Here is a 53,244-nt window from a genome sequence, read left to right on the forward strand (position 1 = left end):
AGAGGAAAAGACCCCCGCCATCGAAAAGCTTATAGGCCTGTTCCTTCGGCTTGGCGTTTCGAATGGCGATGTCGGTGAGGGGCATGTGTAGGCATCTCAAATCGGCCCGAAGCCGCGATGCCTACAAAAATGCCTACAAATTTCTGAGATGCAACGGCAGGCCATGCGCGCGTGTGAGGCTCTGGGAGACGCTCAATTCATTGATTTTCCAGAGAAATGAGATTTTCTGAGATGCCCTGAGGCAAGAAATTGGAGCGGGCGATGGGAATCGAACCCACGACATACAGCTTGGGAAAAGGGCGACAAACGTTGATCTAGCTTCTTCACGTTCCCCATGGCGTCTCCGGCAAGGAGACACATGGGATTGCGCGGGATTAAGCGGGATAAGGCGGGACGCGGCAAACAGCGAGCGAAGGCAAGGCGTGATACGTCAGGACTCTCCTACGCAGTTTATGATGGTCACGTCCATCTGGGGACCGTTCTAGGACGACGTGCTGGCGGCTTCGACGCGCGCTCCGCAAGTGGTGGTCGCCTTGGCCATTTCGATTCGATCAAGGCGGCGGCCGATTGCGTTGGCCGAGGTGGCCAATGAGCGTCGTCTCGGCCGTGCACGTCATGCGAAACCGCGTTGATGCGGCCAGCGTGAAGGATCTGGATCTCGTCGCCCGTGATATGTGGCGGGCGCTGACACGAGGAGAAATCTCCGACGAGGAGGCCGCGGAGATCGATGCCCAGATCAGCGGTCGGCGCGAGAAGCACGCCTACTCACCCGTTCCAAATCGTCTTGTCCTGAGCAGATTCAAGCCTCGGCAGCGGCAGCGGTCGCCTGACCGGCAGGCGTCGCGCGACCGGCGGCGACGCCTGGGCGGTTCCAGTGTTCTGCCCGATAGCCTGCGCCATCATTACACCGAGGGGCAGCGCGCCGTTCTCTGCATCGTGGCAGGGGAGATCAAGCACCACGGCATCTGTGATCTCCCGATCGACAAGATAGCGGCGCTCGCAGGTGTGTGCCGGACTACGGTGCAGACGACGCTCCATGAGGCGCGGCGGCTCGGCCACATCAGGATCACTCACAGGCCGCGGCGCGGCCAGAAGAGCCTCCCGAACCTCGTTTCGATTGTCTCGACGGCTTGGCTCGCCTGGTTGAAGCGTGGCCCCTCAGCTCACCGGCCGACAGGGTCCAGTTTGCTTTCGCCGGTCAAAAAAGTGAGCCCCACGAAGAGCATAGAGGGCCTTCAAGAAAGGGCATTGAGATCGACGAATGCGCTCCAGGCACGGCAAGGAACGCTGGGGTTGGGGACAGATCCGCGTCGTGGAGGGCTGCAGCCTGAATGAGATCGCTTTCGAGGGGTTCGCTGCCCTCAAATACCGCCCAAACGCCTGGGATAGGGGGGGTGGTGCACGACCTCGGGCCTCGCATCAGGACCGGTGAGGTCCCGCCCGTGCGTGATATGCACCATATGGTGTTTTTTCTGATGAAGGTCAAAAGGTTATTGGCTATTCGATGTTTAGTCAAGTTCTTTTTGGCATAAATTGGCACAAGCATCCGTCTAGATGCGGAGATTTACAAGGCGCATACAATTATGGATGCGCAACCCATTCAAAGTGCTACGCGGCTTCTTCGACACAAAGTCTCTGGCGCTGCCGGAGGCCGATCTTCTTGCGCTGTTTGGCTCAGGCTCCCAGACTGCCGCCGGTGTAGCCGTTGGCCCCGGCAATGCGCTCACCGTGCCGGCGGTTGCATGCGCCATACGTGTCATTTCCGAAGCGGTCGCGACCCTTGATGTGCGTGTCGTCCAACGCGGAGACGACGGCACGGAACACGACGTTCCCGATCATCCTGCCTGGGCCTTGCTGCGCGACGCTGCCAATGATTGGACGGACGCCTTCAGTTTCCTCCGTGACCTGACCGCTCAGGCGCTCATCTATGATGCTGGTGGGCTCGCATGGGTTAATCGCGTGGACGGGCGGCCTGTCGAGGTCATCCACTATCAGCCGAGCTACCTGACGGCGCAGGACGATGGCACGGGCACGGGTGCCTTCCGGTACACCCTGAACGGCCGGGATGTTCCGGCCGAAGATATCATTCACCTGAGGAGCCCCTTCGGCCGCTCTCCGCTCAGCCTCGCACGTGAGAGCATCGGGCTGGCCTTGACGTTGGATGCCCACGCGGCCCGGCTGTTCGGCAACGGTGCCCGGCCCTCCGGCGTTCTGTCGCTGAAGGAGCGGGTTACGCCCGATGCGATCAAGCGCATTCGCGATTCCTGGCAGCTCGCTCATGGCGGTGGAAAGTCCGGCGGCACGGCGATCGTGGAGGGAGGCGCCGAATACGCGCCCCTCACGATGTCATCCACCGACGCTCAATTCCTCGAGCTGACGCGGTTTCAGATTCTCCAGATCGCGCGTCATTTCCGTGTGCCCGTGACGATGCTCCAGGATCTGGAGCGAGCCACCTGGAGCAACATGGAACAGGCTGGTCAGGAGTTCCTCGTCTATTGCCTTGAGCCGTGGCTGCGCGCCCTTGAGGGATGCCTCCGGCGTGCATTGTTCACAGCGGATGAATTCCCTTCTCACCGAGTGGTTTTTGATCGCGATGACCTCACGCGCGCCGACATTGGAGCGCGTGCGACGGCTTACAGTTCGCTCATCGCGAGCGGCGTGCTGAACGCCAATGAGGCCCGGGCCTGGGAGGGACTGCCAGCCCGAGAGGGCGGCGATGCCTTTGGCAACCCCTTCACATCTACGCCTACCGGGGCCGCCACGGTGCAGGGAGGCGCCTGATGGATCGCGTGTTCATCGAGACCAAGATCATGGTGGACGATGCGGGCGCCATCGAGGGGCTTGCGTGGCCGTTCGGCACTCCTGACCGTATCGGCGACGTGATCGAGAAGGGTGCGTTTGCCGGCGCCCGCCTGCCCCTGCCCATGCTCTTTGGACACGATCCGAATGACCCCGTGGGCGCCTGGAGCGAGGCCTTGGAAGAGGCGGACGGCCTGCGTCTCAAAGGGCGCCTGCTGGTTGCGGAGGTCGCCAGGGCGCGCGAGGTCCGGGCGCTCGTCCAGGCAGGCGCCGTGCGCGGGCTCTCTATTGGTTTCCTCACGAAGAAAGCCACGCCCCGGAAGGGCGGCGGCCGGACCATCTCCGCGCTCGACCTGGTCGAATGCTCGCTGGTCAGCGTCCCCATGCATCCCGGCGCCCGCATCACGGCCGCCAAATCCGCCACGGCGGCGCTTGCCATCGCCGGGGCTCTTCACCGCGCCGCTATGGCGATCAGCACGAGGTAAGCCATGTTCCACGATGCGAAGGCGGTGCTCGGCGCCGTCGAGTTCAAGGGCGAGGAAGACGATCCCGCCGCCGTCGTCACGAAGGCGCTGGACGCCTTCAAGGGCGAGGTGATCGGCCGCCTCGACAAGGTGGAGGAAAAGGCTGGCGCCGCGGACAAGATCGCCCTGCGCCTGGACAAGCTGGAGGCGAAGCTCAACCGGCCGGCCGGCACGAAGGACGATCCGGCGGAGCCGAGCGAAGAGCGCAAGGCGTTCGGCACCTACCTGCGCCGTGGGCGCGAGACGCCCGAGGCCGATCTGAAGGCGCTCACCGTCTCCAACGACTCCCAGGGCGGCTATCTCGCCCCTGCGGAGATGAGCACGGAGTTCGTCCGCGACCTGGTGGAGTTCTCTCCCATCCGCTCCGTGGCCAGCGTGCGCGCCACCGGCTCGCCCTCGGTGAAGTATCCCAAGCGCACGGGCATCACCAACGCCCGCTGGGTCGGCGAGACCGAGGAGCGCTCCGAGAGCGAGCCCAGCTTTGGGCAGATCGAGATTCCGGTGCGCGAGGTGGCCACCTATGTGGACATCTCCAACCAACTCCTCGCGGACAGCGGCGGCATCGCCGAAGCTGAGGTGCGGCTCGCCCTGGCCGAAGACTTCGGCCAGAAGGAAGGGGCGGCCTTCGTGGACGGGGACGGCGTGAAGGAGCCCATGGGGCTCCTGACAGATCCCGGTGTCGAATTCACGCTGAACGGCCACGCCACCAACCTCTCCGCCGACGCGCTCATCAGCCTGATGTACGCGCTGCCGTCCGCCTACCGGAACCGTGGCTCCTGGCTGCTCAACGGCACCACGCTCGCCACCATCCGCAAGCTCAAGGACGGGCAGAACAACTACCTCTGGCAGCCGTCCTTCCAGGCCGGGCAGCCGGAGACCATCCTCGGCCGCCCGGTGGTGGAGGCCGTGGACATGCCTGACGTGTCCTCGGGCGCCTTCCCGATCATGTTCGGTGACTTCGCCACCGGCTACCGGATCGTGGACCGCCTGGCGCTGTCCATCCTGGTGAACCCCTATTCCCTCGCCACCACGGGGCAGACCCGCATCCATGCGACCCGCCGCGTCGGCGCGGGCGTGGTGCAGGCGCGCGCGCTGCGCAAGCTCAAGATGGTGACGAGCTGAGGAGATACGACCCATGCGTGACCTTCACAGCAACATCGGCGTCATCGAGGCCATTCCGCCCGCGGTCTACGATGCGGACAACAGCCCGGCGGCCATCGACCTCCTCGGCTTCGACGCCGCCGAAATCGTCATCCATGTGGGGATCGGCGGCATCACGTTCACCGGGACGAACAAGATCGAGTTCGTGCTCTCCCACAGCGACGATGAGAGCGCTTACGCTCCCGTCACCGTGTCCGATCTTCTTGGTGTCGCGTCGGTGACGAACGGCATCGTCCTGGCCTTCAAGACGGCGCATGCCGCCGCCACGCTTCATCGCCTCGGCTACATCGGCGGCCGGCGCTACCTGAAGCTCCTGGCGGACTTCGGCGGCACCCACGGCACCGGCACGCCGCTTTCGGCGACGGTCATCAAGGGCCACGCCGCCAGCCGGCCCGTCGCAGCTTAGGGCGCCTGTCCTTTGAGGGGGCGTCGCGGTCCCCCCAACACCGGAAAGTTCGCCTGCCTGGCGCCCGCGGTGCAAGCCGTTTGTGGGGTTCAAGGCGAACGAGATCGCGGGCACCGGCGGATGTTTCCTAGTCCGCGAAGGGCTTAACGGGGAGGCGGGCCGTGCTCGCCTCCCCACACTCCAGGTGAAAGAGCATGCCTGTTCGTGCCCCAAGGATTTGCCCCTGCGGCTACCGCATCGCCAGCGGCGAGCGATGCCCATGCGAGCGCAAGCGCGCGGCGGCTCGGAATGCTCGGGCGGATGCCGCCCGCCCCAGCGCGCGGCAGCGAGGCTATGACACCCGCTGGGACAAGGCGCGTGCTGGGTATCTGCGGTCACATCCCATGTGCGTCCGGTGCCATGCGCCGGCCACGGTGGTTGACCACATCGCGCCTCACCGCGGCGACCAAGCGCTTTTCTGGGACAAGGGAAACTGGCAACCGCTTTGCAAGCCTTGCCACGACCGAGCGAAGCAGGGCGAGGAAAAGCGGAGCGCGAGGGGTGGCGTACTGGCTCATCCCTTCCTTCGGCCGTCACGCGTCCCTGTCACCCTTGTCTGTGGTCCGCCGGGTTCCGGAAAGAGTACCTATGTCGAGAAGCATCGGCGTCCAGGCGATATCGTCATCGACTTGGACCTGATCAAGGCAAAGCTCTTCCACACCACCAGCCACCAGGCCCCTCGTAGCGCCGAGGCGACACGGCAAGCTCTGTTGGAGCGCAACCAGATCCTGACGGGGCTCGCTGACGATCACCTGCATGAGCATGTGTGGTTTATCGTTTCAGCTCCCGAGCAGGCAGAGCGCGACCTGTGGCAGCGAAAGCTGCGCAATGCCCGTTTGGTCGTGATGGATACACCGCTGGAGGAGTGCCTACGCCGAATCCGGGCCGATGTAAGCCGCGAGGGACAGCGGGACTGGATGGAGGATCTGGTGCACCAATGGTTCGCGCGGGCGCGGCGCGAGAAGGATCTCCGCAATGTCTGACAGCCTCAATGCCACGGACGTGGTGAGCCTTGATGATCTGAAGCGCCATCTTCGGGTGGATGGGTCGTATGAGGATTCGACCCTTGAGCAGATGCTTGAGGCCGCCCTGCGGCATGTGGAGGCCTGGGTCGGGCCGCTCGCCACCTTCGAAGGTGAGGTTCCTGATGACATCGGGATGGCGATGAAGGTGCTCGTCGGCCACTGGTTCACAGAAGGGCGGGAAGCTGCACTCCCGGAACCTCTCCTCGAGATCCCGTTCGGATTTCGTGAGCTCATCACTCCCTATCGCAAGTGGGAGTTCTGATCATGCGTGGCCATAAAGCCGAAATATCTCCGACCTGGGAGGCGGTGGGTGAGGACGTTCCCGCTGCGCCGGATTGGCTGACCGACGATGCCCTGGCCGAATGGGAGCGCACGCTGCCGATCCTGATGAAGGAGCGGCGTACACTGACCCTTGCGGATCTCGCGAGCTTCGCGAATTACTGCACAGCCGTGGGGCAGGTTGCCGAGGCGGCCCGTATTCTCAAGGACGGCGGGCTGATCTTCATGGGGCCGAGCGGTCCCAAGCGGCATCCGGCTGTGGTCATTCGGAGCGACGGGCTCACGCAGGCGCGGCAGCTTGCTGCCGAACTCGGCCTCACGCCGGCAAGCCGCGGGCGACCTGGTATTCGGGAGGGGGCTGATAGCGATCTGGGGCCCCTTTTCTCTGGGGGACTTGGCCTTGATTGAGCAGAGTACCCCTGACCCTCTTGGATATGGTCAGCGGGCCGTCGATTTCCTCCGAGCGCTCCGTCACCCGAAAAGCGGATTGCCGGGACGGGCATTCCAACTGGACCCTTGGCAGGAGCGGATCGTGCGCCGGATTTACGGCCCACGCCACGAGAATGGCTTGCGGATCGTGAAGTCCGTGGTGCTACTGCTGCCCCGAGGCAATCGAAAGACGAGCCTCGCCGCTGCTCTCGCACTACTTCATACCTTTGGTCCCGAGCGTCTGCCGGGCGGCGAGGTCATTTCCGCCGCTTCAGACCGCAAGCAGGCCCGCATTGCGTTTGATGAAGCGGTCGGCATCACTCAAACGACACCGGGGCTGAAGCAGCGTGTTTCGGTCCTGGAGTATCGGAATCGCGTCGTCAATTCGAAGTATCGCGTCTTTTACGAGTCCATCTCCAGTGACGCGGGCACACAGCATGGCCGCACGCCGGCATTCGTCCTGGCGGACGAGCTCCACGCCTGGAAGCGACGAGACCTCTGGGACGTGCTGCGCTCCGGCCTCGTGAAGACCGCCGGCTCCTTGCTGGTCGTTGCCACCACTGCCGGTCGCGGGCAGGAGAACATCGCTTTCGACATTGTGGACTATGCGCGGAAGGTGGCGCGCGGAGAGATCTCAGATCCCTCGATGTTGCCCATTCTCTATGAAGCGGATCGCGATTGTGACTGGACGGACGAGGCCGTATGGCACGCGGTCAATCCGGGCCTCGCCCATGGGTATCCCGACATCGAAGGTCTGCGTCAGCTCGCCCGTGAGGCGCGCCATCGCCCGGGAGATCGGGAGGCATTTCGTCAGTTGAACCTCAATGTCTGGCTCGACCACAGCGCCGATCCGTTCGTGGATATGGCCATCTATGACGAGGGTGCTGCGCCAGTCAGCCTGGATGATCTAGCTGGCGAGCCGTGTTGGCTCGGCGTCGATCTCTCCAGCAACGGCGATCTGACCTGTGTCGCGGCGGCCTGGCGTGACGGCGACGATGGCTATTTCGTCCATCCTTGGTTCTTCTGCCCGAAGGACAATCTGCGCCTCAGGTCGGAGCGCGATGGCGTTCCGTATGTCACATGGGCCGAACAGGGCTACATCGAGCCCACCCCTGGAAATGTCGTGGACTTCCGGCATGTGGAGACCACCATCCGCGACTTATGCGACCGCTTCGATGTGCGTGAGATAGCCTTCGATCCGCACCTCGCGCGCAACATGATGAACACTCTCGCCGAAGACGGCCTGCCGGCAGTGGAGATGCGCCAGGGCGTGGCCACCATGGCGCCAGCCGTGAAGGAACTGGAGCGGGCGATTGTCGGCCGGCGGCTGATGCACGGCGGCCATCCTGTGCTGCGCTGGAACTTCGACAATATCGCTGTCCACACTGATAGCGCTGGCAATGCCGTGTTCCACAAAGGGCGAAGCCGGGACCGTATCGATGGCGCCGTGGCTTGCGCTATGGCAGTCGCTCGTGCGGCGGCCGGCTCCCTCCCGTCGATCTATGACAGCGATCAGTGGAAGCCAGAGATGATGGTGATGTAAGTGTCGAAATTACAATCCATAATTTATTCATCATTTCTCTTATGCTGAAAATAAGCAGATGTATCTTCGACTTTTTTCTTTAATTGATTCAATAAAGCTCGCTCTGCTATTGAGTATGATGGGTAGTAAACCTCAACCATTGGCTTTGGTGCGCCGCCGGTCCACTTTTGCGCTTCGCCCGTAGAGTATTTTCGTTTTCCTTTTTCAAATAAATCACGATATCGATACGGGGATACGCCAATAAATCCGTCAAATCCAACGCGATTAATCTGTGGCTTGGAATCTGTATAAATTGCATCACCATGCAAATCTTTCGCATAGCTCTTTGGGTATGGCTCTAAATATACAACACGAGATATGCCGGCGGCGACAATGTGTTTTGCACACATATGGCATGGAAAAGTGGTGCAATATAGCGTGCTGTCTTTTATGGGGATCCCCAGCCTAGCAGCGTCGCTAATGGCGGACATTTCTGCATGTATAATTCTACCAAACTCAAGTATATCCATCATTTTAGATTTTCTAACACTGCGATCAGACGTGTCCTGAAGTAAATTTTGACAAATTTCGTATGTATTATTTATTTCAGATAGATTTTCAGATAAATGACCAGATTCTTTTAATCTATCTATCACGTCAACAAGTAATTCGATCTTCCGACGCTCATTTGGGTCGTATCCGTCCACGAAATCGCGCCTGTCTATAGTATCTTTCGTCCAGTACGTGCCGCCACCGGCCTTCGGAACCTCATTGCATCCCAATGACGCAACCTCACCCGAGGGGCGAAATATTGCCGCTCCGACTTGCCTTGAAAGGTCAGATGACCTTAGCGAGGCTGACTTTGCCATGTACATCCCATATTCGTCCCGAGTGGGTGTAATTTCATTATTTCCAAAAAGTAATTTTATGAATCTTCGGATTGTATCGGAGCATTCCGAAGTTGAACTTGCGTCGATAAATACATCTCCGAGCGGAAAAGCATCACGTACGTTCTGCCCATGTGTGTCCAGTGTCTCTTTAGAATCCTGGGCGACCAATCGATTGGCGCGGTCAACTAGTTCTATTTCTGCGACTAGGCCCCCGCAAGATCTGCTTTCTTCTTCCCGAATGCGTCTAAGTCGAGACTCTTCCGACGCAGTTGCGGAAATAAGAATAAACTGCCGTCCATATATGCTTCGCAAAACCGTTATTTCTTCAGGCCTCTTAAATTGCCTTATGATGTAAGCCTGATTTGGAAGGGGCTCTGCTTTATTTCGCTCGTCGTCATTGGAGGCATCGTGCCGTTCTCCATCTGATCCAGCAGGGGGCTGCGCCATGCCTTGTTTCTGCTGAGCATCTTGAATTTTCGCTTTCCATCTCTTGGCTCGGAATTCCCGGATCGCGCTGATAGCCAATGCCGCAAGGGCGTGGTCGCCCGCCTGAGCTCTAACGTCATTTGCGAATGCAATTCGATCTTTAATTGATTGGATATATGGGCTTTTAGCCACGGTCCTTTCGGGGAAAGCATCCTGCATCAAGGCGGTGAGACGAAATAGCTGCGTCTCGTACTGCATCTCTGTTAGCGCCTCCGCCAGGAGATCACTGACCAAATTCAGGTCGACTCCGATGGGTGCGACAATTCCAAAAATCAACTCAGGCGCGGGTGTGGATTGCAACGGTTGGTTCATGGCTACGGCTGCATCCTTGAGCTATGACACTCGGGAACGGAAAACGTGATTTGCGTGTTACCGAACTAGCGAGTCCACTCGGTAAAAGGGCGAGTCATACGAGGGGAATCAGATGGCAAACGAAGTCCGGTTACCTCAAGGCTGGTTTGTGGAAGACGTCCGGGGGGCGGCTGCCCGGCACAGCGAGTGGTCTAACTCCAGCCCCAGCACGATAATTCGCTCTGTTCAGCTTCAGCAAGCGTCATCGCAACCTAGTAGGTCAACACCTCAGCTTACTAGTACGCGGAACCCAAATACAACTCGGTAAGCTAAGGCTTAAGCCGGGCGAGGCCGTCTGCGCAGGCCATTTCGGTGTTAGTCGGGATGGTGGTAGGCAGATGCATGATATGCATCTGCCTTTTAGCGGCTTGGCTATGTCTTAGAAGGGTGCCCCTTCTATCGCCAATCGCACTGAACACCCATAGCAGGCACGCAGTCCTCACCACCCTGGACAGTTCCCCAAATCTTCTTAGACGAAGACCGATGATGTGCGCGCATCGATGGGCCGTGCCAGACCATATAAGTGCATCGCCTGTTTCACGGGAAATCAGTGAAACACATTGATTTTGAAAGAGATTTCGCATGCCAGGAAAGATGAGGGCGCCCCCATCTTATTATTGCTCCCTGCGCGCCCTGCCATCCGGGTATGAAGATCGTTCCAGCCATTAGGATGAACCCGAAGATGATTTGCGTGTGTCCTGACTCGAATTACGTAATTTAGTTATTTGTATATCGACTCATATGCGCGTATTCGCCTAATTTTTCTCTCTCTAAGATTAGAGTAATATATGAATTGTCTGGAGAAAAATTGATATCAAACGCCCGATCTACAACTTTATATCGCTCAGACATTCCACTTTTGTTGAAATACATAATCGAATCACCAATTGATGGAATATGTCCATTAAAATAAGAAGAATGAAAATCTTCGCCATCGTCGATCAGTTTATCGCCGGAACGAAGGAATATCCTCACATTTACGTCTGAATTCATTTCCCCCTCCGAGGTAGATTTTCCAATATAGCGACCTTGTCATTCTAATTTTCGGTCCGCCACCATTTTTTTAGACGAAATCCACACCATCTTCTTCTAGAGTGCGCTAGGTGACTTCGGGTGTCTGCGGCTTAGACCCTCGCCAAATTCAAACGCGACGTAGTCGCCGCTTAAGCCCGAAGTTCGGATGCTGGATCGCGAATGTGCACGCGCGCTCCGACTCGCTTTGCGCAACCATCCTAGCGTAGGCTGCGCCGTTACACGCGATTTGAAGTCAGGCAGTTCCTCCTGGAGCCTGGTCCATGAGCCAAGACGATGACCGGCCGCCTCGGCCCCCTTTAACCGTCGTCGCTCAGAACGACGATCGCGCGATCCGACTGGAGGGCGTCAAGCAGGCGCTGGAGGCGGATTTGAGGGCGCTCGCCGCTAACGTGATGCGTGTCGCGCGAGGGGCTGGGAAGGCTTACGAGATCGGGCGGCAGTGCAAGGCCGTCGCCGGCCGATTTGAGGAGTACAGATCGGTAGCAGGTCATTACCCGCCCACTCACGAAATAGATGCGGCAATTGCGATCCGGAGGGAGATCCCGAGCGCGGCCTCGGATCGAGAGTATGAACGGAGTCGGGGAATTGACACCGTCATGAGGGGTGCACTGCAAGCCGCCGCTTCTCATCTTGTGGGGCAGCGGACGCAGGAGGCGGCAGGGGAGACGCAGCTACTCGAAGGTGTCCGAATTCTGGAGAAGCTCCGAGAGGAAAACCGGAGGGAGGCTGTGTCTCGAAAAGAGAGAGAAGATGCCTTTGAAAAATGGAAGTCTGAGCGTGATCGCAAGAAGTAGATGACCTATTGCGATTTGGTTGATGATTTATATATCGGCGCCGCATCCAGGGTCTGTGACAAGCTCGATGCCCGCGCTCGCAAAGATGGTCCTTATAGTACGCTCGTCCAGGTCCGGATCTCGCTTTAGGCGGCCGGCGGAAGTGCGGCTGAGCTTTTGGTAATCAACGAAAACGAGGGTGATACCGTTCGCAGGAAGATGGAGACGCCGCCGCTCGTCATAACGCCTCCGCTGCTCTCCCCGATGGACTCCGCTGACCGTCATACGGTGGGGTTTGTCGAAGTGAGTCACAGCGCGGGTGTGTTGAGCCTCGTGATACTCGACCGCCAGGTTGAGCGTGGGATAGAAGGCATCGACCGGCAAGCGAGCGCACCTGCCACCTTTCCCAGGGTCTCCCAACAGGAAGTCGAACCGCTTCTGCCGCTCCGACGTTAGACCAAGCACGCGATCGCAAAGGTGCAGAACGTAGGCTTCATCGCTATCAGCACGGCGGGCCATGATAGCTCAAGACGCCTTCTTAAGGCGGACGCCAGCGCCGCCGCCGTTCTCTGCGATGAACTCCACGCCAGCCTCTTCCAGCGCGCGCTGGATGGCTTCCACGGTCCGCGGCTTCAATTCCTCGCCAGCCTCCAGGCGGGAAATTGTGTTGGTGGAGACCCGGGCTTTCTCCGCCAGCTGTCTCACACTCAGCCCCAAGCCCGCTCGGGCCATCTTGCACTGTTCTGGTGTCATTTGTTCGAAATCGCGTTGACGTTGCGATTTTGTTAACCTAAGAATCGCAACATAATCTCGTTTTCGCAATCTAACATTGGAGCGCACCGATGCCCATGCATTCCGGTGAACAGGAGTCCTTTGTCCGCCCGCCGTCCCGTCGCGTTGTTATGGCTGGAGCTGCGGCACTCGCTCTTGCCCCGGCTGTGGCCGGCGCCACATTCGCGATGTCTGCGGAAATGCGAGATCCGGTCTTCGCTGCAATAGAGCGCCACCATCTTGCATACGCCGCCCTCCAGGAAGCGGATGTCGCCGAGGATGCGTGTGACGCCCCGTTTGGCTCAGTGGAGATGAGGGAGCTCGAGGAGGCCGGCTACAACGCCTTTTGTGCTGAGCAGGATGCATTCGAGGCTCTTGCGCGCACCGCCCCAAGCACCGCGCTCGGCCTTTCTGCCTGGGTCACTCATCTCGTGTCCAACAGGAATCGCTTCAGCCCGGCAGACGTGGTCGAGGATGAGGGGGAGGTGCCTTTGGTGATTGTGCGGGACATGCTGAAGGCTGTTCAGGACTTTGCTGAGCGCGCGCGAGGGGTGGGACCATCAGCGTGAAGGGTGCCATATCCGAGATTGACCCCGGCGCTGGCCTAAGGGTGGTTTCTCCCGTGTGCGGAAGGTTTGCGCGCTTAGGGCAGCGGTCTTGAAAACCGCCCCATACGCGCGAGGCGGCAGACGGGGGTGCATCTGGCCTAACGGCGTTTTCTTTTGGCCTCGGCGCTGTGCGCTGATTGGAGTGGAGGCCACTCTCCACTTCCTTCTCGATAAGGGGATTTGGGACGCAACAACGAAGCGATCGTAAGGGCTGCGCTGGCGTTCGTTGATCAAGGCGCGATGCCCGGGAGTTGAGGCTGCCCATCTAGCCTCCCTCGCCTGCGAAAAACCATTGCCCCTCCGTTTTTGTTTTGGTAAATTCAAAACATAAAAGGAGGTCAAGGTGGCGTCAGTTTCCCAGGCAGTCGAGGCCATATCCGTGGTGACGATGACGGAGGAGAAAACCGTCAACGTCTACGCTCGCGCGCTGATCGATGCTGGCGTCTTACCCAAGAGCCGGGGGCGAGCTATTGCACATGTCCGCGGCGAACACGTTGCCAAATTGTTGCTCGCCATCGCCCTTAAGCCGACAATCAAAGAAGCTGCAAAAGTAGTTGAGGCCTACTCCGAACTAGAGGCAGAGACTAATTATGGAATTGTTACTGCAATAGAAATTCTCTCTGATCTCTTCGGAGCAGCCTCCGCTGGAGGGGTCTCTAGCAATTTTTGGCACGAAGTGACCTTCAGCGTCTACGAAAATAGGTTGGGTATTGACGTTCGACTTCCCGCCGGTCGCCGATCGAATCGATCTGATCGGGAGCTTATTTTCCGACTTGGCGGGATGGGCGACCTCGGCCCCTTCGAGGACGTTGCAAAATTCTTCATCAGCCCCAACAGATTTTTCTCGCGGAGTGCTACCGTCAGCTTCGATGCACTATTATTCATCTGCCAATTGATGAAAGCAAATGCACCAAATGCGACGGCGCAGGGTGAAGAAGCGGTGCAGCGCCTTCTAAGCACCTTCCAAACTAAACTCTCGGAAGACGGGCACCGCAACTTGAGCACCTTTAAGAGCTGGCAGTCCGAGGGGGGTGACAGTCATGACTAGCATGAGCAGATCGCCTTCTGTTCTCCGCGGGGCCAAGCAGATCGCGCACGAGCTCGGCGTCTCTGTGCGCACGCTCCACCGCCAGATTAAGGCGGGCAAGGTGCCGGTCGAGAAGGGTGGGTGTGGCGGCAAGACCTCCTTCCTTCTCCTCGATCGCACTGCTTTGTCCTCCAATTCCCAGAAGAAGGACTGAGACCATGGCTCGGCGCCCTTCAGATCCCATGCGCAATCAGGGCGACTTCCCCTGCGAGGCGGAGATCGCCCGGCGTCTGAGCCAGGGCCCGAAGGAGTGGGCTGCGGCTGCGATCATTCTGGAGCGTGAGGGCCTTCCCCGCGTGGACGCGCTCATGGGCGGGCGCTATTGGCCGGCCGTTCAAGAGTTCTTCCGCCGTCGATACGGCCTCTCTAACCTTCAGGTCTCGCAACCTGATGGGATGGAGAATCTCAATGCCCTCCGATGAGTTCGATGCGCCGGGATTGAAGGTCCGGCGCAATAAAGACGGGACGGCCCGGCTCTATTGGGTCGCCCGCGCCGATATCCGCAAGGCGGGCTATGAGCCCGAAACGGTACGCCTGCATTACGACCTTCACGATCCCCGGGATCGCCTGCTGATCGAGATGAAATGCAAGTGCCTCCAGGCGGAGATGTTTGCCTGGCGCGCCGGAAAGCGGGATCTGCAGCGGCCGTTCGATGGCACCCTCGCGAGCCTCGTTCGCCTGTATCAGACCGACGCTGCGTCGCCCTACCGGTTGGTGAAGCACAACACGCGCGAGACGTATGACCAGGTGCTTCGCCTGATTGAATTGGCCTTTGGGAAGCGGGTTCTGGTGAACCTTGCTCTGGGCGATTTCCGCCGCTGGTATGACGAGGCGAAGAAGCCCAAGGCCGCCGGCTGTCCGGAACGGGTTCGCAAAGCACACGGCATCATCAGCATGCTCCGGCGTCTGTTCGCTTATGGGACTGCCGCGGAATATGCGGGATGCGATCGCCTCGCGGGCATTCTGGAGGCCACGCGCTTCAAGCAGCCGAAGCGGCGGCGCATCCGGATGGAGCTTCACCACCTGCAAGCCTTCATTCCCAGGGCGATCGAGGCCGGACGCCTGTCGCTGGCCCTCGGCACTGCCATCCAGTTCGAGACGGGCATGCGCCAGAAGGATGTCATCGGCGAGTGGGAGCCTCACGAGGCCATCTCCGAAGTCGGGGACATGATCCTTCTCAGGGGCAAGCGTGGCCGGCGTGTCCTGCGCTGGGTGAACGGTCTCACCTGGGCTGACCTCGCCGGGGGTACCGTGCTCGTTAAGGAGACGACGAAGACAGGGGCGATGGTCGCCAATGATCTCGCGAACTCTCCCTTGCTGCTCGACCTGATCGAGCGAGTGCCGCTGCCGGCGCGTGTAGGTCCGCTCATCGTCGATGAGTCGGCGGGCCGCCCCTACGCGAAGCATGCCTACGCTCGCGAATGGCGGGTGATCGCCCGCGCGGCGGGCATCCCTGACCAAGTATGGAATATGGACGCCCGAGCGGGCGCCATTACCGAAGCCGAAGACGCAGGGGCTGATCTCGATCAGATCCGCGGTGCCGTCGGTCATACGCAGGCTTCGAGCACGGCCCGCTATTCGCGCGGGGCGCTCGGGAAGAGCCGCAAGGTCGCCGAACTCCCAAAGCGCGCAAAATCGCGTGTCACCGTGCGCAGGATCAAATGTCACCCGCGCGACGGTTCTCTTGAAGGTGGTTTTCAGGGGGCTGTGACCGACCTGAACGGGGGATCAATTGGTGCCCTCTCGCCGCCGCCGCCGAAGCTCTGCCATATTCAGCCGCACCTGCTCTCGCCGTTCGGGCGTCGCGCCGTAAGCGGCCTGATAGGCCCGATGCTCCGGGCTTGTAGAGCGCGGCGATCGCGCTGCATCCACCTTTCGCCAGCGCTCGCGCTCGCGCTCCACATAGTCGGGATCGAGCGCCTTGCGCACCGTGTAGAGGCTGCACCCGACAGCTTCGGCGATCCTGCGCAGGCTCAAGCTGCCCTCAGCGTGCAAGCGACGGATGCGGGCTAGCGTCTTCTCGGGGATTTGGGGCTTGCCCGCCATCATGCACCTGCCGGATAGGTGGGCAGGTCATCGAGCCGTGCGGGAGGTTGGCCAAGATCCTGCGCCTCAATGGCTGACCCGTAGAGGTTGATAAGGGCCGCTGCTGCCTCGGCCCCATTGGCCCATGCATTGGCAGCGGCGCCATCCCACCGCTCATATGCAGCGACGGCTTCGGCGGGAACGACCACCGCCTGCAGGGCGCTATCCGCCTTCAGACGGCGGGTCACTGCTGCGCCCTCTACCTCGGCCGTCTCTGTCACCAAGATCGCCCAATCCTCATCGCTCACCGCGTACAGGATGTTGGCGCAGCCCGCGAAAAAGCCCCAACCCGGCGACCGGTCCTGGATGACCCGCAGCGACGGGCAGTGGCCGCTGATCTTGATTGACGTCCCGGACAGGCCAATGCGCAATTCGCCCCTGTCGGCGGCAGCCTCGGTCAACTGGTAGTCCGCCCAGCCCGTAGCCCAATAAAGGACACGGCGCACCTCGCGGGTCGCGCGCAGCTCGGCGTCACGCTTGGCGGCAGCAGCCTTCATCACCTCGGTCGCTTGCTGCTGGCCATCGCGCCAAGCTGCGTCGAGGCGCGCTGCGTCGGCTCCAGCAAACGTCAAGGTCAGGTCCGCGAACCTCGCGTAATGCGTGGCGCCCATGTCGAGCATAGGGCCATAGTAACTGCTCGCCTTGGCATCGGCCGGGATCGGATAGAGGGGCAGCAATTCGCCCGCCAGGGCCTTGCCATCTCGAACTACGGGCGCCCCATCTCGATGCAGCGTTGCACGCACCAGCAAGCGGCCGTCTCCAGGTGTCTCGTAAGTGGCGACAACATCGACACCTGACACCGTGCGAAACTGGTTCTCTATCAGCGTTTGCATCGCGCCCTCCTGTTGGATCGTACTGTGTTACAATCCACGCACACTGTCAATCATGAGTTGCGCACTGGCTTCCTGCATCCTCTGACAAGCGATCTCGAAATATGCCTCGGTCATCTCGATCCCCACATAGTCCTGGCCCCGAGCAACGCACGCGACGCCGACCGTCCCCGATCCCATGAAGGGGTCCAGGATCGGCCCGCCCCCCATGGGACCAAGCAGCCCCTCCATGAGGTCCACCGGCTTGCCGGCGATATGGTGCTTTTGCTGGGGTATGGGCATGCGGAACACGCCTGGCGCAGTCGGGCCGGAGAGCGGCCGGGCGCCATTGGTGCCCCACACGACATATTCCGCCTGAGCGCGATATCGGCCGAGCTGCGGCCGTCCGCGCTCGGTCTTGTCCCAGGGCACGACCCCCCGCCAGACCCACCCTGCCGCCTGAACGGCGTCCGTGGTGGTGGGCAACTGCCGCCAGTCCGAGAAGGTGCAGACGATTCCGCCTGGCGCCGTCAGGGCACGCGCCCGGCTCAGCCAGAGCGTGGACCACGCGAAATAGGAGCGCTGGTCGCGTGTGTCACCGGCGAACTCAGGATAGATGCCGCGATGCTGGGACGACTGGTACTTGGCGCTCGTGGGAGCGCTCCGGTCACCCCGGAAGGCGCCTCCCGAGGAATAGGGTGGATCGGTCAGGATCCCCGCAAAAGAGCCCGCCTCAAGGGTCGGGAGGACGTCGAGGGCGTCCGCGAGATAGAGGGTGGCCGATCCGATTTTTTCGATGCGCATGATGCGTCTCCAGCAGGATGACGCTCGGGGCGCTCGGGTGCGGGCTCTGTGGGCCTCAATATGGTGATGGTGCCGCAGCGGCGACACTTGATCTCCACGGCGCCCGCGAGAGCGCCATGTGCGGCCCGGAAATGCAATGCTCCGCACCGCGTGCATCTTACGTTTTCCACTCCTTAACATCCCGGCTTTAAGGCCCCTTTCTGAGGGACCGAAAGCCTGTTCCGGTCGCGCGGGGGTTGCTTGCCGGCTGCACCCGCGTCGGGGCGCGAGCCCCGCCTCACTCAGGCCATAGGCGGCCAAACCATTGCTGGCAGCTCCGCGATGAGTTCAGCATCCGAGGGGATCGGGCGGACGCCTGCCTCGACCTCTGCCAGGATCGCGAGCGCAGCGGTCCAGACTGCCGAGCGCCATGCAAACAGCGCCTCGCCCTCTGCGGCGAATTGCGGATTCGGGTCATCCCGATAAGAGACGGCAGTCTGAGCGCTATCGTATCGGCGCTCTTGCGCAGTGGCATCGAGGTGGGCCTGCACGATAGCAGCGCCATGAGCGGTGAGCGCGGCCGGGGACGGGGGCACGGGCGCCTGGCTGGCCGCCCATTCGGCCACCACATCGGGTGTCCAGATCGCCTCAATCTCGGCGCGCACGGCCTCGGGGAGATCGGACAGATCGGCTCCAGGCTGGCGCGGCTCACGGTGAGTAAGGCCATCATCATCCGTCGCGCAGACGTAGACGAGCCCGCCAGGAAATGGGTCAATGTATAAATCGCTCATGACGTGTAAACTCCTCCGATTATCAATCCGAACGCTGACGATATTGCCGAAATATTCATGTCGACGGCGCCGCCACTGGCAGCGCTGCTGTATTGCAGCCACGCAACCCCAATAGAGGATGGCAAGCCGAACGGAGTTCCTGGCACGTTGATGCCGGAACCTCGCACCAGCAAGGGCTGGTTGTTGCCTGGAAAAGGCATGCCCCCGATCCGGGCGTTCCCGGTCCCTCCCGATCTCGTGCCAGTGATTTCGCCGCCGACATAGACCATCCGCCCGATCCGGAGATACCAGCCGGACCTGTTTGAATAAGAGATGTTGGGGTCAGCGCCATCTGATCCGAGCGATGGCGACCATGTGCCCGCCACGAAATCGACGCCCGTCGACCCGCTCAGCATCTGAGCCACGGTGCGGGCTGTCAGCACACCGCCGATATTTTGGAGGACTTGGCCGGCAGTGGTCGCCGGGATGCCGAGGTTCGTCAGCGCCTGCGTCTGCTGGCCACCGCTGAGCACTTGGGCTCCGTCATAGCGGAGCGCGCCCGCATTCAGAGTGCGCTGCACCCAGGCCGCACCGGTCCAGAAGAAGAAGTCACCGGTGGACTGATCTGCGACGCCGTCGCCGCGCTTTGGCGCCTCAAATCGCCATCCTGTCGTGGCCGAGATGGCGAATTGGTTGGCGTAACCCGCCCACGCGCCGGTGGGGACTGTCCCAACGACAAAGAAGGCTCCGAGCGCGGGAGAACCAGGCGGCGCGTTGCTTCCCACCGACACGACCAGAGGCAGGCGGATATTGGCCGCCAACATCTCATAGCGCAGGGCCATTGCGTTGAGCGATGCAACAGCGGAGACACCGGAAAAGCGATCGGGCGCATCGAGGCGGATCTCGAAGGCCGCTCCCGCAATAGCGGCACCGGCGCGCTGACTTTCCACGATCAGCGACGTGTCGCTCGGCACAGCCCCGATCGTGGATAGAAAGGCCGAACCGGGCGCCATGAACGTGTCGCCGGGGCGCGCCGGCTGTGGTCCACTTGCCCAAGTCGTGCCGGAGCCGACGACCTCGTTGGAACCACTGGCAATCGAGACAGTGCCGCTCTTGATGACGGTCATTCCGCCCTCCTACTGAGCGCGCGTGACGAGCACGCTCGGCTGATCGTCGTCCGCCGCGTGCGCCACATAATGAGTTTCAGGGGAGATCCCCGTCCGGGAGGGAACAATGAGGACGGACTGACCGATCCGCGCCTGCGCGTTGACCGCATCCAGCGTGCCGGCGGCGCCTGTCGCGACGATCTCGCCAGTAGACACGGTATAAAGAATGAAGTTGATCATCGTCTGTACTCCGTAACCATAGAGTAAACGTCCCGGAATCCGGCCGTGAACGTGCTTTCTTCGACTGTAAACGTAGATATTGTTGGGTCGCGGCGCAGCACGTTCAGCGCATCAATGCGATATTCATAGGTCCCAGCCGGAAGATTGTCCGTGTCGTGATGGATAATTTTAATATCCTGCTCACCGACAAAATATTGCCATCCTGGGTTAGGGGTGGCGGAGTCTAAATATTGAATTGGCAGAAGGTACGTTGTCGCCCCGCTGTAGCTCGTGCCATTCGGGCCTGAACGAACAACGCGCACCTCGAGATAATAATAAATGCGCTTTGAAGTATTGATGTAATCTTTGAATTTCGGGAAGAATCGAGCTTCAAAGACTGCATATGAGCCCGCTATGCGCGTTATCGAGACTGCACCGAACTGCCCTCCCGTGGCCGTGGGATAATAGGTAACCGCTGCGTTGGTGACAGCCTGCGGATAAATCCGATCCGTGGTCACGCCGCCGATAGTAAGAATGTTTGTGGTAACGCTCTGAGCGGCAAATTTGTTGGACGTAAACGATCCGTCCAAATACATATCTGCGCGAATGTAAACGTTCCCCGTGCTGCTTGTGTCGAATACAGCAAATGGGTTTCCGCTGGGGGACTCTATAAATAATTTATCGGCACTTATGGCAATGTAGCCAGTTCCATCTGATCGCGCGATAGCGCGTAATCCAGCGTTTACATTCTGAGCCTTGACATTCAACTGCCAACCCGCAGCGGCCCCACTCGGGTACGCGCCCGTTACCCAAGTTACATTGACCGACGCGTTAACGCCGTCGAGCGCACTCTCGACCGATTGAACTCGGGTAGCGAGGGCGTTGTCCCCACTCGCCCGAGCGTTTTGTTCGTCGTTGATGCGACTGTGCGCCTTGCTGAGGCCCGTGGCCGGATCATTCTGGGTGGCGGACACCGTGGAGATGCTCGCCGCGAGCACCTCGTCTGCGCCCACGCGCGCGAGCACCTCCTGTTGTACCAGCGCACGGGAGGCTGCCCCTTCAGCTTCGGCGAGAATGGTTACTCGGCTTTCGCCGGCCAGCCGCGACGCCTCAACAGCCGCCCCCAAAGTGGCCACATAGCCAGCAAGGAGATCGATGTCGCGAGACTGCTGCTCGCTCGTGCCGCGCAGTTGGTTGTTGATCAGATCCCGGTTGCCCTGGACCATGTCCATGCCGGGAACCAGCATTGCGTCGATCGTCGGTGCGTCCAGATCCACCACGCTATAGGCCCCCGGCAGGCCCGAGGCGCCCACGGCGGCGACGCGCAGGCTCAAGGCGCGGGGCTCCACCACCTGCGACAGTTTCGGCGCGAAGGGCTGAGCCAGGTGCGCCCAGGAGGTGCGTCCGTCATAGGAGATCTGCGCGATGTAATGGCGCGCGCCCGCCGCCGGCCACCAGTCGGCCGCGAGCACCGGCTCCAGGACGTTTTGCGAGAGAGTGGCCGTCAGGCCCGCGACCAGGGGCGTCTGCGGGTCGGAAAAGCTCGCCGCCGGCGGCACGTCGCCAGGGTCGCCGCTGTCGTCGTGCACGTCCTCGCGGTCCACCACGAGGGCGAGCTTGGTGCGGCCCGTCCCGGCCGGGGCGCCACCCAGCACGATGCAGCGCTTTTGCCAGGCGGTGCCCAGCCCAAGCGCCCAGCTCGCGGGATCGGCGCCGGCCCGGCGCGCCAGCGCCTGATCCAGCGTCACGCCCTGCTGGCTCTGGACAAGGGCGAGGTCCGCGCCATCAAGCACGGCCTCCGCGTCCGAGCTGCCGCGCGTGACTTTGATCGGCCCGAAAGGCTTCGCGTTGGCCCGCCGGATCTGGATGTAGTGTTGCCCGCTCCCCCAGCTCGCCGCCGGCTCCAGCGTCAGCGTGGTGCCCGCGCGCGCCACCACCTCGCCCGAGGCGCCCCAGCTCTGCGGCACATGGCTCTGCAGCGTCACCACAGATCCTAGCGCCAAGAGCCGGCCCTCGCTCGCGATGGTCGCCGTTGGTTTGGCCCGGCGGATCGTGTGCTGGCGCCACAAAAAGGCGCACTCGCGCATGGCATGGGCGCGCTGTCCCACCCCTCGGATCTGCACGCGCACGGGGTTGCTGGCCACCACGTCCGGCGGACACTGCACCTCCTGGACCGACCACGTGGTCTCGTCCAGATACTCGACAATGATCGCGTCCGCCGCGTCCTCGGCCTGGAGCAGATAATCGACGCTGAAGGAGTCGCGGATGATCTCGCCATCCGTGATCATCATGCTGGGAAGGGCCACCCACTGGTCGCGCACCAGGCTCAGTTGATCGCCGATCCAGCGATGCTTGGCCCGGCAGGCGGCCAGCGCCGTGTCCAGCGCCTCGGTGGCCTGGACACGCGTCCGAAACTCATAGTCGAAACAGTCGCCCCGGCTGGCTGCCGTAGCCGCCAGCGTCACCACCGCTTGGGCGTCCACCTTGTTGAGGGGCCGGCCGCAGCCATAGTCCGTGTTGGTGGCGATGTCGTAGGCCGCATAAGCGGGCGACCGCGTGGGCTGGTCGTCCCACCCGCTCCCGGTCCACACCGGCAGGATTCGCGTATCCTCCAGCCCCCAGCGCAGGGCCGCATTGGCCGTGAGCTGGGCCGTCGCCCGCATTCGGATGGCCGTGACCGTGAGGCCCGGAAATGTCTGCGTCCCCGGCGTATAGCCCCGCGCTGCCGCCCACTGGATGGTGTCCACGGCGCCGGGATAGGCGGCCGAGGCCACCACCCGCCGCGCTTGCACCTCATAGCGCCCCGCCGCCACGTCCACGCTGTAGGACATGCGGTAGGGCTCTTTGGTGGCGAGCCACTTGGCCTCGTCCACCACGGTCGTCCACACACCCGTGGGCGCGCCCGTCACGTCCACGGCGCGGATCTGCACCTGGTTGTGGGTCGCGAAATTCCCCGCCACGCCCTGGGCATTCGGGATGTAGCAGCCCTGCGGGAGCACGAAGTCGAACACCAGCCGGTTGACGCTCGTCCCGGCCGGGTTGGTGATGCCGCCATAGACCCACACGCCGGGATCATCCAGCGCCTGGCCGGAGACGCCCGGCGCCGTGGTCACGGACGCCGGGAAAAGCGTCAGCGTGTCGCCGGGCTCCAGGAGCTGAACTTGCACGTCGCTGAAGGTCGGCGAGACGTGGCCCCACTCGGCCCACTGGCTGGCGTCCCACAGCACCGCGTCGGCGATGGTGATCCGGTGGCGCTGGTAACGGCCGAGGCCGTGCACCAAGAGCACGTTTAGATATTCATCCTGCCCGACATATTCGGTCCAGGGTTGGGCCGCGAAGTCCGGCACCACCTTGGTGCGGCCATAGCGGACGGGAATCGTCTGCATCAGCCGCGCGGAATTGGTCTGCTGGCCGAACGCATAGAGCGGGGTCTGCGCCTGCTGGCCGGCATTCGCCGGGCGCGGCTGCACGAGCGTGTTGACCGCGAAGGCGCCGCCCGCCACCACGGCGGCAGAAATCGCAGTCGAAACGCCCGCGACCGTTGACATCCCTATTGCCGCCGCCGCCCACGTCCCGATGCCCGGCGCCAGGGCAGACAGGGCAATGAGCCCCACCAGGCCCACCACGCTCTTGGTGGTGGACGAGCTGCTGCTGCCGCTCCCGCCGCCGCCCAGCGGGCGGGATTGGAATTCCACCCTTTCCCCCTTGCGGATCCGCCGCCGCGCCCAGCCGCGCCGGGCGCGCAGCAGAGGCGCCCCGTCGATCACGCAGATGGTGGGCAGGCGGAAGCGCCAGCCCAGGCGCTTGAGGGCGCGGGCCACCGTCTCGCGGCGGCGCGGGGCGACGGTGGCCACCTCGTACCCGGGGAGGATGATGTGGGTGATGCTGGCCATCATCGGGCCTCATAAAATCGCTGGCGCGGCAGGCCGCTCGCCCGCAGCTCGGCCGGCGTCTGGAAGATCACGCCGACGCGATCATCCGAGTGGATCACGCCATGCTCGGCCGCCAGCCAGACGCCGATATGGTGCGGCCGGTCCACCCCGGCCATGAGCACCGCCGCCCCGTCCCGCGCCTGGATGATCCCGCCCTGAGCGAGCGGGCAAAAGCGCCAGGCGCTGCGCAGCGCCTGGCCGTCGAACTGGCTCTGGATCCAGCGCAGGTCCACCTCGGCCGGGATGGCGATGAACGGCACAGAGCGGCGCCACAAGGCTCCTTGAAGGTGCCTGAAAAGGCCGTAACAGGACCACGCCTCCGGCCCCTCGCCCGTGAGGCTCCAGGGGCGGCCGATCAGGTCGGAGAGGATCTGTGTGCGCGTCATGCCACCCGCAGCCCCGGAAACTGCGCCGGGCGATAGATCCGGCGCGGGAAGGAGAGATTGGCGAGGTCGGCCAGGCGCGCCTTGCCGGTCACGGTGCTGCCGCTGATCGTCACCTGGCGCACCACGAATTCGATCGGCCCATAGGACGGCTCGGCCGTCACGTCGCTGCGATACTCGCGATAGACCAGGAGCAGATCCGCCCGCACCTCAATGGCCGCGTTGAGGTAGGGCGTGAGCTGGTCGGCGACATTGTCGATGGTGACGGTGCACTCAGGCGTACGGCCCACGGCCACCTCCGGCGCGGAGGCCGAGAAAGCGCACCGCCGGAAGGTCTGCATGGTCCCCGGATTAAAAAGCGCGCCGGGCTCGATCCCCAGCACCCGGTCCACCTCATCGAGCACCAGGCGCACCGCGATCTGCAAGCCCGCCTCGATAATAGCCGGGTGCTGCAGCTCCAGGGTGACATGCAGATCCACGTCCGCAGGCGCACTCGCCACCGCCTCGGCCCATGCGTCGGTGTACGGGTCGCTCATGCCACCGCTCCCACAGATTGGAGATAGGTCCGGAGCGCTGCATGGAAGGTGGCCACCTCCGCAGCCGTCAGCCCCCCGCCCATGCTGAACGCGGCAATCCGGTCGGTGCACCAGTAGCCCCGTGCGGCGCCGCCGTTATAGGTGAAGCACAGCAGGTCCACGGGCATCGAGGGGATCGCCACGCTGGTGGCGGCCGTATCCACCAGCAGGGCGCCGTTTCGGTAGGCGCTGCGCGTCGCCGAGGAGCGGCGGCTCCCGACGAAGAATCCCTCGGAGTTCGCGTTCGCGAATGTGGAGGACTGGTCGTTGACGGAGATGGCGGCGCGATCCGTCGAATAACGGTGCAACATGCCAACCTGAATGCCGGTCCCCGTAGAGGTCCCCGCCGGAACGATGTTGCCGGCCGCGCGGTCGGTCAGGTCCCAGACGCCCATATGGGCGTCGTTCCGGGTGTAGCGGACGCCGTGGACGGCCGGGTTGTAGCCGGTGGCGAGATAGGTATTCGTCGCGCCCGCATAGCCCCGATCCACGACAAAGGACGGGACGTTGACCGTGGTGAGGTTGTAGAGGTCCGCCATCCAGTTCAGCCGCGCCGCCTGGGCGTCATGGGCGGCAAGGATGTAGAGGACATCCAGCTTCGCCCAGATCCCCGCACTGATCAGAGACTGAACCAGCGTGCCGATGGCGCTCACCCGCGCCGCGCTCGGCTGTATGGTCATACGCGCCAGCAGGGCTGAGATCGCGGCCGGCAGGGCGACCGTAATCCGCTGGGTGACTGACCACGGCCGCGGCGAGCCGGCAACGATGGCGCGAACCCTCACGTCATAATCACCGGTACTCACCGGCAGCTCTGCGGCCCACGATCCGGTGCCGTTGGTAACCACCGACACCGTTGTCGTGCCGACGACGACCTCCACTGTGGCGCCCGCCGGCGCCGTCCCCGTGAGTGTTGCCCCGGATATGCCTCCGATGACAGCCATGGGCGGCACCAAGCCCGCCGGATAGACGCGGATCTCCATGTTGACGGTGGTGTAGCCGTCGCCCGCCTGCGCATACTTGATGGACCCGGCGACGATCTGGACGCGGCGGATCTCCACCCGGCCGCCGCCGAGCGCAACCGGCATCCAATAGCGCGCCGCGCCCTGGCCGATCTGGTCGAGGAAATCGACAAACGTCTCCATTTCGGCGGGCGAGAAATCCCCCGCCCAGCCCCAGGAGCCCACCCGGCTCATGGGCCGATGCGCCGAGCGCACCGCGCCGTCCTCGATCTCGGTCTCGCGCCAGGTGGCCACCGGCGCGCCGCCCCAGGCCGGGCGCGACGGCAGGTAAGGCAGGCTCGCGGGCCACTCGGCCGAGGCGAGCACCGCGCCGGCGGCGCCGGCCGGATAGACGCGCAAGCGCATGCTCACTGTGGTGCGCCCGCCCGGCAATGCCGCATAGGCGAGCGAGCCGGCGACGATCTCCACCTCCCGCGTGTCGTAGGCGGATCCACGGATGGCGACGAGCATCGTAAAGCGCGCCGTCCCGTCCTCGATGTCGGCGAGAAAATCCTCCCACACGACGAGCTGGGCGGCCGAGAAGGTGTGCGCCCATGCATATTCGCCGCGCCGGGCGCCGGGCCGGCGCTCCTGGCGGACATTGCCGCGCTCCATCTCGGTCTCACGCGGCCCGCGCGTCGGGACGGCAGACCAGGCGCGCAGCTCGGAGCGATAAGGCAGGCCGGCGGGCCAGGCGGGCAGGCTCATCAGTAGAGCCCTCCGGCGCTGGACACCCCGAAGCGTCCGCCCAGGCTCCGGGTGGCCGGTCCATCGGCAGCCGCGTCATCCATGATCGCGGCGATCGCCAGCTCTCTGATCATCACGGGGAGCGTCAACGAGCCGTCCGGCCCAATGGTCGCGGGGCCGGTGGAGACTGCCGCGCCCGAGTGGCTGTTCTGAATGTTGACGTTCACCTGGGGGGCACCGCCCCTCTGCGCGCCACCGGCCCGCAGCTCGACAGGGATGCGTCGGCCATCGGGCAGCGGCACGATCGCCTCCGGCCCCGCCTCGCCGGCGATGCTTTTGCGCGTGGTGATGCCGCCCGCTGCAAAGGTCGGAACCGCCATCGGTCCCGCGCCGCCCGTCACCATGGTGAACGCCGAGCTGGAGCTGGAGCTGGAGCCGCCGCCGCCGAAGATCTTGCCGATGATCCCGCCGACGCCGCCAAGGTCGGCCGACGTCCCGTAATTGGTGCCGAACAGGCTATTTTTAAGGGGGTTGAGGACGGCCAGGCGCAGCATGGTGCTGGCCACGTCGCCCAGGATGCTCTGGACGGCCGAGCCCCAATCCTTCCAGGCGCTGCCATTGGTCACCAGGGAGTCGGACAGCGCGTCGAAGCTCTGTTCGCCCATGGAGCGAAACGTCTGGATCGCGTCCTGCTGGCGGGATAGCTGCGTTTGCTGGTCGGCCGTCTCGACCGCCTGGGCGCGGATCCGCTCGGCCGCCGGGCTGCCCTTGCCGATCTGCTGGTCCCGGATCTGCTGCTCGGCCTGCAACAGCGCGATGGCGCGGGCGCGGGCGTCCTCGCTCTGGCCCAGGAGGGAGATCTCCAGCCGTAGCATCTCGGTCGTGTTGCGCTGGCTGGCCAGCAGGCTCCGGGCCGCCTCTCCGGACGCGGCCGAGGTCTCAAGCAGAGACTTGGTCCGCGCCTGGTTGGCGCGGATCTCGATCTCGGCCGAGGTGATTTCCTCGCCTGCCAGCGCCAGGCGCTCACGGCGGGCGATCAGGTCCGCCTTGGCGACGGGATCCCGCTCGCGGGAGATCTGATTGTCCAGGCGGTCGAGCTGGCTCTGTCGCTCCTGAGCCGTGGACAGGCCCTTGAGTGCGTTTTCCTTGGCCTCGATCGCCCGCGTGATGCTCTCGTTTTCCGCGACCGACAGGCCCGTGGCGCCCTGTCCCGCGCGCAGGGCCGCGATCTGCGTCTCCAACTCGCGGCGGCGATTGTTGAGATCGTTGGCGGGCGAGCCCTGCGCGACATCGAGGGCGGCCGACCCGCGCTTGTCATCCAAGGCGGCGGTGGTCGCATTGGCCTGGACGCGGTTGCGCAGGCGGATCTGCTCCTGCAGGTCCGTGATCTCGGCGGTCAGCGCCTGGCGCTGGTTGGAGTTCTGGAGGCGCCCGGCGAGCATGGGCATGTTGCGCAGCTTCTCCTGAAGCTGCGCCAAGCGGCCTTCAAGGCTATCCGGCCCGCCACCGAACAGGCGGTCCACGGCCGAGCCCACCGAGCCCCACATATTGTCCCACATGCGCCCCGCCCATTCGGCCGCGCGGCCAATGGCGGTGGTGGCGGTGGCGGCGCCCTGCAGGCGCGGGGTGACGGCGGACAGCAGGACGTTGCCCGCCTCGGTGACGCGGTTTTGCTCACTCAGACGCTTGACCAGGCGCTCCGTGGCCCCATCCAGCAGGCCCATCTGCCGGAGCTGCGCCGCCCCCTTGGCGGGATCCCCGAAAAAGTCGCCCATTTTGCCGCTGGCGCTCGCAACGTCCGTCTTGAGCACCGCCGCGAAATCCTTGGCGATGGCAGTCAGGCCAAGCAGTTGATCCGATCCGATCTTGCCGGAGCGCACGAGGCCCGTGGCGATCTCGCGCGCGGCATTGGTGGAGAGGTTCCCGGCCGCCGCAGCCTGCGCGGCCACGCGCTCGATGTCGGCCGCCGTGGTCCCGGTCGCGGTCCCGAACGCCTGGGCGGCGATCGACGCCTCCCGCGTCCGCCCGGTATAGTCGAGCCAGGCCAAAGCGCCGACGCCCAACGCGACCGTCATGCCCCCCAAGAGGGCACGCATGGGCGTGATCGCCTCGCGAACGATCTTTGCCGCATTGCCAAAGCCGCCCACGGCCTCGACCAGTTGCGGCCCCTGCTGCACCGCGACCATGCCCGGCGACATGCCCATGGCAAGCGTCCCGAAGATATCGGGTGCCTGCCGGGCCACCCCGAACTTTTGATCGGGCCGGAGCTGCGACCAGGTGGACGATCCGCTTGTCTGCCGCGCCCGCAGCATGGTCGCTTGCGCGGCGAAGACCGTCTTGGTGCGCTCGATCTGGACGGCCGCCTCCTGGGCGGACAGAGCGCCCAGGCGCTGGGCGTCGCGGATCTCTGCGAGCTGCGTCTTGTACGCCTGCCCAGCGGCATAGAGCGGGCTGTATTTGGCCCGCAGATCGTCCAGCGCCTGGCCATAGGCGGCGATGTCCTCGGCCCGGCCGGCCGAGGCGAAGGTGTCACGGACGCCGAGGCGCGCATTGATGGCCGACGCGCTGTTGAGGCTGTTGGTGTTGGCGCCGCGCATGGTCTGTGCGGCGTCCCGCTCGGCGGCGGTGAGCTGGCGCAGGGCGGCGGTTGCCGCCTTGACGTTGCGCTCCTGGATCTGGTGGGCCTCGGCCGCGTCCTGCGTCGCCGAGACCGCGCGACCAGCCTCCGCGCGCGAGTCCTGGAGCGCGTCCACCAGATCGTCAACCGCCGCACCCGTTCGGCGTGCCGCCGCCGCGCCGTCATCAAGGACATCAACCAGGTGATCGACAGCCTGCGCGGCGCCCTGCGCGTCGTGCTCAAGCCCCTCAAACTCGGCACGCACCTCGCCGACGCCTTTCCGGGCGCCGGTCGTGTTGGCCGTGATCTCAATGGCAAGCTTGAGGCTCATGTGTCACCAGCATTGAGGACGGCGAGCGCGGCGCCCTCCATCACCTGCAAATCGGCCCAGGAGACCGGGCCGATGCCGAGGCGGCGCTCCACCAGCTCGACGGCCTGGTAGTCCAGGCCGATCCACCCGATGCCGCCCATAGACCCGGCGGTGCGCCATTGGGTGCCGGCCGCGCAGAACAGCCGCAGGGCCGACCAGTTGGAGCGCCACACCTCCACCACAGGCCGGGCGGTCGGAGCGGCAGGGAGCTGATCTGTCGCCACCCCGAGGGCAGCGAATTGGCGGCGCAGGTCGTCATCCAACTCGACGGGGCGGCTCGTGTCTGCCCGGCCGGTGGTGGCGTAGGCCCAGGCCCGCGCCGCCTCTCTCAGTTTCCCAGGCGGGCGGCCTCGCCGTTCATGGCGTCGCGGTATGCGCGAAAGGCTCCGACCCGGAAGCCAGCGAAGCGCATCGCAGCGAGGAGGTTGGTCTCGGAAAATGTCAGCGGAGAATCGTCCTGGCCGACCACGTCCTTCCAGCCACGCACTGCCGCCTTCAGCACTGCGGGCTCAACTCGCTGGCCCTTCTTGATCGCTTCGGCCTCGATCTCTTCGAGCTGGGTCTCATCCAACTCCTGGAAGTAGAGCTGGAACGCATGGGACCTGAACTGGCCGGGCTTTTCCTTGTCCGGCATCATCGCCGTGGCGGGCCACCAGAACAGGTGCTGATCGGAAACCTGGTACATCGTAAAACCTCGTTTTAAGGCCGCGTGAAAGGGCGGATCAGCGGACGACGAGGGTCAGCTCGTCGTCTCCGGCGTTCGGCACGCAGGTGAGCGGCAGGGACAGATTGGTGATGCCCTGGGTGTTGCCGTAGCTGGGGCGGCCGAGCTGCACCTGCGGCGCGGCGATCGCGACGATGTTGCCGGCCGTGATGCCGTGCACGATGGACAGCGGGCCACGCGTGTGGGCCTTCGCGATGCCGAACCAGTCCTTAGCGGCGATATTGTCCGCCTGGTTGACCATGGTCCCGGTGACGCTGCGATCGGTGATCTCGATGCTGTCAGCGCCGACCAGGTTACGCACCTCGACCGTGTTACCGAAGTCCAAGGCAAAGCTCTCGCCGAGGCCGGCAGTCCCGTGCAGGGACCAGGTGGTCGTGTTGCCCTCGCCCACCGTCAGGGGGTCCTTCCAAGCCAACATCGGCACCGCCGGCGTAACCAGGTCCGCCGGCGCCGCCCAGAGGCCGCGCAGCGTGAACTGAATGCGCGGGATCTGCTTGGGGGCCATGGACAGCGACCAGGTGCCCTTCGCGCCCAGGAGCTTGTGGTTCACGCCGTCGAAATTGACGTAGGCCGATACAGACTCCTGCGAGGCGGTGACCGGCGCATAGGTGACGCTGGTGGCCGCAACGATGGTCTCCGACATGCCGCAGGCTCGCAGGAGCGGGCCGTAGGCAGGTGCAGTGCCGGCGGCGCCGGCGCCGGCCAGCTCTACCGAGCCCACCAGCTCGACATAGTTGCCGACGAGACGCACCGCCTGCGCCCCGAAATAGGCGAGCATCAGCTCGCGGCTGACTTCCTCGCCCTGGAGTGGGTTGAGGGTAACGTTGGTCATCACCATGCCGTTCGCCGCGCCCGTGGGCGCCGCGTCCGTGCCATAGGTGGTCTCCATCTTGGCCGTGACGGCCAGTCTGCGCCAAAAACGGCGGCCCATGCTCAGTCCTTTCCGGCCGCCGGGCGGCGCTTGCGGGAGGTGTCGCCGTCGCCGGCGGCGGTGTCGCCGGTCTCGGCCGGCGCGGTGTCCGGGGCCGCCTCGGCCGGCGGCTGAATGGGCGTCTCGCCCGGCTCGACGGTGCGCGCCACAAGGGTGCGCTCGCCCGTCTTAGGGTCGAGGATGTAGGAGCCGCCGTGCTGCGCGGTCATTGTCAGGTCTCCACAAAGACAGAGGGGACGTAGGTGTCGCGCCAGGCCACGAGGCCCGGCGCGGTCGGGACCGGCTCGCCGCCCGCATAGAGCAGCGGGATGTCCAGGCCGTCCGGCTGCCAGCCGATCAGAGCCATCCGAACCGTCTCCCGCAGCACCTCAAGGCCGCCGGCGACGAGCGCGCCGTCGCCCGTGGTGGCATGAGCTGGCGCGATGACGATCACGCCGATCGCGCGGTCCACGCGCTGGCGATAGGTGTTGGTCTCGGGGTCCGGGGTGGCGTCGTCCCGGATCGGCACGACGATGGCGCCGGGCAGGTCGGCGGGCGCATCGTCCGCGTCCCAGGCGATGCGGCCTTCTACGGCCTTGAGCACGGCGGCGGGATCCTCATCCCGCAGGCGCTGCACGACAGCACCAACCAGACGCCCGGCGGCTCCGGCGAGCTGGTCGAGCCCGCCGGCGCCGGTGGGGCCGGCGGCGTAATACTGGACGTCGAGCGTCAGCGTCACACGGTGGCAGAGCACACCGGCGAACATGACCGGCTCGATGGTGACGAGTTGCATCCCCGTCGCGCCATCCACGGACACACCACGCACCACGCCGCCCAGGGTCGGGTCCGACCGTTCGGCCGCGATGACGGCGTCCGCCAGGTCGCAGGCGACGATCTCGCTTTCGTCCTCGTCCTTCAGCCCCAGCATCCCGACCACGACCCATCGGTCCGTGACCAAGGTGCGACCGGAGAGCAGCGCACGGCGGCCCGAGGCCGGCCGGCTGACGCGCCAGCCGCGCACCATGCCGTCCGTGGCATAGAGCGCCAGGAAGTCCTTTTCGGTCTTCCCGAACCGCTCGTAGCCGTGGACACGGCCGATGTTCGGGATTTGCTCCAGGAGCGCCACCAGGGCCTCACGGACTGCAACGGTGCTCATTGCCCGATCCTCCGCACCGCCCGGGCAGCGGCGGCCTGCAGCAGCTCGCCGATCTGGCCCTGTGTGGCGGCGAGCCCGTCCCTAAACATGAAGCGGCCGGGCGTACCCTTCTTTGCCATCTTCCGGGCGATGGCCCAGGCGACGCCGCGTCCTTCCTTGCCGCCTTTGCCGAGCTTGCGGCGGACCCAGTCCACCAGCGGTTCGACCGGCGGCATGTGGGGCCGCGCGCCCAGCTCGACGGGCAACGCATAGGCCAGAGCGGTGCCTACAGAGCCGGAAATGACGGTGCCGCTCATTTCCAACGGCTGCGCGCCGATGGAGTCCCGAAGCAGCCCCTGATACGCGGGCGTCAGCTCACGCACCTCGCGCTCCAGGAGCAACTGGCCCTCGACTATGGCCGGCGCCAGCTCCTCCAGGAGGATGTCCGGGGCGGCGGCCAGCGCCGCGTCCACGACCTGGATGTTGATGGAGAGGGTGTGGGGCTCGCTCACGACCTGCGCCCCCGCCGGAACAGCAGCCGGCTGCCGCCCGTGGTGGACGGCAGGGGCGGATGGACGGTCACGGAGGCCGCCTGGACGCGCTTGGGGTCAATGCCCAAAAGGTCGTGATATCGACGCCGAGCGGTGCCCGCGCGGGCCGCGTAATTGGGGCCGGATTCTTTGTGATCGACCGCGTCCGCCTGGATCAGGCTCGACTGGTCGCCGGACGTCATTGCGGCCACCTGGTCGAGCAGGACGGCCGCCGCATATTGCGCCACCGCCTCGCGATCCACGAGGCGGATCGTGTCCACCGTCTCGGTCAGCTCGTGGGGCAGCGACCAGGTCAGCCGGCACACGACGCCGGCACCGATCTCGTCGGGCAGGCCGATCACGCGCCCGTCCGGCGCGTCCAGGAGCGCCCAGAGATGGCGCGGCACCGTGCGCGGCGGCACGGAGCCGAGGGGATATTCGATGGTGAGAGCTGCGGACGCCTCGTCCCACCCGTCAGGCAGGGCGAGATGGCGGGGCGCGGGCGTGTCCTGGACGGTGAGGTCGGACACGCGGGTGCGCGGCCGATCCTTGCCATACTGTACGACCGCGAGACCAATGGCGCGGTCGCGGGCCTCCTCGCCGAGGCGGCCCACCACATCGCGCACCAGGTCATCCACCAGCGTCCGCAGATCCTGGAGCATCGTCAGGCCGCCACGACGGACTTGGAAAGGCCCCGGAAGTCGGCGACGGCGGCGCCATAGATGTGGCGGATCTTCCACGTCAGCTTGTCATTGCTGAACATGCTGCCGTTGGTCGGGCTGTCCTGGACGAAGATCTGGGGCTCTTCCTCGCCGTCCAGGAAGCCGATCTCGACGGTGGGAATGTCGAGCGGATCGGCCGACACACACCAGTCGTTGGCGTCCGTCCAGTACCAGACCGGGATGATGTTGGGCTTGAGCGACTGAACGAACGTCTCGTCGTTGTTGGTATTGCGGCGAAACAGGTCCGCCGCCTTCTCCTCAAGGTCCGAAGGCACCCAGAGATTGCGGGGGCCGATGCCGAGCCGATCATTGGAGCCGGCCTCGGCCTGCTTCAGCATGGCGAGCCGGGCGGCTGCATAGCTCGTCGCATCCAGGGCAGCCGTGAACAGGTTGCCGTGGTCCAGGTGGAACAGCGCCTTGGTGTCGTAGATGACGGGGTTCGTCCGCATGAAATCGAGCACGAACTTGGAAAGCGTGCGCTTGGACGCTCGCGCCAGGCGCTGCGGGATCCGCTGGACGGCGCTCACATCGTCGTTCTTGATCATTTCGAGCGTGATCGACTCCGTGCCGCCGCGCTTCGACACCGCATACTCGGCCACCTCGTCGGTGGGCGACGTGACGGGCACGTAGGCCGCGCCCTCGGCGACGGCGGGCAGATCGCCGTAGCCACCGAACCGGGTCCGCTGCTGCTTCCGGAAATCCGCGATGGCGACGGGCGCGCCGGTGAGCTGGCGCCAGACGTCATAGACCGAGGTCGTGCGATAGTCCGCCACCATGCGGCGGGTGAGGCTGTCGCCCAGCACCGCGTCCAGGCTGGTGCTGTCCAGGGCCTCGCGCATCAGGCCCTCGTCGCAGTTGCGCATCTGACCGGTCACGCGCTCGTCGCCGGTGATCGCCACATAGCAGGACTTGATGGACCGGGCGTGCCGGTGATCCCGGTGGTTCGGGTCGAAGAACGCTTCCAGCATGGCGCGCGTCTTCTCTGCGCGCGTCTCGCCGGTCTGGATCCGGCCCACGCCGCCCAGGCCCTGGACGCGCCCGGCGGTGGAGAACCGATCCACATACGCCTGCTCGGCGGTGATGGCGGCGGTGACATCCGCCGGCACATAGGTGCCGCGCGCTTCCAGGACTTCCAGGACGCGGGTGCGCGCCTCGTCGGGGAGCGTGGACCGGGTCACCTGGTCGCGGGCGGTCTGGCGCGCTTCCAGGAGCTGGATGGCGGCCGTGAGATCATCACGGGAGACGCCCGCCACGATGGGGGGGCCGCTCTCCGCAAAGGCGCCGGACAGCGCCTCCTGCAGCTCGGCGTCGGTGATCTGGTCGTCGGCGCGCCCCTCAAGGAAGGCCGGACGGTGCTTCTTCAGCAGCTTGAGCAGCAATTCGCGGAGCATGGGCTCGTCCTGTTGGGTGGTGGTGTTGGGGTCGGCCTCAAGCACGTCGAGCACGCGCCCGCCGGCGCCGGGCTCAACGATGAGGTCCACGGAATTCACGCGGGTGAAGCGCCCGACATGGCGGACGCCCTTGCGCGCCTGGTAGGTGGCACGGGCGTCAATGGAGAGGCCGAACAGGTCGCCCATGCCTCGGGAAACCGCCTCACGCAGCCGCGTCACCATGGGGTCGGCCGGATCGAGCACGTCCCAGGTGGCTTCCAGCGTCCCGGTGTCCGCACCGGTGCCCGGCACGAACGACACGCCGGACAAGCGGCCGAGAACGGCACGCGGATCCTTGCCGCGCGACGCCAGGTGTTCTGCATCGCCCTTGACGATGACACGCGCGCCCTCGAACAGCGGGGCGCCCTCGCGCAAGGCAGCGTCGGGATAGAAATTGCCGTTTCCGGAGAGACCGGCCCGCATGATGCGGACGCGGAAACGGTTGGTCTCCTGTGCTTCCAGCACCGCGCCGGAGCCGGAGCCGACCACATCGCCGCCGGCATCTCCGGCGGCCTCCAGGAAGTGACCGTGGAGGAGGCCCGTCACAGCACCACCTCGCCGGTGGCCGTGTCGATCGCCTCGCCGGTCTCGCGATCGACGGTGTACTTCCGTCCGTCCGTGGAGACGACGACGAGCGTGCTCGGTCCGAGGTCCCACGCCAGAACGTCAATCTGCACGTCCAGGAACCGCAGACGCGGAGGCAACTCGTCGCCGGGCTCGAAAGATGCCAGATCCTTGACCGCGCCGGCCCGCGCCAGCTCGCGCAGCTTCTCGCGGGGATGTACGGCCGCCGTAAGCGTCTCCCCGGCCTCTCCGATGGCCAGCGCCGGATCCGCCGCCTCAGGGACGGAAGGCGGCAGCTCCTGCGTCGCCCCGGCATCAGCATCCGAAGGCGGCGGGGTCACGTCCTGGATCAGGGACGCGGGCGGCTGGTCCTCGGAATTGGGCGGGGGCGCGGACTGTGTCCCGGCGGGCACCTGCAGGGTGTCCGCACCGCTATCGGCGCTGGGGGCCTCGCGAGCCGTACCAGACGCCCCCTGGGGTATATCGTTGGTCTCCCCCACCGACTTCGGCGCGGGCGACTTCGGCGCCGTCTCCGGCGCGGTGTTGGCCTTGGCGGCCGAAGGGGATTTGGGTGTGCGAGCCATGGGGGCCATACTCGCCACCCCAGGCCCTGCCAGATATTCTCAAGGTCTTGCGACCGAGCCGCCCGGATGATGGAGGCGGCAGAACGATCACACTCTCACCTTGCTCGCCCGAACAGCAGGCCCGTTAAAGGCCCATTGAAAGCCGTGGGCGGCTGCTTTGGCTTTGCTGCGCCATCGGCAGCGGTGCAGCTCACCTCGGCCGCTGGTGGCCATCTGTGGCCGGATCGTCGGTCCCGTCAACCTCATCAGCCCAGACGGCCCCCAGCCGCCCACGCTCCGCGATCAGCCGGGCGCCGCGGTCCAGGGTCTCGGCGATCCATCGCAGCTCATCCAGCGTCTCGGTGGTGACGGGCGTATCCAGATGGCGGCGGATGCGTTCGATCAGCGCCTCACGCTCCTCCTGCTCGGTCATGGCAGCATCTCCACAAGCAACCGCCGCCCGCGACGCTCCAGGACGCGGAAGCGCCGGCCGCGCGGGAGCAGCATCTCGAATTCGGAATCGGGCAACGCCGCATCTCCGACGGGGAAAGGGACACCGTTGATGTAGGCGGCAGGATAACCGGCCGGCAGCACGAATTCGAGTAGCACCCCCTCTGGCGCGCTTCCCTCAGCCATTTCTCGCGAGATCGTAGCCGACCAAAAGGCGGGATCCGGCTCGCTCACGTCACCCGGCCGCATGTCGAGATAGCGGGACGCCTGGTCAACGCCGCGCCAGGCTCGCGTGGGCGCCGGCACGCTGGCGCGGGCGATAGCCTCGTCCAGGCGCGGGATCTGTGCCGCCACAAGCGGCGCCTCGACGCCACGGCGCATCGCCTCGTTGACCAGGTAGCCGCCCGGACCCTTATAAAAATTCAGTGCATACCGTTCGGCCTGCGTCAGCGACGAGACCCAGCCCGCATATTCGCGGGTCAGGGTGTGGTGCTGCTCAATGGGGCTGGGAAAGGCGCGGGCCTGCGGCGGTGGGGGTGGCGCTGGCGCCGGCGCGGGCTCCGGAGGCGCAGGGGCACGGATCCGCTCGGCCTGGCGGGCTTCCGGTGATGCCGCCAGCTCCTGCGCTGTGAACGGCTTCGCGCCCGGTGTCGAAACCCGCCAGTGCTTCATGTGGGGAAGCGACGAGCACCCGCAATATACCCGTTCGCCGACCGGGATAGACGGGTCGCGCGGCTTCGGGATCGGGATCCCGCCGACCATGAACGGCTTGTCCACGTCCACGATCTGGCCGTCTGCGACTGCATGGGAAACGCGCGGATGCAGCTTGCCGGAGCGCCGCCATTGCTTCTGAAGACCGGCGACGCCAAGCGTCTTGGCCTGCTCCATGCGCTGCTGGCCAGCCTCCGAATAGGCCGTGCCCAGCTCTGTCACCACGATCATGCGGGCGCGCGCCGCCGGCGTATCCATGATGGCGCTCACCTTCTTCGCCGCCTCGAACGGCGCCTGCACGCCCAGCGCCGCTTGACCGATCTCCTGGTTGACGCGGTTAATGGTGGTGGTGGAGATGTCCCGGATCCGGTCGGTCTGGAACGACTTGAGCGCAGTCAGGAGGCGCACGTCCAGGGCGGGGATCTGGCCCGCCAGGTCTATGCCGCCGGCCGCGAGGGGTTTCATGACCAGGTCGCCGCCCGCCTCCCATGATCTGTCCAGGCCGGTGGTGAGGGCGTCCAGCGTGCCCCGCTCGAATGTCTCCAGGACGCGGCGCACCTCGCCCTGGAGCTGCTGCAGGCGCCAGGTTTCAAACTCGGTGGGCGTACCGGCCAGGCGGCCAAGGATCTCGTCACGGGCGAGGCGCAGATAATGCAGGATCTCCTGCATGGTCTGCGTCTGGATGAGCACCATCCGGCCGAGCTGTGCCCGGCGCTCTCGGCGGAACCGCTTCTCGCGTTCCTTGTCATCCATCCTGGCGAGCCACCACCAGCGCGGGATCCTCGTCATCGGACGTGACGGCCGCCGGAGGCTGGCGGAACACGTCCGACTGGTCGCGATCATCCTTCGCCTTGCGCGCGGCCTTCAGCTCGTCCGTGGCGTCGATCTCCACGCCGAGCTTGGCGGCGATGCCTGCGATCAGCGCGAGCGCGGTCTCCTCGGTCATGAGGCCGCGCTCCACGGCCGAGGCGACGGCGGCCACCACCTGGGCCAGCGCCTGCGCATAGCGGGACACGTCCACCGACTGCATGGGCGGGAATTCCGCCTTGGGCCGCATGTCCTCGGGCAGCTTGGCCGCCCCTCGGCCGGTTGCCGTCAGGCGGGAGCGGATCACATGGCGCGCCTCGGCCTCAATGATCGCCTGCCAGAGCAGTTGGCGGCGGCGGAAGATCTTGTATGTGGGCTCGTCCATCTCGGCGGCCGTGGCGCGGTTGACGTCCCCGCCGCCGCCATACCAGTGTTCCGGGATGGTGGAGCCGCCCAGCACCTCATTGCGGATCACGCGCAACGTCTCCGATGCGTCGGCGGCTTCGAGCTTGGGCGATATCGACTCCCATTTCTCGCCCTCATTGTGGACGCGCACCGACATGGGGGCCGGCGGCGCGATCGAGTTGGCCCGCGCCTCCACTTCGGCGGGCGTGGCGCCGGTCAGCGTCACGTCCCAAATGGCTGTGCGCAGGGCCGCCGCCCGTTCCACCTCCCCGAAAATGAGCTGCGAATAGGCGTCGGCGATATCGATGGCGGACAGGATGTCGGACCGGCCGCGGCGCCCCGTGAGCAGGTCGTTCACCCGCCAAAAGTGGCAGTCGCCGGCCGTCATCTTATCGCGCAGGGCGAGCGCGGCGGGCATCAGGAGATCCTTGTCGTCGCCGTCCAGCAGGATCCGATAGATGCGCTCGGAGCCTTCGCCGTCCGTGATCTTGATGCCGATGGGTAGCGCGCAATTGTCCGGATCAACGATCACCTCATTGATCTTGGACGGATCCACCGCGCCATGCCGCACATGGCCCGATGTCCCCGCGAACACGATGATCACCTGCTCGCCGTAGAGGGACAGCTCGCGGACGCGCTTTTCCAAATTGAGGTCGAGGCGGTTGATGGGGTCGTTCCACCATTCGTCGAGCCACGTCTGTGCGTCCTCGTTATCGACGGTCACCTTCGCGCCGTCGCCGAGGATGAACGCGATGGGCAGCTCAACCAGGCGGTTGGCCAGCAAATGCTGTTCCCATGCGTGATAGGCCAGCTCCTGCATGCGCCGCTGGTCGGTGGGCGTCAGGTCGCGGTCGGTGGTGGTGAGTGGGCGCCAACCTGGATCCGCGCTCGCCTCCACGAAGCGCCCCGAGGGTGCCACCGGCGCGGCAGGAGAAGCCTCCTTAAAGAGCCCTTTAAGCCAGCCGATCATGGGTCATCGTCCCCGGAATAGATTGAGGCGCCTATGCGCGATGAGCGGCCCGTAGCCGAACGCCTGGGACGGCCGGATGATGGGCGACGGCGCCACCGTGGCGCCGGCCGGCTCGACCGCGTCGCCGGCGGCGTTGATGGCCAGGAACATGGCCCAGGTGCGGTCGGCATGGTCTTCGTCGCGCTCGGCCACGAAGCGCGGGGTGCCGGTCGGCCCGGACACCTTGCGGAGCTTGTGCAGGTCGGAGCGCAACGGGACGTCACCCTCGCGGATCCGCACGGTGCGATCCTCGAACCGCTGCTTTCCGGCCGTGGCCATGACCAGCTTGGTGGATCCGGAGAACAGCACCCCCTCGACCCGGCTCGCGCCGTAGCGACGCTGTGCGTCCTCGACAGGCTTTTCACCCATTCCGGTCTGGTCCATGCAGATCCGGCCGACGCGATAGCGGCGCACAACCTCGTCCAGGGCCATGTCCTGCGACGCGAAGGTGGCCCGCTTCAGCTCGATGCGCTCACGGTCCCACAGGACGTCGCCGATCTCCTCCAGAACCTGGATCACGAACAGGTCGTTCCGCCGGCCGATATCGACGCCGAGGTAGCAGACGCCGCCCTGATAGCCGTCCGGATGTCCGGCGTGCTCGTCCTCGCAGGAGGAGATCAGGTCGTAGGACAGCCAGGCCGACGCCTCGTCCAGGTACTTCAGCTCGTATTCCTGCGCCCACGCATCTTCGTCAGCGATGCCGGCCCGCAGCTCGGCGATGTTGCGCGGCAGTCCGTCTGCCACGGCCTGGTAGATATCGACCACATGGCGCGACCAGATATGGTCACTCGCTGTGTCCAACTCGTAGAACTTTCCCGCTTTCCCGTTCGTCGTGGACGTGGCACGCAAATCCAAACCGGCCGAGATGACGGGAAACAGGGCCTTCCAGATCGCAATGGAGTCCCTGTGAAAGGCGAACTCATCCAGGAAGACATTGGCTGAGAAGCCGCGCGCCGTATCGGGATTAGCGGGCAGCGCAGTAATCTTCGACCCATGCGGGAGCGTCACCTCCAGGGCGCGGTATGAGCCCAAGTCGCCTCTCCAGTCGAATTCCTGGGCCTCGAACCCGAGCTTATAGGCGGCGGCGTGGCGCTTGATGCCCTCGTTCATAGCCTCAGCCGCTTGGCGTTCGCCGCGCGACAGGATCACCCACCGCCGCCGTTTTTCGAGAACGGCCGCCTCGAAACAATCGTCAACGATCTCCAGCGTGGTGGTGAACGTCTTGCCTGTCTGGCGTGCGAACTTGCCGAGTTTGAACCGCGAGCGATCCCTGAACCACCGCCGCTGATAATCGTACAGCGGGACCGCCGGCGCCTTCATCGCTCATAGATCCCGTAAATGTCCTCGCGCACCCGGCGCAGGACTTCCATGGGGTCCATGGGGGTGGCGGCGCCGGCCACCTCGTCGGCGATCGCCTCGACCTTCTTGCGCGTTTCCTCGGCCAGGTGGCGCTTGAGGTTGATGATGCGGTCTTGGTCGGCCTTGGAGGCGGACGCCAGATTGCGCATGGTCTCCGACAGCAGCTTGGCGGACTTGGGATCGAGCGTGACCGCCTCGCCGTCCTCGCCCGCCATCAGCTCCATGACGCTGGCGTGCAACGTCGCGATGTTGAGGCGGGCGACGCGATCGTCCCCACCATCCTCCATGCGGGCCATGATGGATTCGGCGGCGGCGCGGCTGTTGTGCAGACGCTCGCGCATGGCGTCGAACCGCTTGATGTAGTCCCCGAGGCCGGAGCGGCCGACATCCGCGTCCAGCTCGCGCAGCTTGGAGAGGATCTGGTCGATGGTGCAGCCGCCCTCACGCAGCCTGCCGATCATGTCGCGCAGCTCGGCGGGGAGCTTGTCCACCTTGGACGGGCGCGCCATCAGGCGACGTCCGGATATTCGACGCCGTCCACCGGATCGACGCGCCGCTCCAGATAGGACACTCCGCGAAGCGTGATCGTGAGGGTGCGGACCTTGCCTTGATAATATTCCACGGTGGCAAGGCCCGCCGCCTGGAGCGCCAGAGCGTCGCTATGCAAGCCTTCATCGCTCGCATTGCGCCCGCGAAACCCGAGCTGGTGGAGGCAAACGCGCAGCACGCTTTCGTTGGCGCTGCCCTCGTTTTCCCGGACCACCCGCAGCGTGGCGAGGCGGCGGGACTTCGTCACATGGTCCACATAGTCGCCCATCGCTCACGACGCCTTCTTGTTCATGAGATGGTCTTCGACACGCGTGATCGCTCGGCCGACGCTCACCATCTCGCGCTGAGATGCCTCGACTGTGGTGACGACCCGTGTCAGCTCGTTCCGGATGTCCGCGAAATCGTCGGCGGTGGGCAGGTGGCGGACTTCCTGCTCGATGGAGCGCAGGCGCGCGTCGACTGCGGAGATCTCCGCCATCATGTCGGCGTGCACCTTGCCGATGGCCTCGCCGCGTGCTCGTACCTCTGCGTCCAGCGCGTCCTTGCTGGCGAGGCCCTTGCGCACGGCCCAGCCCACAAAGCCAATGGCCATCGGCAACGCCAAGGCGATGACCACCCACCATTCCTTCAGCCAGATAGGCATTTACCGCCACCCCTTCCGAAGATCCTCGTACCAGGCCGCCAATCGCTGCCCGCACCCCCGCACCGCCGCCTGGATGCGCCGGTCCTCTTTCCAACCCCGCTCCACATCGCCCACCGACAAGGCCCGCTCCGGCACCTCCGCAGGCGCGCGGGCGAGGCACGCGCGCAGGTCCGCCGGCGGCGGCGGGAGCCCGGCCGAGGGCGCGGCCCTATCGGACGGTCCGCACGCGGCCAGCAGCAGCACGGTCAAGGCAAGCGGCATCATTCGGAGGCGTTTCATTGACGGCTTTCTGGTTCCGGAGATCCGGGGTTTGAAGCTCGACGGCCCGGACGGCATCCGCCGCCAGGGCCGTATCAATGGTGGCGAGGCGCTGGCCGAGCACCTGCACCTCGACGCGCAGCGCATCGGCGTCGCAGCGCAGGCGGGCGGCGCTGGAGCCGGCCACATGGCCGCCCAGCCAGCCGGCGCCCAGGGAGAGCGCCGCCACCAGCCACACGGCGGGCTGAAACAGGACGGACCAGGGAAAAGTCATGCGATCCGCCCGGAGACCTCGTCCGCCAGCCGGCGACGGATCACCTGGCCGTAGAGCAGCCAGAGCGCCACGGCGGCGGCAATGAGGGCGATGGGCCAGGCCGAAATCAGCCAGCCGCCAAGATCCGCGATCCCGTCCACCAGCGGCCGAACGCTCGCCACCTTGTCGAGGGCGCCTTTCATGCCATCCAGCGCTCCGAGCTTGTCCAAGGCGCCGCCGCCTCCGAACAGGCCGACGCCCCACGCCACGATGCGCCCCTTGTCGGCCGCCGCCACCGTCTGCGAGCCCTGCTTGCGCAGATCCTGGACGGTGGTGTCGGCCCGCGCCGGGGCGACGGGCATGGGCTTGAGGCTCGCATCGGCCAAACGGTCGCGGGTCGCGTCGTCATAGTCGCCACTGACGGGCAAGCCCTGCCACGACTGGAAGGTGGAGACGGCACCCGTGGTCTTGTTGCCCCAGATCCCGTCTACCTTGCCGGGCCAGATATTGAGGGCGATCAACCGCCGCTGGACGGCCTCAACCTCATAAGGCGCAAGCTTGGTGTGGTTGGGAGCCAGCTCGTCCACGACGATGGTGCCTTGCTTCCCCCGCAAGGGCGCGCCTGCCAGTGCCAGGCGCTTGGGCTCGGCGCGCGTTCGGGCCGCCTGGAAATGCATGCCGTCCGGGCGGCTCCAGTGGCCGCCCCATTCCCAGCCCTCGACCTCGAACGCGGCGATGACACGCTTGTCCATGGCCGGCGTCTTGTCGCCGAGCCCGTTGCGGTCGGGGTCGAAATCCAGGGCGCATCCGTAGGAATGCATGGAGGTGGACTTGCCGCCGCGCATGTCGCGGATCTCGAACGATCCGCCATAGGTGGACATGCCGATCCGGTCGATCTCGGCCTGAGACCGGCCGACCGCGTCCCAAATGGCGTCCAGCACCCGCTTCAAGCTGAAGGCGCATTTGTGGTGGATACGGATGCCTTTGACGGGCTTGCCCTCGTAGCGCAGCACCCAGGGGCACTTGATCACCACAAGGTTGCTCGCCTCCCAGCCCCTGCTGGTGGGCGAACCGTAGAAAGCAAGGCAATCCTTTTGCAGCGGCCACTGCGCGAACGGGGACATGGGCACGACGCTCCGGGGAGAATGGTGCCGTCAGCTTCGCAGCGTCAAAGCCTCAATGATGTTCGCAAGGACCTGTGCCCGACCGATCAGCCGATGGGCAATTGGAGCTGGGCGCGGTCCGCCCGCTCCTGGGCGAGCCAGTCCCGGACAGAGACGTCCGCCACATGCAGCTCGCGGGCGATCTCCTGGATCGTCCGCCGCTGTGCAAACCGCACTTTGGCGATCCATGGTTTCGCGGTCGGCACCCGCGCAATGCGGCCCTGGATCTCCTGTGACAGGGCGCGGATCCCGTCCTCTCCGATCACGTCGCGCATAGTGCTGACGCGCTCGGGGTTGCCGGCCACATAGGCGGCCGCTCCCCCAAAGGCGAGCAGAAACCGCACCGCCCCGTCAACCCCCAGCGCGCGGACATAGGGCGCCACCTGGGCGGGGATCTCGACGTCCAGGAGGGGCGTGGCGTCAGTCACGATCCGCCTCCATCTGACGCGCCTCGGCATCGCTGGAACGCTCGCCGGGGAGCACCGTCACCACCTTGCCGCCCCGAAAGATGTAGCGGTGCCCCTCGCTGATCAGCCCGGCCGCACCGGCGGCCACCGCATGGCGCACCCGGTGAGCGATGTGCAGGCGGACCGCCTCGACATCGATGCCGTGCACGCGCTCAACCTCGCGCAGCACCGCATGGTCCGTGACAATGGGGAGCGGGGGGCGGCTCATTTGCCATCCCGCTCATAGGTCAGCAGCAGCGGGTGCGGGGCAGCTGGCAGGCTTTGGCGGCTCTTCCGTGCAGTTCCGCGCACCTGGCGCTCAGCCGCACGCTGCGCCCGTTCCTCGGCCTCGGCTGCCTTCGTAGCCTTTTCCACCTGGTCCTGCTCGGCACGGATCTCTTCGATCTGGCGCATAAGCCAGCCAAGCGCACGCGCGTCTTCAACCTCGATCTCAAGGGAGATGACGGCACCGCCCTTGGCGCGGGTCTTCACCGCATAGGTCTTCAGCCGCGCATCGCTAGTGTCCCAATGGATGATGCTCATTTCGCCCGCCTCCGCTTCGTTGCCACCGGCGCCGGCTCGCCCAACGCTTCCCGCAGGTCCACGAGCCACGTCTCCGCGAGCGCGCGACCCTCGTCGGCCGAGGCGACGCGGCGCGACAGGCGCGTCCCGCTGCAACTGTCCACCGTGAGCACCCACTTGCGGGAGATGCCGGACAGCAGGATCCGCGCCTCGGCACCGCACGGCGCGGTGCTGCGCCAGATGCCATCCTTCTCCTGCCGCCAGCCGCGAAAGGCAGGCGGCGCCTCCTTAAAGGGGGTTTCAACGGTCATTTCCGCCCCCTTAAAGCGCGCCTCAACGCGGCCCCACGGGCGGCGATATCGGCGTCCAGCTCGGCCGCGGTGAGGCGGGCGTCGGGCGCCTCGTCCACCAGCGGGAAGCCTGCCGCGATCAGGCGCCGGGTCTGCGCCCGGTGCACCGCGCGCTTGGACAAGAGCACGTCTTGCGAGGCCGGCCATTCGACGCCGGCGGTGCGCTCCAGCCAGGATTTCAGCGCCTCGATCACCTTGCGCGCGTCGGCGGCCGAGACGAGCCAGCGCTCGCTATCCAGCCCCGTCTGGCGCTTGACGAATGCGATCAGCGCCCGGTCGGTGCGATCGTCAACAACAGCCAGGTTATAGGCCGAAAGCCAGAGCGCCCGGAGCAACGGCGCCCATTTGCCGGTCAGCTCCTTCGCACCTTTGGACGGCCGGGGCGCGTCAGCGGCGCCGCCCTGGATCTCCCTGAGACGGTTGATCACCCGGATGGCCTCGCCGGCCGACAGCTCCCGCGCGCTGCGCTTGCCGGCCGTGGTGGCCATCAGGTCGCGGCGCTCGGCCTCCGACATGCCGATGGCCTTGCTGATCGTGTGGATGGCGCCGATCTGCGCCGCGCTGGCGCCGGTCACGCGGCCACCGGGAGCGTCGTCGGCAAGTTGTCGATGTTCTCGGGGTACGGCACAAAGCTGTAAGCGAACACCCAGGGGTTCGCGTCCCAGGCGTCGGCGCCGTTGATGCTGTCCCAAAGGTCGGCGTACCAATCGCGGGCGCAATCCCACCCGCGTTGACCAATGCCGCTCGGGTCGGGTTCCTCGGCCGGGAAGAACCCACCGACGTCATCACGCAATCCGCGCATGCAGCCCTCGGCCCATGCATCGGCCTCGCTGATGTCCTGGAGGCGCTCCACCCGCACCTCGGTGACGTACAGCGTGAGGCGTGAGGCCCAGCGCGGCATGTGGATCGAGACGCGGTCCTTGATCCCCCGCCGCTCGTCGGTCGCCCCGTAACGGATACCGCACCAATCGGGCTTGCCGTCCGGGTTGATGTCCCGTGGCTTCACGTTGTCGTAGATCGTGCTGACGGCCCAGGTCTCGCGGATAAAGAGGCGGTCACCGGGAGCAATGGCCGGGCGGCCTCGACCCTGCACTGCGACGGCCATCGAGTTGATGCCACCGGGCTCCGCGAGCCAAGAGAAGGCGCCTTCTATCCAGCGGAAGTCTCGCGCCCCGTTCAGCGCCGAGGCGAGCGTGTCGGTATCCGGGCGGTGAAACCGGAAGTCGTGGCCGAGCAGCTTGAAGTTATGGGGCGTGATCAGCCGGCGTGTCTGCGTCTTGCCGGTGCCGGGCTGCTCGATCTCCCGGAGGATGGCGCGCACCATTGGGGCGCTCATGAGGATGGGGTGGTCGGCCATCAGTGCACCGCCCCCTCGGCCGCCGCTGCTGGGGCTGCCGGTATCGCCGGAATACCGAGCTGCTGAAGGATCAGCGAGTTGTGACCATGCTTCCGTGCACGCTCCATCACCGCGAACATCAGGCCATCTACACTTCCGCCAGATCGGGCAGCAGTCATCACCAGATCGAATGATGAACTCCGATTGGGCGCACCCACAGCGGTGAGACCGCCCTTGGTCGGCTCGTATTCGACGAGCGCAACGATGCTCATGCCCTTGGCTTCGCAGTCTTTAGCGATCTGAGCCAAGGCAGGGGCGATGTGCTCCAGAAAGTACCGCTGGGCGTCGGAACCCTTGCTTTCCTCGTTGCTCATGTCAGTCCCTCATCAATATCCGGTCGCGACGGGCGACCTCCGGGTCCGTGGTGGGCTCTGTCTCGGCCTCGGCCTGCAGCAGCAGCTCGGTGACGATGCGCAGCCGGACCAGCAGCGCCTGGTGGCGGTGCGACCGCCACCGATGGGAGTGTTCCAGGCGGGCCAGCAGGTCCGCCCGCTCGGCCCGCAGCGCCGCCGCCGACCGCCCTGCGCCCCAGCCCAGGAGCGGTGCGGCGGAAATGGCGGGGGCGCGGCGGGCCATGGTCATGGCGCCAGGAAAAGGGACGGCTGGGCCTCGGATGCCGGCGGCACCGGCGGCGCGATGCGCGGCACCGCATGGGCGCCCCGATGGGGCCGTCCCCAGGTGTCGTGACCAGGCCACGGATCGACCGCGAAAAGCTCCGCCGCGAAGCAATCCGGCCGGAGCCGCAGGAGCTTTTCCCGTGCTTCAACGGGCTTTTCAGAGTGCTCGCCGCGCACCGCCTCGATCAGGTTCCGCTCACTGCGCGAGCCGATTTTGGGATTGCCGATCGTGCCGATCAGCCACGGCTCGGTGGTCGAGCGCAGGATGTAGCCGGTCCCGAACGCACGCTTCCCGTGGCGGGTGAGCTTCGTCCAGGAGCCGCCCGTTTTATAGGTAAAGCCCCAGGCGGCCATGACGCGCAGCGCGCTCGGCAGCTTCGGCCAGATCGCCCACATGAACAGGAGGCAGTCACCACTGGCGAGGAGATGCACGGGCAGCGCCGCGATCTCGTCGTCCGACATGGTGTCGTAATGGGCCTCGGGCGATTTCTCGTAACCCCCCTCGCCATACATCTCATATTGCCACGGCGGATCCGCGAGCATGGCGCCATAGGCCATCATCCGCAGCGCGCCGAACGGCCAGGGGGCAGCGGGGAGGTTCATAGTCCGCACCCCGCATCACAGACCATGAGCATGCCCTGGCCGGCTTCCTCGTCGGTGCGAAGATCCACCTGGTCGAGGGGAACCCCAGACCGATGGACGAACAGCTCGCCGCGTATCTTGCCGTGGCGGTGCATGCCCCGAACCATCGCATCAATGGCGACCGCGTCTGCCCATGCTGCAGGATCGTGGTCGCGCATCTCCCGCCATTCGCGATCGGTGCGATAGGGGCAGAAGGTGCATGCGCTCTTGGCCGGCACGGGGTAGCCGTGCGCCCGGAGCCACTGCTCGCAGCCTGTCCGTGAAAACCCCTTCTCCAACAGGGGATAGCGATTGACCGACCAGTTGTCCCACGAGGCACCGGCGCGAACCGTCTCGTCGGTGCTGATACCAATCCAGACTTCGACAGATGCATCCGGGATGCGCTGCCGAGGGCGGAAGCCGAGCAACTCGCGTTGCTTCTTCCGGATCGGGTCGATCTTGTAATCCTGAGTGCACTGCCTGTTGATCTGGCCGAGCCGCCCCTTCCCTGATTTCACGAAGAATGGCGGTCGCCCCGATGCGCCGTTGAGCCCCACCGAAGCGTCGACGATTTCTTGCCTCAGGCTCCCCGCAGATACGATATGGATCGGGAAGGGCAGGTTCAGGTTGTTCGACCGCAGCCAAGCGAGTTGGTCGTAGACGACGGCCGGCTCCGCGCCTGTGTCGGCGAAAATGGCGCAATCAGGTATCGGACCGATTTCGCCATGAGCAGCCATGAGCGCAAGCGTAGTGCTTTGAACGCCCGCGCCGAGCGAGAGCACCCGCAGTTTTGCTCCTTCGACGGGCCCCCAGGACCAGCCGCCACGGCGGATGCGAGGCGTCTTAGGCGCGGGCGAGGAGGTGAGGACTAGCGCATTCATCGTGCGCCTCCACGGCGGCCAGGTGATGGGGTGGTTTCCGTCTCCTCGGCCGCATCGCAGACGGCGCAATGGCGGCGGGACACGAGTTTTCCGGCGGTGACGCCGCTGGACTTGATCCAGGTGTGACCGGCCGAGCAGTCGGCCGGCAGGACAGGCGCCGGCGGCGCCAGGCGCGCTTCCAGCTCGGCGCGGGTGGCGGCGCTGGCCGTCTCCAGCTCGGCGAGCGCGGCGACGAGGGCGCGATCGTCATCGAGGGCGACCAGGACGCGGCCGATGGAGGAGACGAGCGCCGCCGGGTTCATCGGTTCTGCTCCTGGTGTCGCGCGAGGATCCGCGCTTCCAGGTGGGCCAGCTCGGCGGCAGCCGTCTTGCGCTCCAGGATGAGCGCGGACACCCGGTTGTGGGCGCTGGTGATGGTGCTGTGGTCGCAATCGAACGTGCGGGAGATCTCGTGGCGACTGCGGCGGGTCAGCCTCACGGCGGCGGCCATGGCCATCCGCCGCGCGTTGGAGGTGGCGCGGGCGCGCTTACCCGTCAGGCGCAGTTCCTGGACAGGACAGCGATAAATCTCCGCAGCCACCTCCAACACCAGGAGCACGGGGATCCGTGTCTCCGCGCCGCTCTCCAGGCCCGGCGCGAAGTGGCCGAGGGCGCGCAGCACGTCATGCGGCTGGATGCGCCCGTCATCGGCCACCGAGAGGATCAGGGAGACGAGCAGACGGCCGATGGCCGCATACGGATCCGCTGCCGTCGCCACCGGAGTGGCCTCGGGCGCCGCCTCCGGCGCAACCAGGCGGCGGGCCACAGCCGGCGCCGGCGCCGCGCCGCGCAGCCGCGCAGACACATCCGCATAGTGCCGCTGTGCCTCTGCTTTAGTGGCGAAGGGAGCGTCCATGCCCGCCCCCTATGCTTTCGCAAGGGCGATTGGGATCGCCTGCATGGCGCCTTCCGCATCCGCCTCGTAGAAGCGGAAATATGTCTTGGAGCCGATGATGCGGATGCTTTCCCGGATCGCCCGCATGGCCTCCTGCCAGCGCTCGTCTTCGATCGACACCCGGAGCAGCATGAACAGGGCGGACCGGTTCACCGTTCCTGTTTTCTCAACGTCGAAGGCCATGTTCACGATGGCGCGGATCTCGTCGCCCGAATTTGCCGCCCATTCGGCAAGGCAGGCATCCACCAGCGCCTTGGCTGCCTGCAGCTCGGGGCCGAATTCCAGCCGATCCGCCACCTCCACCCGCACCTTGAGGCTGCCGTCATAGGAGGTGAGCGACAGGTTGCCCTTCGGCCCGCCGAGCGGCGCCCCATACTCCTGCGCCAACAGCGCCTGGAGGCTCCCCACGTCGTCGAAGCAATGCCCCCGAAAACGGGCGATCTGCGCGGAAAGATCGCGCGCGTGGCCCATCATCTTGCGGACCAGCTCATCAATGAGCTTGTCTCGGGCGTCCACCCGAGAGAGAGGCATGAGCGCGCCCTTGGCGTCGCGCATGTACTCCTTGCCGTCGATGACCTCGACGCCAGTAGCGGCAATCGGCGCCGGCAGTTCAGTTTTCGCTTCCATTGTTTTCCTCCGGCTGGATGAAATTCACGTAGCCGGCCTGCTCCAGCAGGCCCGCGAGGGCGTGCCGGGCGAGGCTCGCCCGGTCGGTCAAGTCGAGCTGTTCGATGGTCTTCAGCAGCTCAGCGGCAGTCGCGCAGATCGTGTCCAGCATGGCCAAGCCGCAGGCCATGTTGAGGATCTGGTCGATGGACACGCTGCTGGCCTCACGCCTTGGCAGATCACTCATGGAGATCGTGGCGGCGGCGTCCACGCCGGCCTGCAGATTGGTCCGGATCTGCGCCGGGTCGAGGGTGGCGCTCATGCTGCGCCCCCCGGAAACGGCACCACGTCCGCGCTGCTCCGGCGGCCGATGAACGCCGACAGGTCCACCACCTGGCCGGACGGGCCGAGCCGGTGCACGTCCTCGGCCATCTGCTTATTGACCTCGTGCTCGGCCGCGATCCGCTCCAGCGCCTTTGCCATTTCCCGGCAGTGGAGGAGGAGCACGACCGCCATCAGGACCGCCGCCGGCTCCAGGGTGGCTGTGCTGGTCACATACGGCGCCAGCTTGTCCGCCAGCTCGCTGAGAGTGGTGGAGAGGGGGCGATCGGGCGCGGTCATTGGCCGTCCTTTCGCTGGCGGTTGGGGCAGTCCTTGCAGGCCCGGTTCAGGCGCACCGCGACAGACGAGGCGGTCGAGAAGGGCTTGGCCTGCTCGTCAATGCAGCGGTCCCGGCCGATCTCGCCGAGCACGGGACACGCCACGGTGGCGCCCATCAGCGCGCCCCGGACCCGCGCCTCCAGCTTGGCCATGTCCCCCGGATAGCGCCTGCCCAGGGCGCCGGAGAGCATGGAGCCGGAGACGCTGAGGCGCTTGGCAACAGCGGCCTGGCTGTCCACCTGGCAGGCGCTGACGAGCGCAAGGATCCAGTCCGGCGGGGTGCCCCAGGCCGCTTGCGCACGGGCCATAAAGTCGGTGGCCTGGCGGGCGGTCACGACCGCACCTCCTCGGCCGGAGAGCTGGCCCCGGCGACCTTCTTGATGTTGGGATCCCAGACAAACTTGGTCCGCATGATCTGCGGTGCGCTCGGCCCTGTGTTCCGCGACGGCAAAAGGCGGACCTGCGCGGGCGTGCCCCCGCGCGCGGGTCGGATCACCTTGAGATATCCGGCGGTGATCAACCGCCGCACATAGTCCTTGGCGGCTGCGGGCGACACGGCCACCTCGTCAGTGGAGGCGGACATGGCCAGCTCCAGAGCGGTGAAGCTCGCGAGCGCTCGCATGGCGTTCCACATCTGTTGCTGGCCGGTCGTCTTCAGCAGGCGGCCGTCACGGCCGAAACGCGGTGCGGCTGGAGGGCGGCGCAGCAGGCGATGGAGCGTGACGACACCGGGGACAACCGGGCTGCGCGACGGGCGCTCACCCACCACCTCGGCATAGCCGTTGCTGACCAGCGCGGCGGTGTAGCGGAGCAGCGACGAATGATCCGCCTCGGAGGCAGATGCCACATCGGTGACCGCCCATGGCCCGGCCGCATCGAGCTTCAGGGCGGCGGCCCAGGCGGCCTCAAGCGTGCGGGGCAGCTCGACTTGCAGATTGGCGAGCACGGAGGGAGAGCGGCGCCCCATCACGCGCCCCGACCAAACTTGCGGGCCGAAGGGGCGCGGCTCTCAAAAAACTCGGTGTCGCCCCAGCTCGCCAGCGTCAGGTTCGATACCCCCCGGCGCCGGGCCACCTCGGCGGCGCGCACGAGGTTGACCACGATGCGACGGGCACGCCCCTCCGAGCGGCGCACGATCTCAGACAGCAGATCGTCGGCGATCTCCGCGTCCGGGCAGAGCTGCGTCGCGAACGAGCGGGCGTCATCGAGATCCGAAGGCTGCGCCGGCACCCAATCGAGCACGCGGTTGTGCACGCGTTCAAACGGCTGGATTTTGGAGGGGAGCAATTCCTCCCCGATCAGGATGACCGGGGCCGTGGACGTGCTCTGGATCGAGCGCACCGTCTCGATCAGCCCCCGCTCCACGAGATTGTCGGCCTCGTCCACGATCAGCGGGCGGCTGGGGTCGTCACCGAGGATCCGAATGACCTCCTCGGCCATGTCGGAGATCGTGCCCTTCGCCACCTGGCCGGCCTCGGCCAAGATGTTCTTGAGCAGGGTTTTTTTCGTCCAGTAGTCCCGAACTTCGACACGCAACGCCTTCGTCTTGTTCTGGGCGAAGATGCTTGCGTACGTCTTCCCGAAGCCCGATGGCCCGTGGAAAACCCCGATGCCCGGCGCATCGGGATCGCGCTCGATCAACTTGCGCGTCAGAGCCATGAACTGCGCGACATTGGCCGTCGCGATCGGCCCGCGAACGGGCGCCCCACCTGCATTCAGCATTCTTTTCGTCCCTTCCCACATCATCCCGCCGTAGCGGTTCCCACGGTCCCCACCGGATCCCCGAAGGTCTCCCGGAAAGCTCGGTATTCTGGGTCGCGCACGTACCCGACGAGGAAGCGCGTCTCGTCGGCTGTCAGGGTCTCGCCACGGGCGAGCCGCTGCTCCAGGGCGCAGGCCCGGTTGTAGCGTTGACGCGGTGTTTCCTCGGTGCGCAGCGGCACCACGGCGGCCATGTCGGCGGCGAGCTGGGCGCGCAGGGCGCGCGCCTCGTCGGACACGCTGGGCGCCTGCACGGGGGCGACAGCCTGGGCCGCCGCGTCGAGCTGCGGCGTGGTGTGAGCGACGGTGCGCTTCGGCAGATCGACCAGCGTCCCGGCTCGGCGGGCAGCGTCTCTCAGGACTAGGTCCACCACCGCCGTCCCCCGCCCGATACGACGTGCTTCTTTGCGGATGGGCGCCGTCTGCACGGCGATATGCTCCGCCTGCGCGCGCTTCTTAGCGGCGACGGCCGCCTTCGGGTCGGTCCCATCCAGCGCGGGGCAATTCGCATCGCCTAGATACTCGGCGCCGGTCGGGTCGAAGACGAGCACGCGCCCCAGATTCATGGGGTCCATGCGCACCAGAACTTGGTCACCAGGCTGCACATGGGCGGGCACATGGTAATAAGCGTGGTTGATGAGCAGGCCATATTTAGAGACCACGCGCAGGCCGTTGCGCCCGGCCAGCGGCGCCAGCAGCACATCCAGTGCATTCGCATCAACCATGCGGATGGCATCGCTTGAGGC

General features: G+C 65.4%; 65 protein-coding genes (2 of these 65 running past the window's edge). 14 read left to right on the forward strand and 51 right to left on the reverse strand.

Annotated elements, in window-relative coordinates; genetic code table 11:
- Nucleotides 1-85 carry the 5' portion of a tyrosine-type recombinase/integrase gene (locus tag EJJ38_RS01325; RefSeq protein ID WP_127088302.1) on the reverse strand. Its footprint begins 1,124 nt before the window's first position, so 85 of the gene's 1,209 nt are visible here — the first part of the coding sequence; its start codon is at nt 83-85; its stop codon lies off the left edge, out of view.
- 503 nt (nt 86-588) lie between these two features.
- Here EJJ38_RS01325 and EJJ38_RS01330 point away from each other — a divergent pair.
- The 9 genes from EJJ38_RS01330 to EJJ38_RS01370 all read left to right on the forward strand — a co-directional run bounded on the left by EJJ38_RS01330 (nt 589) and on the right by EJJ38_RS01370 (nt 8,205).
- Entirely contained in the window at nt 589-1,335 is a 747-nt protein-coding gene (locus tag EJJ38_RS01330; protein ID WP_127088303.1) for a helix-turn-helix domain-containing protein, read from the forward strand.
- 252 nt (nt 1,336-1,587) lie between these two features.
- Entirely contained in the window at nt 1,588-2,781 is a 1,194-nt protein-coding gene (locus tag EJJ38_RS01335; RefSeq protein ID WP_127088304.1) for a phage portal protein, read from the forward strand.
- Complete coding sequence (locus tag EJJ38_RS01340; RefSeq protein WP_127088305.1) at nt 2,781-3,284, forward strand: HK97 family phage prohead protease; 504 nt, start codon at nt 2,781-2,783, stop codon at nt 3,282-3,284. The genes EJJ38_RS01335 and EJJ38_RS01340 overlap by 1 nt, the downstream gene beginning before the upstream one ends.
- A 3-nt stretch (nt 3,285-3,287) precedes the next feature.
- Entirely contained in the window at nt 3,288-4,445 is a 1,158-nt protein-coding gene (locus EJJ38_RS01345) for a phage major capsid protein (RefSeq protein WP_127088306.1), read from the forward strand.
- A 13-nt stretch (nt 4,446-4,458) separates the two neighbouring features.
- Nucleotides 4,459-4,890: a hypothetical protein gene (locus EJJ38_RS01350; RefSeq protein WP_127088307.1), complete on the forward strand. Its 432-nt coding sequence runs from the start codon at nt 4,459-4,461 to the stop codon at nt 4,888-4,890.
- 383 nt (nt 4,891-5,273) lie between these two features.
- Nucleotides 5,274-5,912 carry an AAA family ATPase gene (locus tag EJJ38_RS20550; RefSeq protein ID WP_338021838.1) on the forward strand — a complete coding sequence of 213 codons (639 nt, stop codon included), beginning with the start codon at nt 5,274-5,276 and terminating at the stop codon, nt 5,910-5,912.
- Nucleotides 5,905-6,216 carry a head-tail connector protein gene (locus EJJ38_RS01360; RefSeq protein WP_127088309.1) on the forward strand — a complete coding sequence of 104 codons (312 nt, stop codon included), beginning with the start codon at nt 5,905-5,907 and terminating at the stop codon, nt 6,214-6,216. The genes EJJ38_RS20550 and EJJ38_RS01360 overlap by 8 nt, the downstream gene beginning before the upstream one ends.
- Before the next feature lie 2 nt (nt 6,217-6,218).
- A complete protein-coding gene (locus EJJ38_RS01365; RefSeq protein ID WP_205666070.1) occupies nt 6,219-6,641 on the forward strand; it encodes a phage terminase small subunit P27 family in 423 nt (140 codons plus the stop codon).
- A complete protein-coding gene (locus tag EJJ38_RS01370; RefSeq protein WP_127088406.1) occupies nt 6,619-8,205 on the forward strand; it encodes a terminase large subunit in 1,587 nt (528 codons plus the stop codon). The genes EJJ38_RS01365 and EJJ38_RS01370 overlap by 23 nt, the downstream gene beginning before the upstream one ends.
- A gap of 23 nt (nt 8,206-8,228) precedes the next feature.
- Here the strand turns inward: EJJ38_RS01370 and EJJ38_RS01375 are convergent, their stop codons facing one another.
- Both EJJ38_RS01375 and EJJ38_RS01380 read right to left on the reverse strand, forming a co-directional pair.
- Nucleotides 8,229-9,872: an anti-phage dCTP deaminase gene (locus EJJ38_RS01375; RefSeq protein WP_127088311.1), complete on the reverse strand. Its 1,644-nt coding sequence runs from the start codon at nt 9,870-9,872 to the stop codon at nt 8,229-8,231.
- Between the two features lie 756 nt (nt 9,873-10,628).
- Nucleotides 10,629-10,904: a hypothetical protein gene (locus EJJ38_RS01380; RefSeq protein WP_127088312.1), complete on the reverse strand. Its 276-nt coding sequence runs from the start codon at nt 10,902-10,904 to the stop codon at nt 10,629-10,631.
- Between the two features lie 302 nt (nt 10,905-11,206).
- On the opposite strand from EJJ38_RS01380, the gene EJJ38_RS01385 reads away from it, so the two are divergent.
- Nucleotides 11,207-11,740, forward strand: coding sequence for a hypothetical protein (locus EJJ38_RS01385; RefSeq protein ID WP_127088313.1), 534 nt, complete (start codon nt 11,207-11,209; stop codon nt 11,738-11,740).
- 504 nt (nt 11,741-12,244) lie between these two features.
- On the opposite strand, the gene EJJ38_RS01395 is transcribed toward EJJ38_RS01385, so the two are convergent.
- Nucleotides 12,245-12,472 carry a helix-turn-helix domain-containing protein gene (locus EJJ38_RS01395; protein WP_205666071.1) on the reverse strand — a complete coding sequence of 76 codons (228 nt, stop codon included), beginning with the start codon at nt 12,470-12,472 and terminating at the stop codon, nt 12,245-12,247.
- An 89-nt stretch (nt 12,473-12,561) separates the two neighbouring features.
- On the opposite strand from EJJ38_RS01395, the gene EJJ38_RS01400 reads away from it, so the two are divergent.
- The 4 genes from EJJ38_RS01400 to EJJ38_RS01420 all read left to right on the forward strand — a co-directional run bounded on the left by EJJ38_RS01400 (nt 12,562) and on the right by EJJ38_RS01420 (nt 16,198).
- Nucleotides 12,562-13,059, forward strand: coding sequence for a hypothetical protein (locus EJJ38_RS01400; protein WP_127088314.1), 498 nt, complete (start codon nt 12,562-12,564; stop codon nt 13,057-13,059).
- 382 nt (nt 13,060-13,441) lie between these two features.
- Nucleotides 13,442-14,146, forward strand: a complete 705-nt coding sequence (locus tag EJJ38_RS01405; protein WP_127088315.1) for a hypothetical protein — start codon at nt 13,442-13,444, stop codon at nt 14,144-14,146.
- Nucleotides 14,139-14,339 (forward strand): helix-turn-helix transcriptional regulator, encoded by a 201-nt coding sequence (locus tag EJJ38_RS01410; RefSeq protein ID WP_127088316.1) that lies wholly within the window; start codon nt 14,139-14,141, stop codon nt 14,337-14,339. The genes EJJ38_RS01405 and EJJ38_RS01410 overlap by 8 nt, the downstream gene beginning before the upstream one ends.
- A gap of 254 nt (nt 14,340-14,593) precedes the next feature.
- Nucleotides 14,594-16,198, forward strand: coding sequence for a site-specific integrase (locus EJJ38_RS01420; protein ID WP_245454057.1), 1,605 nt, complete (start codon nt 14,594-14,596; stop codon nt 16,196-16,198).
- A 32-nt stretch (nt 16,199-16,230) separates the two neighbouring features.
- On the opposite strand, the gene EJJ38_RS01425 is transcribed toward EJJ38_RS01420, so the two are convergent.
- The 47 genes from EJJ38_RS01425 to EJJ38_RS01655 form a co-directional block, all read right to left on the reverse strand.
- Nucleotides 16,231-17,103 (reverse strand): hypothetical protein, encoded by an 873-nt coding sequence (locus EJJ38_RS01425; protein WP_127088318.1) that lies wholly within the window; start codon nt 17,101-17,103, stop codon nt 16,231-16,233.
- Between the two features lie 27 nt (nt 17,104-17,130).
- Nucleotides 17,131-17,883, reverse strand: coding sequence for a DNA-methyltransferase (locus EJJ38_RS01430; RefSeq protein ID WP_127088319.1), 753 nt, complete (start codon nt 17,881-17,883; stop codon nt 17,131-17,133).
- A 281-nt stretch (nt 17,884-18,164) separates the two neighbouring features.
- Nucleotides 18,165-18,506 (reverse strand): hypothetical protein, encoded by a 342-nt coding sequence (locus tag EJJ38_RS01435; RefSeq protein WP_420836861.1) that lies wholly within the window; start codon nt 18,504-18,506, stop codon nt 18,165-18,167.
- Nucleotides 18,507-18,649: 143 nt separating this feature from the next.
- The gene (locus EJJ38_RS01440) at nt 18,650-19,759 is read right to left on the reverse strand and encodes a DUF2793 domain-containing protein (protein ID WP_205666072.1); all 1,110 of its coding nucleotides are present in this window, start codon (nt 19,757-19,759) and stop codon (nt 18,650-18,652) included.
- A gap of 9 nt (nt 19,760-19,768) precedes the next feature.
- On the reverse strand, nt 19,769-19,978 hold the full coding sequence (locus EJJ38_RS01445) for a hypothetical protein (protein ID WP_127088320.1): 210 nt from the start codon (nt 19,976-19,978) through the stop codon (nt 19,769-19,771).
- Entirely contained in the window at nt 19,975-23,850 is a 3,876-nt protein-coding gene (locus tag EJJ38_RS01450) for a host specificity factor TipJ family phage tail protein (RefSeq protein WP_127088321.1), read from the reverse strand. Before EJJ38_RS01450 ends, EJJ38_RS01445 begins: the two co-directional genes overlap by 4 nt.
- Complete coding sequence (locus EJJ38_RS01455) at nt 23,850-24,275, reverse strand: hypothetical protein (RefSeq protein ID WP_127088322.1); 426 nt, start codon at nt 24,273-24,275, stop codon at nt 23,850-23,852. The genes EJJ38_RS01450 and EJJ38_RS01455 overlap by 1 nt, the downstream gene beginning before the upstream one ends.
- Complete coding sequence (locus EJJ38_RS01460) at nt 24,272-24,808, reverse strand: DUF1833 family protein (RefSeq protein ID WP_127088323.1); 537 nt, start codon at nt 24,806-24,808, stop codon at nt 24,272-24,274. Before EJJ38_RS01460 ends, EJJ38_RS01455 begins: the two co-directional genes overlap by 4 nt.
- Nucleotides 24,805-26,553: a hypothetical protein gene (locus EJJ38_RS01465; RefSeq protein ID WP_127088324.1), complete on the reverse strand. Its 1,749-nt coding sequence runs from the start codon at nt 26,551-26,553 to the stop codon at nt 24,805-24,807. Before EJJ38_RS01465 ends, EJJ38_RS01460 begins: the two co-directional genes overlap by 4 nt.
- A complete protein-coding gene (locus tag EJJ38_RS01470; protein ID WP_127088325.1) occupies nt 26,553-29,480 on the reverse strand; it encodes a phage tail length tape measure family protein in 2,928 nt (975 codons plus the stop codon). The genes EJJ38_RS01465 and EJJ38_RS01470 overlap by 1 nt, the downstream gene beginning before the upstream one ends.
- Nucleotides 29,477-29,782 (reverse strand): DUF1799 domain-containing protein, encoded by a 306-nt coding sequence (locus EJJ38_RS01475; protein ID WP_205666073.1) that lies wholly within the window; start codon nt 29,780-29,782, stop codon nt 29,477-29,479. Before EJJ38_RS01475 ends, EJJ38_RS01470 begins: the two co-directional genes overlap by 4 nt.
- Before the next feature lie 65 nt (nt 29,783-29,847).
- The gene (locus EJJ38_RS01480) at nt 29,848-30,204 is read right to left on the reverse strand and encodes a hypothetical protein (protein ID WP_127088326.1); all 357 of its coding nucleotides are present in this window, start codon (nt 30,202-30,204) and stop codon (nt 29,848-29,850) included.
- Between the two features lie 37 nt (nt 30,205-30,241).
- On the reverse strand, nt 30,242-31,174 hold the full coding sequence (locus EJJ38_RS01485; RefSeq protein WP_127088327.1) for a phage tail tube protein: 933 nt from the start codon (nt 31,172-31,174) through the stop codon (nt 30,242-30,244).
- A gap of 2 nt (nt 31,175-31,176) precedes the next feature.
- Nucleotides 31,177-31,383 (reverse strand): hypothetical protein, encoded by a 207-nt coding sequence (locus EJJ38_RS01490; RefSeq protein WP_127088328.1) that lies wholly within the window; start codon nt 31,381-31,383, stop codon nt 31,177-31,179.
- A gap of 2 nt (nt 31,384-31,385) precedes the next feature.
- Complete coding sequence (locus EJJ38_RS01495; protein ID WP_127088329.1) at nt 31,386-32,309, reverse strand: phage tail terminator protein; 924 nt, start codon at nt 32,307-32,309, stop codon at nt 31,386-31,388.
- Nucleotides 32,306-32,800, reverse strand: coding sequence for a hypothetical protein (locus EJJ38_RS01500; RefSeq protein ID WP_127088330.1), 495 nt, complete (start codon nt 32,798-32,800; stop codon nt 32,306-32,308). Before EJJ38_RS01500 ends, EJJ38_RS01495 begins: the two co-directional genes overlap by 4 nt.
- Nucleotides 32,797-33,480: a hypothetical protein gene (locus tag EJJ38_RS01505; protein ID WP_127088331.1), complete on the reverse strand. Its 684-nt coding sequence runs from the start codon at nt 33,478-33,480 to the stop codon at nt 32,797-32,799. Before EJJ38_RS01505 ends, EJJ38_RS01500 begins: the two co-directional genes overlap by 4 nt.
- A 2-nt stretch (nt 33,481-33,482) precedes the next feature.
- A complete protein-coding gene (locus tag EJJ38_RS01510; protein WP_127088332.1) occupies nt 33,483-35,516 on the reverse strand; it encodes a phage major capsid protein in 2,034 nt (677 codons plus the stop codon).
- Complete coding sequence (locus tag EJJ38_RS01515) at nt 35,513-36,118, reverse strand: hypothetical protein (protein ID WP_127088333.1); 606 nt, start codon at nt 36,116-36,118, stop codon at nt 35,513-35,515. The genes EJJ38_RS01510 and EJJ38_RS01515 overlap by 4 nt, the downstream gene beginning before the upstream one ends.
- A 190-nt stretch (nt 36,119-36,308) precedes the next feature.
- A complete protein-coding gene (locus EJJ38_RS01520) occupies nt 36,309-36,530 on the reverse strand; it encodes a hypothetical protein (RefSeq protein ID WP_127088334.1) in 222 nt (73 codons plus the stop codon).
- Nucleotides 36,527-38,011: an ADP-ribosyltransferase gene (locus EJJ38_RS01525; protein WP_164738366.1), complete on the reverse strand. Its 1,485-nt coding sequence runs from the start codon at nt 38,009-38,011 to the stop codon at nt 36,527-36,529. The genes EJJ38_RS01520 and EJJ38_RS01525 overlap by 4 nt, the downstream gene beginning before the upstream one ends.
- Nucleotides 38,004-39,440 carry a hypothetical protein gene (locus EJJ38_RS01530; RefSeq protein WP_127088336.1) on the reverse strand — a complete coding sequence of 479 codons (1,437 nt, stop codon included), beginning with the start codon at nt 39,438-39,440 and terminating at the stop codon, nt 38,004-38,006. The genes EJJ38_RS01525 and EJJ38_RS01530 overlap by 8 nt, the downstream gene beginning before the upstream one ends.
- A gap of 3 nt (nt 39,441-39,443) precedes the next feature.
- Entirely contained in the window at nt 39,444-40,799 is a 1,356-nt protein-coding gene (locus tag EJJ38_RS01535) for a terminase large subunit domain-containing protein (protein WP_127088337.1), read from the reverse strand.
- Nucleotides 40,796-41,347 (reverse strand): phage protein Gp27 family protein, encoded by a 552-nt coding sequence (locus EJJ38_RS01540; RefSeq protein WP_127088338.1) that lies wholly within the window; start codon nt 41,345-41,347, stop codon nt 40,796-40,798. The genes EJJ38_RS01535 and EJJ38_RS01540 overlap by 4 nt, the downstream gene beginning before the upstream one ends.
- Nucleotides 41,347-41,655, reverse strand: a complete 309-nt coding sequence (locus tag EJJ38_RS01545) for a hypothetical protein (protein WP_127088339.1) — start codon at nt 41,653-41,655, stop codon at nt 41,347-41,349. Before EJJ38_RS01545 ends, EJJ38_RS01540 begins: the two co-directional genes overlap by 1 nt.
- Nucleotides 41,656-41,658: 3 nt before the next feature.
- Nucleotides 41,659-42,030, reverse strand: coding sequence for a DUF2730 family protein (locus EJJ38_RS01550; RefSeq protein ID WP_127088340.1), 372 nt, complete (start codon nt 42,028-42,030; stop codon nt 41,659-41,661).
- A gap of 208 nt (nt 42,031-42,238) precedes the next feature.
- Nucleotides 42,239-42,562 (reverse strand): hypothetical protein, encoded by a 324-nt coding sequence (locus EJJ38_RS01555; RefSeq protein WP_127088341.1) that lies wholly within the window; start codon nt 42,560-42,562, stop codon nt 42,239-42,241.
- Complete coding sequence (locus EJJ38_RS01560; protein ID WP_127088342.1) at nt 42,559-43,665, reverse strand: M15 family metallopeptidase; 1,107 nt, start codon at nt 43,663-43,665, stop codon at nt 42,559-42,561. Before EJJ38_RS01560 ends, EJJ38_RS01555 begins: the two co-directional genes overlap by 4 nt.
- A gap of 86 nt (nt 43,666-43,751) precedes the next feature.
- Nucleotides 43,752-44,132 carry a hypothetical protein gene (locus tag EJJ38_RS01565; RefSeq protein WP_205666074.1) on the reverse strand — a complete coding sequence of 127 codons (381 nt, stop codon included), beginning with the start codon at nt 44,130-44,132 and terminating at the stop codon, nt 43,752-43,754.
- The gene (locus tag EJJ38_RS01570; RefSeq protein WP_127088343.1) at nt 44,125-44,379 is read right to left on the reverse strand and encodes a hypothetical protein; all 255 of its coding nucleotides are present in this window, start codon (nt 44,377-44,379) and stop codon (nt 44,125-44,127) included. Before EJJ38_RS01570 ends, EJJ38_RS01565 begins: the two co-directional genes overlap by 8 nt.
- The gene (locus EJJ38_RS01575; RefSeq protein ID WP_127088344.1) at nt 44,376-44,693 is read right to left on the reverse strand and encodes a hypothetical protein; all 318 of its coding nucleotides are present in this window, start codon (nt 44,691-44,693) and stop codon (nt 44,376-44,378) included. Before EJJ38_RS01575 ends, EJJ38_RS01570 begins: the two co-directional genes overlap by 4 nt.
- A complete protein-coding gene (locus EJJ38_RS01580; RefSeq protein ID WP_127088345.1) occupies nt 44,690-44,983 on the reverse strand; it encodes a hypothetical protein in 294 nt (97 codons plus the stop codon). Before EJJ38_RS01580 ends, EJJ38_RS01575 begins: the two co-directional genes overlap by 4 nt.
- Nucleotides 44,980-45,597: a regulatory protein GemA gene (locus tag EJJ38_RS01585; protein WP_127088346.1), complete on the reverse strand. Its 618-nt coding sequence runs from the start codon at nt 45,595-45,597 to the stop codon at nt 44,980-44,982. Before EJJ38_RS01585 ends, EJJ38_RS01580 begins: the two co-directional genes overlap by 4 nt.
- Nucleotides 45,594-46,379, reverse strand: coding sequence for a hypothetical protein (locus EJJ38_RS01590; protein WP_205666075.1), 786 nt, complete (start codon nt 46,377-46,379; stop codon nt 45,594-45,596). The genes EJJ38_RS01585 and EJJ38_RS01590 overlap by 4 nt, the downstream gene beginning before the upstream one ends.
- Nucleotides 46,379-46,732 (reverse strand): hypothetical protein, encoded by a 354-nt coding sequence (locus tag EJJ38_RS01595; RefSeq protein WP_127088347.1) that lies wholly within the window; start codon nt 46,730-46,732, stop codon nt 46,379-46,381. The genes EJJ38_RS01590 and EJJ38_RS01595 overlap by 1 nt, the downstream gene beginning before the upstream one ends.
- A gap of 1 nt (nt 46,733) precedes the next feature.
- Complete coding sequence (locus EJJ38_RS01600; RefSeq protein WP_127088348.1) at nt 46,734-47,000, reverse strand: hypothetical protein; 267 nt, start codon at nt 46,998-47,000, stop codon at nt 46,734-46,736.
- Nucleotides 46,997-47,638 (reverse strand): MT-A70 family methyltransferase, encoded by a 642-nt coding sequence (locus EJJ38_RS01605; protein ID WP_127088349.1) that lies wholly within the window; start codon nt 47,636-47,638, stop codon nt 46,997-46,999. Before EJJ38_RS01605 ends, EJJ38_RS01600 begins: the two co-directional genes overlap by 4 nt.
- A complete protein-coding gene (locus EJJ38_RS01610; RefSeq protein WP_127088350.1) occupies nt 47,635-48,537 on the reverse strand; it encodes a hypothetical protein in 903 nt (300 codons plus the stop codon). The genes EJJ38_RS01605 and EJJ38_RS01610 overlap by 4 nt, the downstream gene beginning before the upstream one ends.
- A complete protein-coding gene (locus tag EJJ38_RS01615; RefSeq protein WP_127088351.1) occupies nt 48,534-48,839 on the reverse strand; it encodes a hypothetical protein in 306 nt (101 codons plus the stop codon). Before EJJ38_RS01615 ends, EJJ38_RS01610 begins: the two co-directional genes overlap by 4 nt.
- Entirely contained in the window at nt 48,836-49,432 is a 597-nt protein-coding gene (locus EJJ38_RS01620; protein ID WP_127088352.1) for a helix-turn-helix domain-containing protein, read from the reverse strand. The genes EJJ38_RS01615 and EJJ38_RS01620 overlap by 4 nt, the downstream gene beginning before the upstream one ends.
- Nucleotides 49,433-49,441: 9 nt before the next feature.
- On the reverse strand, nt 49,442-50,098 hold the full coding sequence (locus EJJ38_RS01625; RefSeq protein ID WP_127088353.1) for a DUF3164 family protein: 657 nt from the start codon (nt 50,096-50,098) through the stop codon (nt 49,442-49,444).
- Nucleotides 50,082-50,399: a hypothetical protein gene (locus EJJ38_RS01630; RefSeq protein WP_127088354.1), complete on the reverse strand. Its 318-nt coding sequence runs from the start codon at nt 50,397-50,399 to the stop codon at nt 50,082-50,084. The genes EJJ38_RS01625 and EJJ38_RS01630 overlap by 17 nt, the downstream gene beginning before the upstream one ends.
- Nucleotides 50,396-50,698 carry a hypothetical protein gene (locus EJJ38_RS01635; RefSeq protein ID WP_127088355.1) on the reverse strand — a complete coding sequence of 101 codons (303 nt, stop codon included), beginning with the start codon at nt 50,696-50,698 and terminating at the stop codon, nt 50,396-50,398. Before EJJ38_RS01635 ends, EJJ38_RS01630 begins: the two co-directional genes overlap by 4 nt.
- Complete coding sequence (locus EJJ38_RS01640) at nt 50,695-51,072, reverse strand: transcriptional regulator (protein WP_245454058.1); 378 nt, start codon at nt 51,070-51,072, stop codon at nt 50,695-50,697. The genes EJJ38_RS01635 and EJJ38_RS01640 overlap by 4 nt, the downstream gene beginning before the upstream one ends.
- Entirely contained in the window at nt 51,069-51,683 is a 615-nt protein-coding gene (locus tag EJJ38_RS01645; RefSeq protein WP_127088356.1) for a hypothetical protein, read from the reverse strand. The genes EJJ38_RS01640 and EJJ38_RS01645 overlap by 4 nt, the downstream gene beginning before the upstream one ends.
- 20 nt (nt 51,684-51,703) lie before the next feature.
- The gene (locus EJJ38_RS01650) at nt 51,704-52,459 is read right to left on the reverse strand and encodes an AAA family ATPase (RefSeq protein WP_127088357.1); all 756 of its coding nucleotides are present in this window, start codon (nt 52,457-52,459) and stop codon (nt 51,704-51,706) included.
- 20 nt (nt 52,460-52,479) lie between these two features.
- Nucleotides 52,480-53,244, reverse strand: the final stretch of a protein-coding gene (locus EJJ38_RS01655; protein WP_164738367.1) for a DDE-type integrase/transposase/recombinase. Its footprint extends 1,395 nt past the window's final position; only the last 765 of its 2,160 coding nucleotides appear in the window; the start codon falls outside the window, past its right edge; the stop codon is at nt 52,480-52,482.

The sequence above is a fragment of the Aquabacter cavernae genome (genome assembly GCF_003993795.1).
Classification (GTDB): Bacteria; Pseudomonadota; Alphaproteobacteria; order Rhizobiales; family Xanthobacteraceae; genus Aquabacter; species Aquabacter cavernae.

What these genes read in the sequence shown, in the direction of transcription:
- EJJ38_RS01580 (WP_127088345.1), bottom strand. Translation starts at nt 44,983, where the DNA reads ATGACCGTTGAAACCCCCTTTAAGGAGGCGCCGCCTGCCTTTCGCGGC.
- EJJ38_RS01350 (WP_127088307.1), top strand. Translation starts at nt 4,459, where the DNA reads ATGCGTGACCTTCACAGCAACATCGGCGTCATCGAGGCCATTCCGCCC.
- EJJ38_RS01360 (WP_127088309.1), top strand. Translation starts at nt 5,905, where the DNA reads ATGTCTGACAGCCTCAATGCCACGGACGTGGTGAGCCTTGATGATCTG.
- EJJ38_RS01340 (WP_127088305.1), top strand. Translation starts at nt 2,781, where the DNA reads ATGGATCGCGTGTTCATCGAGACCAAGATCATGGTGGACGATGCGGGC.
- EJJ38_RS01420 (WP_245454057.1), top strand. Translation starts at nt 14,594, where the DNA reads ATGCCCTCCGATGAGTTCGATGCGCCGGGATTGAAGGTCCGGCGCAAT.
- EJJ38_RS01330 (WP_127088303.1), top strand. Translation starts at nt 589, where the DNA reads ATGAGCGTCGTCTCGGCCGTGCACGTCATGCGAAACCGCGTTGATGCG.
- EJJ38_RS01545 (WP_127088339.1), bottom strand. Translation starts at nt 41,655, where the DNA reads ATGGGCGACTATGTGGACCATGTGACGAAGTCCCGCCGCCTCGCCACG.
- EJJ38_RS01525 (WP_164738366.1), bottom strand. Translation starts at nt 38,011, where the DNA reads ATGGATGACAAGGAACGCGAGAAGCGGTTCCGCCGAGAGCGCCGGGCA.
- EJJ38_RS01380 (WP_127088312.1), bottom strand. Translation starts at nt 10,904, where the DNA reads ATGAATTCAGACGTAAATGTGAGGATATTCCTTCGTTCCGGCGATAAA.
- EJJ38_RS20550 (WP_338021838.1), top strand. Translation starts at nt 5,274, where the DNA reads ATGTGCGTCCGGTGCCATGCGCCGGCCACGGTGGTTGACCACATCGCG.
- EJJ38_RS01485 (WP_127088327.1), bottom strand. Translation starts at nt 31,174, where the DNA reads ATGGGCCGCCGTTTTTGGCGCAGACTGGCCGTCACGGCCAAGATGGAG.
- EJJ38_RS01575 (WP_127088344.1), bottom strand. Translation starts at nt 44,693, where the DNA reads ATGAGCATCATCCATTGGGACACTAGCGATGCGCGGCTGAAGACCTAT.
- EJJ38_RS01550 (WP_127088340.1), bottom strand. Translation starts at nt 42,030, where the DNA reads ATGCCTATCTGGCTGAAGGAATGGTGGGTGGTCATCGCCTTGGCGTTG.
- EJJ38_RS01630 (WP_127088354.1), bottom strand. Translation starts at nt 50,399, where the DNA reads ATGAGCGCCACCCTCGACCCGGCGCAGATCCGGACCAATCTGCAGGCC.
- EJJ38_RS01410 (WP_127088316.1), top strand. Translation starts at nt 14,139, where the DNA reads ATGACTAGCATGAGCAGATCGCCTTCTGTTCTCCGCGGGGCCAAGCAG.
- EJJ38_RS01490 (WP_127088328.1), bottom strand. Translation starts at nt 31,383, where the DNA reads ATGACCGCGCAGCACGGCGGCTCCTACATCCTCGACCCTAAGACGGGC.
- EJJ38_RS01345 (WP_127088306.1), top strand. Translation starts at nt 3,288, where the DNA reads ATGTTCCACGATGCGAAGGCGGTGCTCGGCGCCGTCGAGTTCAAGGGC.
- EJJ38_RS01480 (WP_127088326.1), bottom strand. Translation starts at nt 30,204, where the DNA reads ATGTACCAGGTTTCCGATCAGCACCTGTTCTGGTGGCCCGCCACGGCG.
- EJJ38_RS01430 (WP_127088319.1), bottom strand. Translation starts at nt 17,883, where the DNA reads ATGCGCATCGAAAAAATCGGATCGGCCACCCTCTATCTCGCGGACGCC.
- EJJ38_RS01570 (WP_127088343.1), bottom strand. Translation starts at nt 44,379, where the DNA reads ATGAGCCGCCCCCCGCTCCCCATTGTCACGGACCATGCGGTGCTGCGC.
- EJJ38_RS01590 (WP_205666075.1), bottom strand. Translation starts at nt 46,379, where the DNA reads ATGGCCGACCACCCCATCCTCATGAGCGCCCCAATGGTGCGCGCCATC.
- EJJ38_RS01495 (WP_127088329.1), bottom strand. Translation starts at nt 32,309, where the DNA reads ATGAGCACCGTTGCAGTCCGTGAGGCCCTGGTGGCGCTCCTGGAGCAA.
- EJJ38_RS01610 (WP_127088350.1), bottom strand. Translation starts at nt 48,537, where the DNA reads ATGAATGCGCTAGTCCTCACCTCCTCGCCCGCGCCTAAGACGCCTCGC.
- EJJ38_RS01365 (WP_205666070.1), top strand. Translation starts at nt 6,219, where the DNA reads ATGCGTGGCCATAAAGCCGAAATATCTCCGACCTGGGAGGCGGTGGGT.
- EJJ38_RS01505 (WP_127088331.1), bottom strand. Translation starts at nt 33,480, where the DNA reads ATGCTCCAGGATCTGCGGACGCTGGTGGATGACCTGGTGCGCGATGTG.
- EJJ38_RS01535 (WP_127088337.1), bottom strand. Translation starts at nt 40,799, where the DNA reads ATGAAGGCGCCGGCGGTCCCGCTGTACGATTATCAGCGGCGGTGGTTC.
- EJJ38_RS01450 (WP_127088321.1), bottom strand. Translation starts at nt 23,850, where the DNA reads ATGGCCAGCATCACCCACATCATCCTCCCCGGGTACGAGGTGGCCACC.
- EJJ38_RS01555 (WP_127088341.1), bottom strand. Translation starts at nt 42,562, where the DNA reads ATGACTTTTCCCTGGTCCGTCCTGTTTCAGCCCGCCGTGTGGCTGGTG.
- EJJ38_RS01520 (WP_127088334.1), bottom strand. Translation starts at nt 36,530, where the DNA reads ATGACCGAGCAGGAGGAGCGTGAGGCGCTGATCGAACGCATCCGCCGC.
- EJJ38_RS01615 (WP_127088351.1), bottom strand. Translation starts at nt 48,839, where the DNA reads ATGAACCCGGCGGCGCTCGTCTCCTCCATCGGCCGCGTCCTGGTCGCC.
- EJJ38_RS01560 (WP_127088342.1), bottom strand. Translation starts at nt 43,665, where the DNA reads ATGTCCCCGTTCGCGCAGTGGCCGCTGCAAAAGGATTGCCTTGCTTTC.
- EJJ38_RS01400 (WP_127088314.1), top strand. Translation starts at nt 12,562, where the DNA reads ATGCCCATGCATTCCGGTGAACAGGAGTCCTTTGTCCGCCCGCCGTCC.
- EJJ38_RS01600 (WP_127088348.1), bottom strand. Translation starts at nt 47,000, where the DNA reads ATGACCATGGCCCGCCGCGCCCCCGCCATTTCCGCCGCACCGCTCCTG.
- EJJ38_RS01440 (WP_205666072.1), bottom strand. Translation starts at nt 19,759, where the DNA reads ATGACCGTCATCAAGAGCGGCACTGTCTCGATTGCCAGTGGTTCCAAC.
- EJJ38_RS01635 (WP_127088355.1), bottom strand. Translation starts at nt 50,698, where the DNA reads ATGACCGCGCCCGATCGCCCCCTCTCCACCACTCTCAGCGAGCTGGCG.
- EJJ38_RS01465 (WP_127088324.1), bottom strand. Translation starts at nt 26,553, where the DNA reads ATGAGCCTGCCCGCCTGGCCCGCCGGCCTGCCTTATCGCTCCGAGCTG.
- EJJ38_RS01530 (WP_127088336.1), bottom strand. Translation starts at nt 39,440, where the DNA reads ATGATCGGCTGGCTTAAAGGGCTCTTTAAGGAGGCTTCTCCTGCCGCG.
- EJJ38_RS01470 (WP_127088325.1), bottom strand. Translation starts at nt 29,480, where the DNA reads ATGAGCCTCAAGCTTGCCATTGAGATCACGGCCAACACGACCGGCGCC.
- EJJ38_RS01385 (WP_127088313.1), top strand. Translation starts at nt 11,207, where the DNA reads ATGAGCCAAGACGATGACCGGCCGCCTCGGCCCCCTTTAACCGTCGTC.
- EJJ38_RS01595 (WP_127088347.1), bottom strand. Translation starts at nt 46,732, where the DNA reads ATGAGCAACGAGGAAAGCAAGGGTTCCGACGCCCAGCGGTACTTTCTG.
- EJJ38_RS01540 (WP_127088338.1), bottom strand. Translation starts at nt 41,347, where the DNA reads ATGGCGCGCCCGTCCAAGGTGGACAAGCTCCCCGCCGAGCTGCGCGAC.
- EJJ38_RS01650 (WP_127088357.1), bottom strand. Translation starts at nt 52,459, where the DNA reads ATGCTGAATGCAGGTGGGGCGCCCGTTCGCGGGCCGATCGCGACGGCC.
- EJJ38_RS01620 (WP_127088352.1), bottom strand. Translation starts at nt 49,432, where the DNA reads ATGGACGCTCCCTTCGCCACTAAAGCAGAGGCACAGCGGCACTATGCG.
- EJJ38_RS01605 (WP_127088349.1), bottom strand. Translation starts at nt 47,638, where the DNA reads ATGAACCTCCCCGCTGCCCCCTGGCCGTTCGGCGCGCTGCGGATGATG.
- EJJ38_RS01515 (WP_127088333.1), bottom strand. Translation starts at nt 36,118, where the DNA reads ATGGCTCGCACACCCAAATCCCCTTCGGCCGCCAAGGCCAACACCGCG.
- EJJ38_RS01455 (WP_127088322.1), bottom strand. Translation starts at nt 24,275, where the DNA reads ATGACGCGCACACAGATCCTCTCCGACCTGATCGGCCGCCCCTGGAGC.
- EJJ38_RS01395 (WP_205666071.1), bottom strand. Translation starts at nt 12,472, where the DNA reads ATGACACCAGAACAGTGCAAGATGGCCCGAGCGGGCTTGGGGCTGAGT.
- EJJ38_RS01460 (WP_127088323.1), bottom strand. Translation starts at nt 24,808, where the DNA reads ATGAGCGACCCGTACACCGACGCATGGGCCGAGGCGGTGGCGAGTGCG.
- EJJ38_RS01425 (WP_127088318.1), bottom strand. Translation starts at nt 17,103, where the DNA reads ATGCAAACGCTGATAGAGAACCAGTTTCGCACGGTGTCAGGTGTCGAT.
- EJJ38_RS01335 (WP_127088304.1), top strand. Translation starts at nt 1,588, where the DNA reads ATGCGCAACCCATTCAAAGTGCTACGCGGCTTCTTCGACACAAAGTCT.
- EJJ38_RS01445 (WP_127088320.1), bottom strand. Translation starts at nt 19,978, where the DNA reads ATGATCAACTTCATTCTTTATACCGTGTCTACTGGCGAGATCGTCGCG.
- EJJ38_RS01625 (WP_127088353.1), bottom strand. Translation starts at nt 50,098, where the DNA reads ATGGAAGCGAAAACTGAACTGCCGGCGCCGATTGCCGCTACTGGCGTC.
- EJJ38_RS01375 (WP_127088311.1), bottom strand. Translation starts at nt 9,872, where the DNA reads ATGAACCAACCGTTGCAATCCACACCCGCGCCTGAGTTGATTTTTGGA.